A 55,920-nucleotide genomic window follows, 5' to 3' on the forward strand; every position below is an offset into this window, starting at 1 on the left:
GAAGAAGGAAGAAGGAAGAAGGAAGAAGGAAGAAGGAAGAAGGAAGAAGGAAGAAGGAAGAAGGAAGAAGGAAGAAGTAAGAAGGAAGAAGGAAGAAGGAAGAAGGAAGAAGGAAGAAGGAAGAAGGAAGAAGTCATAGGGAAGAGGGAAGAAAAATTGGTAGGTAATACTAAAGCATCTAAAATCCATCCAATTCTAAGGGGAAAATTACAGTGAAGGACGAGCCAACTCCTACTTCAGAAACTAATTCGATTTTACCTTGCAAGAGCTTGACTAATCGAGCGACAATTGCTAGCCCTAAGCCGGTACTGTCAGGAATGCCAGCACTCAGGGAGTTGTCGGCTCTAAAATAGGGTTGAAAAATCCGATCGCAGTCTTCATGAGCAATGCCAATTCCTGTATCTGAGACAGTTACTGTCCAATATTTATCTGCTGGCAAAATTTCGCTTTTTATTGTAACAGTACCGGCTGTGGTGTAGCGAATGGCGTTGCTGGTTAAGTTTGTGATAATTTGCTGCAAGCGCAAGCAATCTGTCACCACTTGATCGTCTGAGAGATGGCACTCAACAGCTATCTCTAAACCTTTGGCTTTCGCTAAAGGCTCGATTATTTCAACAACATTGTTGAGTACCTCTGGCAGGCTGATTGGCGCTAGCTGTAACTTTATTTGTCCGGCTTCGTACCGCGAAATTTCCAGAGTATCGTTAATCAATCTCAGCAACAGTCGGCCGCTGTTGAGGACTCTATCAATATGTCCTATATTGGGAACAGAACCTTTAATTTCGGAATAAATTTGTTGCTGGCGCAAAAATAAATCTGAGTAGCCGATAATAGAGGTGAGGGGAGTTTTTAATTCGTGAGCTAAGTGAGATAAGTTCTCTTGATTGGCGCGAACTAAGCGAGTCAGTTCTTGATTTGTAAGTTGCAATTGGTTTTGCAAATCCTTTAGTTCTTGGAATCTTTCCTGGGTAAAGGTTTGGAAACATTTAGCAATTACTTCGTCGAGCGCCGTGTCAATTAAGCGGTAAGCTCTGCTGACTTCTCTGGCAGAGGCTTTGAACAATTCTGGCTCTAAAGCCTCGAAAATTACCCAGCGCAGCAAGCGGTATTCCCGCGCAATTTCTTCGGCGTCGTAGCCTTGTTTTGCCCTGAGAGTTCCGTGTTCTAAACTTTTTTCTACGAGTGTGCGAATGTCGCTCTCTTGGGATTGGGAAAGCATCGTTACGATCGCTTGCAGTACCATTGGAACGCTGTCGCGCACGCCATTGTAGGTGAGTTCCTTAGCGGTTTCGAGTTGGTCGTCGGAGCGTACAGCTTCGATCCAGTTTTGTATAATTATGTCAATTCGATCTTGCAGCGCGAGGCTAAAGTCTCTCATGGCTCAAGTAGAGAAAGAAGTGGCCGATCGCATTTTATCTCTCTAGGTGAGTTTAATTAATTAACTTTTGGAATTTTCTCTCAACTTTGGAGATTTGCCGATCGCAAATAGCTACTCCTCAAGACATATTGACAAAATGAAATGCTCGTGCTACCTTTATTGAAATTGGCTTAAAAAGTCAAGCCTAATCGAGCACCGCGCGATCGAACCAAGCGTGTGGCTGGAGCGGAGGAACCAATTTTCGGGGCGAATCTCTAGAGAATTAAAAAGCAAAGTTAAAAATTGCCAAATTAGAGTGTAATTTTTGATTTTGAAATCTAAGGAGAAGGACATCTCTCAGTCCTAGCCCGTCAGCTAACTTCGCAGGCATTGAGAAGAGACTGAAAAGCCAAATGTTCTGAAAAAGATTGTTTGGCTTCGTCAGTGTCTCAGGTTGGTATTGTTCAAGATTCTTGTACCTGCCCTGACTCTGAAGGAGATTGAAATGTTCATACAGCTTAATTTATCTGCGATCGCACTTGCAGGAGTTGCAACGTGGAAGAGGGTCAAACCCGTTGTCATCCGAGATGCGGTTTTGTTACCTGCTGCGGGTTTTTTGGGAATTCTGGGTGTGTGGTGGATTGTTGCCAGCTTCAACAGCGATTTGATTCCCACTCCCTATCAGGCGTTAATAGCTAATTTAGATTACATATTGCATCCATTTTATCAGCGCGGGCCGGGAGATTTAGGCATTGGCTGGCTGCTGCTAGCGAGTTTGCGACGGGTGTTGGTGGGATTTTTGCTAGGTGCAGCAGTGGCGATTCCCGTGGGATTTCTCATCGGGATGTCGAAACCGGCAATGATGGCGCTCAATCCGCTGATTCAAATCTTCAAACCGGTGTCGCCGCTAGCTTGGCTGCCCATAGCTTTATCGATTTTTAATTTAGCAGAGCCGTCGGCAATTTTTGTCATATTCATCACGTCTTTGTGGCCGACAATTATCAACACAGCTTTGGGAGTTTCTAGCGTTTCCCAGGATTATCTGGATGTGGCGCAAGTGTTGGAAATGCCGCGCTGGAGGCGGATTACCAAAATAATTTGGCCGGCGAGTTTGCCATACATTTTTACAGGTTTGCGGATTAGTTTGGGGATTGCTTGGCTGGTGATTGTTGCGGTGGAAATGCTGACAGGCGGTGTGGGAATTGGCTTTTTTGTCTGGGATGAGTGGAGCCGTTTGAATCTGAGCTCGGTATTTTTAGCGGTGTTGGTAATTGGTTTAACTGGATTGTTGCTCGACGCTGCAGTTGACAAAGTTCAGGAATTGGTAACGCATCGATCGGTCATTAATCATTAGTCAGTTGTCAGTTGTCAGTTGTCAGTTGTCAGTTGTCAGTTGTCAGTTGTCAACAGTTAACAGTCAACAGTCAACAGTCAACAGTCAACAGTCAACAGTTAACAGTTAACAGTCAACAGTCAACAGTTAACAGTCAACAGTTAACAGTCAACAGTCATTAGTCAAATTAAATATGAGTGACAAGTTTTCCAATGAATGGAACCGCCGAGAGTTTTTGCAAGGGATGGGAATGGCGGCGGCGGGTATGGCTTTATCTGGTTGTGCAATTAGCGCGGATCGATCGGCAAAAGGACTCACAGAAGAAGCCTTAGCCGTAAAGCCGGTTGTCGATTCCCGAACCTTAGAAAAACCAAATTTAACCGTAGGATACGTGCCGGTTAACGATTGTGCACCATTTGCGATCGCCTGGAAAAAAGGCTTTTTCCGCAAATACGGTTTAAACGTCCAACTCAACCGCGAAGCAAGCTGGGCAACCTCCCGCGACGGCGTAATCTTCGGCCGCCTCGACGCCTCCCCAGTCGTATCCGGCGCCGTCACAAACGCCCGAGTTGGCGCTGAAGGAGCGCGCCACGCACCCCTGTGCGCGGCAATGACAATTCACCGCCACGGCAACGCCATGACGATGAACAAAGCTATGTGGGATTCCGGTTTACGCCCGTGGCACGAATACAACGGTAATTTGGAAGAATTTGGCAAACAATTTCGCGCTTTTTTTGACAGTCAGCCGCCGGAAAAAAGAGTTTGGGCAGTGGTTCTGAGTTCTGCGATTTACGAATACTTTGTCCGCTACATATCGGCGGCTGCCGGTGTCGATCCGTTCAAAGAATTTCGGGTAATTATTGTGCCGCCGCCGCAGATGGTAACGAACATCAGGATTGGTGCCATGCAGGCTTACATGGTGGCCGAACCTTGGAATACGCGGGCAATTCAAGGCAATTTGGGAGTGGGTTTTACCTTCGTGCAAGGCAAGGAAGTTTGGCTGGGACATCCCGATCGCCTTTTGGGAGTAATGGAATCATTCATTGAGGAAAATCCGAAGACTTATTACTCGCTGGTTAAGGCAATGGTGGAAGCTTGTCAGTATTGCAGCAAGCCGGAAAATCGCAGTGAAATATCGGCGCTGCTGACTGAGCGATCGTTTACGGGGGCGAAACCGAAAAAAGGGGCGATCGACAAATTTACGCGACCGGCAATAGTTGGCGACTACAACTATGGAGGGTTTGACGAAAAAGACCGCACCATACAATCGGAAGATGCAACTATTTTCTATGACATTCCTAAGAATTTGCCTCAAATACCGGGAAATCATTCAACATTTATGTGGCAGTCTCAGAGTATTTGGTTGATGACTCAAGCCGCTCGCTGGGGACAGATTAAGGAAGTGCCAAAAAATGCTGAGGAATTAGCTAAAAAAGCTTGGAGAACCGACCTTTACCGCAAGATTGTTGCCGAAATGGGGATCGATTGTCCGAAGGAGGATTACCAAGTGGAACCTGCAGAACTTTTCATTGATAAAAAGGCATTTGATCCAAGCGATCCGGTGGGTTATTTGAAGAGTTTTGAAATTCGAGCCAACCGCCCTCAGTCTTTTTTTCAGTCTTAATGTTTGAGATGTTGCGCTTTTCCTAATGTCCCGCCAGGGAATTTATTCCCTGGCTAATAGCTAAAGTCGGTTGAAACCGACTGCCCAATTTTAGGATTTAGGCAATAGCAAGAAAATTCCATTAACACTTTACTACTTTTTAGGAGAATACCATGACTCAATACTTTTCTACTTCTATCGAAGCCAGCAACCAAGTCAAGAAGCAGCCTGAATTTCTGGAAATTAACAATTTGTTCAAGTCGTATAAAAATGCGGACGGTAGCGAATTTAGCGTTTTGGACAATATCAATTTAAGTATTGGAGAAAACGAATTTATTTCGGTAATCGGTCACTCTGGGTGTGGCAAATCAACGCTGCTAAAAATAGTGGCTGGTTTGGAAAAACAGAGCAGGGGAATGGTGACACTGGAAGGAAAAGAAATTCGCAAACCGGGAGCCGATCGCATGATGGTATTTCAGCACTACGGATTGCTGCCTTGGCTGACGGTGCGGGAAAATATTCGGCTGGCCGTTGATGAAGTTTTGCGAAGTCTTAGCCGCCCGGAGAAGATTAGTCTTGTCAACGAACATCTAGCAATGGTAAACTTAACGGCAGCAGCCGATAAATATCCAGACGAAATTTCAGGAGGCATGAAACAGCGGGTTGGGATTGCGCGAGCTTTGGCGATTCGACCGAAAATGTTATTAATGGACGAACCGTTTGGAGCGCTGGATGCTCTGACTCGTGGCAAGTTGCAGAAACAGGTGCTGGATATCTGGGAAAATCACAGACAAGCTGCAATGATGATTACTCACGATGTGGATGAAGCTATATATATGTCCGATCGCATTGTACTGATGACAAACGGCCCGGCTGCGACGATAGGTGAAATTTTGTCAGTGCCGTTTGCGCGCCCGCGCGATCGCCAAGAGTTGCGGGAATCCCAGGAGTATTACGAACTCCGCAACTATGCTTTGAATTTTCTCGATCGCTACTTTACCCAAGACGAATAACGCCCGACGGACAGACCAAACAATTCACTTAAGAGAGGTCAAGCCTGTGAATCTCAAAACAATGTTAGCGCGTTTTGAAAGTGCATTGGGATACCAAAATTTAGCAGAAGAAATGGTATTGCTGCCGGAGCCAAAAGTGCCAATTTCTAAGAAATTAAAATCTCCACAACAGGCAAAAACAGTCAATTTTATTGTCGGTTACAACAGTTCTCCCAAAAGTCAAACAGCTCTGGACATTACCCTTTGGATGGCGCATCAAACTCGTTTAGTAACAACTAAAGAAGTCACGGTTCAAGTTGTCTACGTGATCGACGAAGCGCCCAAAAGTTACGGAGAAGATACTTGCAAAGTTGCTGTGGGAAATGCCTTGGCTGCCAAGCCGAAAGTGTCGGAGTTAGAGGAAGCATTTGCCCTTAACTGTGCAGCGCCTGCGATCGCTTTACCAACCGAAATCCCATCGATATCCCAGCCGAAAACTTGGCTAGATCCGCATTATTTCCAAGCAATTTTTGGTCCAAAGAATGAGTACGAAGTAGCAGATAAGTTGCTGTGGCAAGCGCGCTGTTTGGCTGAGGAATGGCGCGGTTTATTCAAAGCTCATTTACGCATCGGGCGGGTTGCTACAGAACTGAGAAATGTGGTTGAATTAGAATCAGCAAATTTACTCTTCTTGGGCTGCGATTCTGGCAACCATCGGCTGGTTAGGGAACTAGGGAATAATTTTCCGTGCTGCGTACTCGGGATTCCTTCGGCACTCACCTATCACATGGATTTTCAGCCTGAAGAAAGTTTGAGCAAGTTACAGTTGGCGACAACTATACCTGCACGTTAAACTTGTTCAGCAGTTACGCAAAACTTCTATATGTAAGGTGTGCACTGCACACCCTACCGCTATAATTCAATACGGTTCAGTTAAGCTCGATCCCCCCTAGCCCCCCTTAAAAAGGGGGGGGACAAGAAATTACTCAAAGTCAACCCCTACTCCCCTTCTTAAGGGGGATTTAGGGGGATCTCGCCCGGAATAAATAGTTTTAACTGAACCGTATGGCGCTATAATTCGCGCGCCAAACCTTTTTTGCCTTAGTCCTATCTCGATGAAAAATTAAAAAGATTTTCCTCGATGGAAGTCCCAATTACGAGACAATTGGGGCTTTTTTTTGAGTGTTGATATTTTTAAAATTACAGTCAAGTAAAATTATCGGCACTTACCTAATCATAGACAATTCGTTAACTAATTTTATCTTTCCTCGGCACACAGAGCGCAGCAGGCGATCGATCGAGCGTTTGTCTTCCTCAGTCAAAGTTTCATCCAAAATAGCAGCCATCAAACCGTACCTATCCGCTAGAGTAATGTAGCCATTTTGATTCACTTCGGCAAACAGCTCGCCCAAAGCAGATGGAATCAGGTGGACAGGAGTTTGCATAGTAATTGATTCTCTAACTCGACGATCGCGATCGGGCGTTTCTGCAACAACAAAAGGCGATCGCACTATAAAATTTTAAGCTGTACTCCCTTTAAAGATGTGATAGTAAACAGCAAAATTTGTGAAGTAAATCACCTTTAAAATTTGCGAATTATGATAAAGCTTGCAGGTGCGTTTTAGGGAAGACCCAGCACCTGCAAACTTAATGTTTTCTAAAGATTGAAAATCACCACTTCCTCCACAGGTTCAGCTAACTCAAACTTAAACACCCGCGAATAGAAATAGAATTCGCCGTCAAGAGTTCTTTTGATATTTTCAGCGCGGCGAAAACCGTGCTGTTCCCCTTCATAAGCAACATAAGCAACCGGCAAACCTTTAGCTTTCAATATCTCTACCATCATTTCCGCTTGATTGGGCGGAACCACTTTATCTTCTAATCCTTGAAAGAAGATAACGGGACAAGATAAACGTTCGGCGGAATGAATAGGCGAACGATGTACATACAAATCTTTTCTTTCAGGATAAGGCCCGATTAATCCATCCAGATAGCGGGCTTCAAACTTGTGAGTATCCGTTGCCAAAGCTTCCAAATCGCTAACTCCATAATAGCTCGCACCGGCCTTAAACACATCGCGGAAAGTAAGAGCGCACAGAGTGGTGTACCCCCCTGCACTGCCTCCGGCGATCGCCATTCTTTCCCCATCAACTAAACCTTTTTGAGCTAAATATTTAGCACCGTTAGCGCAGTCATCAACATCGACAATTCCCCAACTATCTTGCAGTCTTTTTCTGTATTCTCGGCCGTAACCAGTGCTGCCGCCGTAATTAACATCGAGCACGGCAAAACCGCGACTCGTCCAATATTGAATTTTCAAATTCATGCTGCTAGAAGTAGCAGCAGTTGGGCCGCCGTGACTTTTCACAACAAGCGGCGGTTTTTCACCCGCAGGCGCTGCGAAATCTTGATTTTTTGGGGGATAGAAGAAACCGAAAGCAGTCAAATTGTTTTCCGTGGGAAACTCGATAGGTTCCGGTACAGAAAGATAACCCGTATTGACGCTTAAATTGCTTGATTTACGCAAGATTTCTAGTTGGCTTGTTGCTAAATTTAGTTGGACAATAGCAGTAGATTCAGTCGGCGAACTTGCCAGAAAAACAACTGTTTCTCCCCGCGCTTTGACAGACGAAATATCAGTGTAAGGCGTGTCAATAGTTGTCAAATGCTTTGTCGTTAAATCAATACTCGCTAAATACCACAGGCCTTGCTGAGTGTAGGTGCAAATAATTTTGCTTTCCGAGACAACGGCATAAGTAGACATTCCAAAAACCCACTGGGGAAGTCCGAATTCAGCCGCCATTTCGCACAGAGGTTCGACCTCTTGCTGTTCCCTCGGCAAGCGGGGATTGACGGTTCTATAGAAATTCCACCAGTTAGACTTGTCAGAAACAAAATACAAAACTCCATCGGGCGACCATTCCGGTTGAAAAATTGACTCCTCAACCCCGCCAGCAACCAAGTATTTTTCACCTAAAGAACCGTCAGCATTAATTTCTGCTACCCACAATTCTGTGCCATCCCACGGCATATTTGGATGGTTCCAACAAATCCAGGAAAGTAGAGAACCGTCTGGACTTAAACGAGGGGAAGCATAAAAATCATTGCCCTGAGTTAAGATTTGAATATCTTCGCCGTTATCTAAATTAATGCTAACAATAGTATTGACAGGTTCGCCCTCACCTGCATAGTCTTCGCGCACGCAAATCAGGCGATTTCTCTGCTTGTCAATTATCGCATCTGCATAGCGAGAATTAGCAGCAGGTGTCAGAGGTTGGGGTTGAGAATCTAATGTTTGAGAATAAATACGTTGGTCGGCAAAATGAGAAAAATAGACAACACCGCCAGCCACTGCAAAGGAAGCGCCGCCGTATTCGTGAACGCGAGTGCGAACATTAAAAGGATGCGGTGCCACGTCGTTGATTGTACCGTCAGGATTGCGCCGCACGAGGACGCTTCTTCCCGCTTCCGAAGGCCTTCCCTCAACCCAGTAAATATCATCGCCGTCAATAGCAATTTGTCCGAGTCCGACAGTTCCAGAAACAATTAAATCGGAAGAAATAGGTGATTTCCAAGAACCGTAAGGTGATATTGTATTCATATAGTTGAGGCAGTTGTGTTTCTCGCACAAAAAAAATTATATTTGTACTTTACACTAATTCAGTCACCGGGGAAGCAAAATGTCCAAAAAACTCGTACTAATGGATCACGACGGTGCAGTTGACGACTATCTCTCAGTCGTGTTGCTGATGACAATGGAGGAAGTCGAAACTCTGGGAGTAATTGTAACTCCTGCGGACTGCTACATTCAACCTGCGGTGAGTGCAACGCGCAAAATCCTGGATTTGATGGGGCGTTCAGAAGTTCCGGTGGCGGCGAGTACCGTGCGGGGACTCAACCCATTTCCGGTGTTATTTCGGCGAGATTCCTTTGCAGTCGATCGACTTCCCATTCTAAATGAAAAAGGAACCATTGACACGCCGTTAATATCAGAACCCGGACAAAACTTTATGGTGCGAGTTTTGCGAGATGCAGCCGCACCAGTCACATTAATGGTAACGGGGCCGTTAACAACAGTAGCGCAAGCTTTAGATATCGCGCCAGAAATTGAAAGCAAAATTCAAGAAATTGTCTGGATGGGAGGCGCCCTCAATGTTATCGGCAATGTTAGCAAAGATATGGAACCCGGACAAGATATGTCGGCGGAATGGAATGCTTACTGGGACCCGATAGCAATCGATAGAATTTGGCAAACCCAAATTCCCGTTGTCATGTGTCCTTTAGATATCACTAATAATGTACCGCTAACTGTAGAATTTTCCAATCTCTTAGCAAAACAGCGCAAATATCCAATTTCCGACTTAGCAGGACAGTGTTATGCCCTAGCAATATCTCAAGATTACTATTTTTGGGACATTTTGGCAACCGCTTATTTAGCGCATCCCGAATTTTACCAACTGCGAGAATGGGAAACAGAAATTATTACCGAAGGCATCAGCCAAGGACGCACAAAAGTTAAAATAGGAGGACGAAAAATTCAAGCAATGGATAAAGTAGACACCGCCAAATTTTACAATTACATATTACAACAGTGGGCGAGGTAAAAATCCCAATATCTGCTATAACTGAGCAAAATATCCGTACAAAACCCGCCCTGACACAAATATTCACATCCTCTCCTCTTCCCTCTCTTCCTCTGCGCCCTCTGCGCCCTCTGCGGTAAAAAAAACTCCTCTCAAAAATGCTGCCAATTATATCAATCATCCCCTTAGCCCAAACCCCTCCCGCACCTCAAGAAATCCTCCAAATCCAAGAAGTGCGACCTCTCCCCGGACAGTTAGACAACATACCAGTATTTAACAGCAACAGTCCAGAAGTAGTGCTGCAAGAAGGAATTTTGCTTTCGACATTTCCCCCAGATGGTAAAAGATTTCCGGCGGCACATTTAAACTTTCCGTTTCAAGGACGTTTCGACATATTTGCCCACCACATAGCCCGCGCACCTTCCCCGGAAGATTTGCGAACGTTGTATCAAGGAGTAATTGTTTATAATCCTGGCAATAAACCTGTAACATTAGATATATTGCAAGCTGCGAGTTATCTCAGTCAACCCGATGCACCTTTTATTGAATTGCCGCCGCAAGTCGATAATTCAAACAGTAATATTTACGCGGGGCCGGGAAGTCGCGCTGTGAATGATATTCTCAGAGGAAGGAGACAGTCTGACTTTGAGCCTGGGTTAATTATTCCACCGGGAAAAAGCCAACTGTTGATGAATCATGCGATACCGGTGCGGGGATTGGTACCGCCGCATCAAGGTCGATCGACCTTGATGCGGTTACGCAGCGATGGTATAGTCTATGTTGCCAGTCTGGCGATGTTTGCCAGAGTTGACGCAGAGGGAAACGAGCGATCGCCCAACTTAGCAGAATGGCAAAACTTATTAGACAATAGTAATATAGCCGGGCCGCGCGATCGAACTCCCACACCGCCCGAAATCACCGAAGGTCAAATAATTTACGGCCGAGTTGCCGGTGTAGCATTAGGTTCAGAATGGCGAGCACTTATCTCAGACAACCCCGCCGCATCAAACCTAGCAATTCCCCAACCCGGAACAGCATTTTCCTACCCATTAAGCAGCCTCCCGCGCGGAATGCTGGGCACAAATCAAGTGCAAAGTGCGAAGATGCTAGTCCGTTACCCAGATACAGCATACCGCGCCCACGGCAATTACGGAATTCAATACAGTCTCAGCTTACCGCTGTACAATTCTACCAGCAAAAATCAAACTGTAACTGTCGCGATTCAAACTCCAATTAAGACAGACAAATTAACTTCAGGAGGACTTAGTTTTTTAGAACCTCCTGCACCTCAAACTTTTTTTAGGGGAACTGTCAGAGTGCGTTATACTGATGACAATAAAGTGCCTCAAACTCGGTACGTGCATTTAGTGCAGCGGCGGGGACAGCAGGGGGAACCTTTGGTGAAATTAGAGATGAAATCGGGAGAAAAGCGGCTTGTAGAAGTGGATTTTATTTATCCGCCCGATGCGTCGCCGCCGCAAGTTTTGACAGTGAAAACAAATTAAATTTGAGCGGCTGCTACTGCTAGGCAGAGGCCTACAAATACAATACGCACTTAACCAGATTTGATATTAGTTTCGCGTTGGGCTGCCTTGGTTTGTGTCTAGTCGGTATTGGCAAAAAACAAGATGAAGTTCTCAAAAAAATTCTGGATAGTTGCTTGTTTTGTGTACGTTTTAATTCTTCTCAGTATTATGCTTTTAGCAGGTACGGGGAAATTAGTCAACTTTCCTCTAGCTCATCCGCCTTATGACAAACTCGGCCACTTTATTTTGTACGGAATAGCATCTTTTTTGTGCCATAGAGCAAGTGGCAAAAAAAATATGAATTTGTTTAATTATTCAATTCCTTTCGGGCCCGCAATTTTTACTATTTTTACTGCTGCGGAAGAAATGCTGCAAGCGATTTTACCCAATCGTACTGCTAGTATTGAAGATTTTTTATTTAGTTTTGGCGGGATTGCAGTTTTTTATTGGATTGGAGAAGTTTGGGATAGAAAAAAAGGGCATTGATGATATAGAAGGAAGAAGGAAGAAGGAAGAAGGAAGTTCGGCAACGGATTCTGTAACGGATGTAACGGATGTAACGGATGTAACGGATGTAAAGGATAGAAGGAAGAAGGAAGTTCGGCAACGGATTTTGTAACGGATGTAACGGATGTAACGGATAGAAGGAAGAAGGAAGTTCGGCAACGGATTCTGTAACGGATGTAACGGATGTAACGGATGTAACGGATGTAAAGGATAGAAGGAAGAAGGAAGTTCGGCAACGGATTCTGTAACGGATGTAAAGGATAGAAGGAAGAAGGCAGAAGGCAGAAGGAAGTTTGTAGGGTGTGCAATGAGCATCGGTTGAGGAGTGTCAGCAACTTTTGTCAATGGTGACTCTGCCCCCACGGGTAAAGAGATATGAGTAGCATAAACGGGAGCAACTGTCAATAGGCTGGCTGCTGCTGTCGCAGTTAAAAATTGATTTTTATTGACCTTGTTTAAGATTAGCAATTAACCGGGATTTCCCATCTGGATAATGTGTTTGAGAGCGTTCAATCACTCTCTTCCAAAAAGGTTTGTACTCGACCGTTTGGTCTCAAAACAACTCTAATTTTTGGGTTTTTTCCATTAGAAACTGCAGAAACAAACGGCTCGCCGGCTAATGGCATATTAATTTGCTCGATATAATCTGCTGCTGCTTTTCCCATCGGCACAACACTTTGAACTGACCCATTTTCATCGATCAGCACGCTGTATTCCAAAGTTTGTTCCATTCCTTCAGGAGGCTTCCAGCGTTCCTCAAAGTAAGTTCTAGCTTCTGAAACTTGAGGAATTGTATCAAATAAAGTGCGGTTTTTTTTGCTTGCCGCCACCTGGTTGTTATCCTCAGACTCCGTAGGCGGTTGAGCGTCCTCAAGGGCTGGGAGTTCGGTACTGGCGGGGGGGACAATCGGCTCGATGGGGCTGGGGAAGGGTTGCGGCGGGGGAACGGGAAATCTGGAAGCAGACAGGGAGGGCGGCAGGGGGGGCGGTACGGCGGGAGCTAGTCTCGGCGGTAATGGGGGCAGCAGGTAGGGTACTGGTGCGGGTGCTTGGGGGCGGCCCTGGGGCGGTTCTTCGGGGGCGGGAATAGTGATTGTTGACCCTTGAGGGAATGCTGGGGCGCTCTGTGGGGCGCTGGGTGCGCTGCCGTTGGCGGGAAATAGTAGGGGTGGCTGCTGGATGGGGCTGGGTTTGTTGGTGGGGGGAGTTGGGGCGAGGGCGATGGGGGGCAAGCTGGGGCTGGGGGAGGCTGCGGTGTTGATGGGCGGGGGTGGCAGGGGCGGTAAACCGGGTGTGGCTGCGGGCGTTGGTGCTGGGGGTGTCGGTAGGGCGGGAACTGGACTGGGGGAAACGCCGGCAGCTAACTGGGGGTTTCCTGGAGTGGTGTTCAATTGTGGATTGGCGGGGGCTGTGGCGGGGGCTGTGGCGGTTTGCGGGGAGGTGGCGGTTCGATCGAGCATTTTGATAATTCCTGTCGTCAGGCCCGCGCTGGCCACCAGCATTGCTGCGACCTTGAGCCAGGGTGAGGACACCGGCCGTCGGGGCTCGCGGTTGAGGTTGGGAAGCGCCATCACTTCGGCGGCGCAGTCATCTAGTGCTGTGGCCAAGTCAAACAGTTGCAGGGTGCTCAAGGGAACTACTGGCCCGGATTCTACGGCGCTCAAAGAGCCTAAAAACAAGTTGTGGGCAAGTAAGCCGCGGGGCTCTAAGCGGGGGGGAACCGGAAGGTAGGCAGTGTTTGGGGCGGAGGTTGCTAGTTCGGAAGTGTTGACGGATCGATCGAATATAACGGCATTACGCGCGACTTCTGGCGAGTCTGAACCTGCAGGGATACGGCCTGTTTGAGAGTTGAGGTTGCTTTCCCAATCGCGGGATTGGCCCAGCAAGTTTTGGACGTAGTTGCTGACAGCTTCGTGGAGGGTTTCGAGTTGAATTCGATCGCCCCTGAGAGTAACGTGTTCGGTATCTGGCAGCCTGGGGTCGTCGAGTCGCAGCTCAAAACTTAAAGATTTAAACACTGGTTGGCCCGCCCACCGAGATAGAGGCGAACTTTTGGCTGTAATTTCCAGCGTGCAAGTGGGGGGCGTGTAGCGTTTGAGAACCATAGCAGAAAGTCTGTTGACTGTTGACTGTTGACTGTTGACTGTTGACTGTTGACTGTTGACTGTTGACTGTTGACTGTTGACTGTTGGCTGTTGGCTGCTGACTGTTGGCTGTTGGCTGCTGACTGTTGGCTGCTGACTGTTGGCTGTTGACTACTGACTACTGACTAATGACTACTGACTACTGACTACTGACTACTGACTAATGACTACTGACTACTGACTACTGACTAATGACTACTGACTACTGACTACTGACTACTGACTACTGACTACTGACTACTGACTACTGACTACTGACTACTGACTGTTGTTTAATTTTTAGCGCGGTCTAGAAGAGCCAGCCAGAGGCGGCGGTGGCCGCCGGGACTGCTGTAAAACAGCAAATCGATCAGGAGTTTGAGGGCCAAATCAGTCAATTCTCGGGCCGATAAATTTTCTGCATCTTCCATGCGCGAGCCATAAGTGTTGCTGAACCTGTCAATATAATCTCCCAGCAAAGCGATTGTGTGAGGTTCGCGGTTTTGCTCTGCCATTTGTTCGAGCAAAGCAACAGCGCGGCGGATTAAAGCTTGGTGCTGTTTTGCCAAATGACAGCTTATCAAAACGAGCGATCGAGCTTCCTCCACATCTAGTTTTTTGCGCCCTCCGTGGCCTTTCCGCAGCGGGTTAGATTGGCGCAGCCGCCACAAAGCTACCCGATCGGCTACCATTGGCTCTAAATTCAGTTCGGCTGCTACCTTGAGCATCGCCTCTGAGCCAATTTCTGCCAGTGCTTCTAGGGCTAACAGCACTAAATCCAGTTGGGCTTTAATGTTGTCCAACTGGGTAGGTTCTGGTGCTTTTTGGGTCAATTCTTCCCAGTTGGGAGATGGGCCCGTTTCGTTTGTGGGAGCGGAGGACTTTACGGTCGAGCGCATGGCTTCAGCACGGGAAATTAAGACTGGTTGAGGCTGGATATCAAACAGTATGCACTGATTAAAGCTTTTGGGCCTGTGGGCAACAGCACATCTGTTAAGTTGTCTCCATAGCTCGTTGCTTTGATTCCGGCAATCCTAACTGCTGGACGGAGTTGCGGGTTATAAAGTTGCGGTTTCAAGTTCGATCGATCGCGATCGGCAAAACCCAGAGATTTTCACCCCTAACCATCCTACGCCACACAGTGACCGAAATCAAATCAGTGCTTTGAAACTATCGGGGCTTATATCGATCCTTGCGAGAGCGAGTGCTACTTATAGTCTGTCGCTACTTATAGTCTGTCAGATTATAGTTGTCATTGCTTCATCTGGCGCCATCTATGGATATTACGGAGCAATTTGGTAAAAAAGTTAGACATTTCAGAAAGCTCAGAAATCTTTCCCAAGATCAGCTTGCAGAACTATCGGAATTACATCGCACCTATATTGGTTCAGTTGAACGAGGTGAAAGGAATATAACGCTACTTAATGCCAGCAAAATAGCCAAGGCATTATCCGTTAGTCTAGCTGAACTGGTAACTGCTGATGACTGAAAGAAGACTAGAGCAAATTTTAGCAAGATACCAAAACTCATTTACAGAGAAAATTTATGCAGAAGAGAATGAAGAACACGATATTTTAATGGATGTGTTTGGTATTTCTCCTCTAATAAAAAAAGAAAATAGGCAATATTGGAAGAGTTAGGTATGTGTTGGCAATTGTTAGTTACTGAAACGTGTAAAACATATTGCAGTAGCTTTCAGCCAGCATTTAAAGTTGGAAGCGATGAGCCGTGCGATCTGATTGTTGATGGGTACGCAATAGATACAAAATATCGTATTGGCTCAGGAGACTCTGGAACGCTGAAAAAGTTCAAATCTTATGGCCCACTACTTCGTACTTATAATTACGAACCCGTATTTTTAATTCTCAGACAAGATAATTTGCCCGCAGCTATTACAGCGTGCCAAGTAGGGACTTGGAAAGTTTACACAGGGGACGATTCGTTTGAGTTTATACAAACAATAAGCGGGTTTGATTTAAAGTCATTTCTTATTGAAAAAGTGGGAGAATTCCCTGTATACCGCTGAAACTATCAAGGCGCTTGTTGATAATCTCTATGTAGTCAGGTACTATTTCAATGCCAACATACCTAATGCCAAATTCTTGCGCCGCCAGCAAAGTAGTTCCCGATCCTGCGAAAGGATCGATTAGAATAGAATTTTCCAAACGCGGTACAAATATTTCGACCAGCTTTCTCATTAGAGCGATTGGTTTAACTGTGCAATGAACGTTAAACTCCTCGGTTTTCTCACGCTGTATACCTTCTAAAATATTGGACTGAAAACCACCGAACTGATCTTTAGTATAAAATAGACCAGTACCGTACTCCTGTAGAGTTTCCAAGTAATTATTGACCAGTGGTTTTTGAAGTACGCAGATTGCTTCCCATTCGTTCCTCAGACAACTGTGCCAACCATCCCATTGTTCAGAATTTTCATATCCTTTCTTCTCTAACTGTTGTTTGATATTGACACCTTTAGGAATACCACTCGATCTTTTATAAACAAGAATATCTCTCGCATAGAAACCAGCACTTTCAAGTGCTACTTGTACGTGAGCAACCGTTCGTGTGCTATTGAAAACTAAAACTGTCGCACCCGGTTTGCAGATCCGAAAAAGCTGCTCACCCCACTCAAAGCACCACTTTTCATAATCCAGAGTGTTGTTGCGATTCCTTTGATACCATTTTTGGTTTCTGACTCCGCCTGCTAAACCACTGCCATAGGGAATGTTTTTAACAAGGGTTTTATTTCCCTTGCCATTGACTCTTTCAATACGCCTTTGAATTTCTGAGTCATCCCATTTATGACCAATAAATTCATAATTATAAGGTGGGTCAGTGATACACGCAGAAATATAATTTTCTGGCAAGGTCTTCATCACTTCACGACAGTCGCCAACCAAAACTTCATTTGAGGGAGTTTTTTTCATTAGTCAGGCAGTTACTAAAGTGGGAAAGCAACTCTTAATTATTCCACATTTGCAGTATAGTATCCATTCCGGTTGCATCAGTAGGATATGTTCGTTGCGACTTGTTTTGCTGCATACAACTAGATATAGGAATCCTTGCAGGAGTCGTATTTTTTTTACCCCACCCCAACCCTCCCCTTACTAAGGGGAGGGAGTAAGAAATTCACCAATGATTTAGGATTGCTATAATTACGAGTCAACCGGAAATGCGTAAATCCTGACTATTTCAAATAAACCACCGTTACACCTGCACCTCCTTCTTTTTGACTGGCGAGCTCAAAGCGGGAAACCTGCGGGTGATTCGCGAGGAACTCGTGAACCCCGCGCCGCAACTGTCCCGTACCTTTGCCGTGAATTATCCACAGGACTCCGTATTCCACGGCTTTGGAAAGAGCTCTGTCTATTTCGATTTCTGCGTCTGAGACTCTCGCTCCCCGTAGGTCGATCGAATTATTAGCAGTGCGAATGGCAATTTCGGGATTGGGTTTTGCAGGTTCCGCCGCTGCTTGCTTAGCTTTAGCCGTAGCGAGTGCTTGTGCTTGGGCGGCCGCCTTGGCTAATTGAGCTTTAGTTTCCGGTTTTTGACCGTCGAGGGATTCAATTTCTCCGAGTTTGACAGTCATTTTCATAATCCCAAATCGAACGCTCAACTCTTCGTTAGCATCGGGGCCGCTGAGGACTTCGGCGGTTTGGCCCAAGCTGGGAATGCGGATGCGATCGCCCACTTTCGGCATAAAACTCGGTTTGGGTTTAGCCGGTTGTTGCCGAGAGGGCAGGTGTTTTTCAGAAATTTGATTTAAGGTTTCTGTCGCTTGTTGGGCATTTTGAGCCGTCTGGTTGCCCGACTGCAAGCGACGAATGATTTGAGCAATTTCTGATTTTGCCGACCCGATCGCCTCATTTACTGCCACTTCCTGAGCTATTTTTAGTTCTCGCTCCCGCTCTTGCAAAGCCGCTGCTTTTTGAGAAACTTCTCTGTGCAGTTTTTCGGTTTGGTGTAGCAGTTGAGTTGCTTCTCTGGCCTTGGTTTCCTGTTTCCGGCGCTGTGCTTCGAGTCCAGCAATCACTTGATTGACATCTTGAGACGCTCCCCCGACATAGGTTTGAGCTTCATCGACTATGGATGCTAGCAAACCGAGTCTTTTGGCAATGGTGAGGGCGTTGGAACGTCCGGGAATTCCCCACAGCAAGCGATAGGTTGGCTGCATGGAATTGTCGTCAAATTCTACTGAGGCATTTTCAAAGCGGGAGTCTTGATATTTGAGGGCTTTGAGTTCGCCAAAGTGGGTAGTTGCAACTGTTAATAGGGAATGTTGGGCGAGGTATTGCAACAGGGCGATCGCCAATGCACTGCCTTCTGAGGGATCTGTCCCCGCTCCTACTTCGTCTAACAAAACTAAAGATTTGGGAATTGGGCATGGGGCATGGGGCATGGGGCATGGGACATGGGGCACTTGTTCTGAGCTTGTACTGAGCTCCGTTGAAGTGCGTAGCCGAAGTATGGGGGCTGGGGAACTTGTACTGAGCGTAGCCGAAGTATTAGTAATTGGAAGGTTTAAGTTTTCTTCCCCTTCCTCTTCCCCAAGCGATTTATTGCCTAAAACTTCTAAAATGCGGCTAATGCGGCGGATATGGCCGGAGAAAGTAGACAAACTTTGCTGCAAAGATTGTTCGTCACCAATATCAGCCAAAATATTGTCGAACCAAGGCAATTCTACGGGTTCGCGGGCGGCAACAAACATTCCTGCTTTCGCCATTAAAGCTGCCAAGCCCAAGGTCTTGAGGGTAACAGTTTTGCCGCCGGTGTTGGGGCCGGTGATGGCGACGACGCGGATGTGCGGCCCGATCGTTAAATCGACCGGCACGACGGGAAAGCCTTGCTCGTGCTGTTGCTGCCAAACTAATAAAGGATGGCGCAACTGGCGCAGGGTAATTTGCGATCGCAGGTTGCGAATTAATAATTGACTGTTTTCTGAGTTTTCCTCTTCTTCTTTTTCCTCATCTTCTTTTTCGGGATTTTTTGGTGCTAATTCGGGTTCTCCCAATTCGATAAATTTCGGCGGATTTGCTTGCAACCAAAAACTATAACGCGCTTTAGCGGCCGCTAAATCTAAAGTTGTAACTACAACCACCAATCTGTCTAAATCGGGTTTTACTGCTGCGACTTGCTCCGTGAGGGCGCGGCGGACTGCTTCTTCTTCGGCTTGTTCTTGCCTGAGAAACTGCCGCATTTGGTTGTTAAGATTGACTGTGCTGTGGGGTTCTACGTACAGTGTCGCGCCGCTGGCCGAGGAGTCGTGAACTATGCCCGGTATGGCATCTTTTTGGGGAGCTTTGACGGGAATGACAAAGCGTCCGCTTCTTTGGGTAATTAGCTGTTCTTGTACGGCGTTGGATTGGCGCTGCAAAATCCCCTGCAATATTTGATAAATGCGATCGCGCAACTGTCGCATTTGAACTCTAATTCCTGCTAATTTAGGAGTTGCTCTGTCTGCTACTTGAGCGCGATCGTCTATACAGCGATGGATTTCTTGCTCTAGTTCAGGATAAGTCCGCAATTGGGCTGCCAGTTCTTTGAGCGTCGGCACATCTGCCTGAGAGTCAATTATCCGGCGCAATTGCCTTGCTCCGGCGAGGGTAGTAGCAATTGCCAGCAATTCTTCGCCGCTGAGCAAACCTTGGAGTTCGGCTCGCTGCAGGGAAGTGCCGATGTCTTGGATTCCTTCAAAACTCAAAGCACCGCCAGCGCGGCTCTCTAACTGATAAGTTTCCTGAGTTTGGGCGAGGAGTTCTGCTGTTTGAGCTTGAGTTGCTGGGATTGCGAGGTCAAGGGCGGCGGCGACGCCGAGTTTGGTGGCCGCGAAGGTAGCCAAGTGCTGACACAGGCGCGGCCATTCTAATAGTTCTAGTGTTTCGGCTTGAATCAAAGTTGAGGTGGTGTTGGTAATTGGCATTCCCAGGCGCTGACCGAGAAGGTGAATTTAACGATACTATTAATTAATTTTAAAGTTTTTTATTGTTTCCTGGCGCAATTTGAGAAAGTATCTGCGATCGCCCTCAGCAGTCTATCGGCCGAAAGCTCTGATGTAACATTAATTACGAAGGAGAAAATTGGCATTTTTGCATTACCCGTCTAAAATTATACCTTCTCGTGATACCAGTCCCCAAAAAATATGCAACTTTAGGCAAGCTCCCAACTATTATTATACAGTAAGTCATTCCCAATTTTTTACTCTAAAATATAAAATCTAAAATGGTATAAGCTATTTTTGGTTTTGAGGGAGCGGGTATGGGCTGTTTTTTGATGTAATTGAACTATTTTGGAATTTTAAATCTGTCAGCGCAATTCTGGCGGTTGTATCCTAAAAAGTAATTTGTGGAGGTGGTAAAAGTATGGCAAAGATTCTGGCGATCATCGCGGATACTGTGACTTTTCAAGTTGTCCAAGAGTTACTCAGCCAAGAGGGACATCAGGTGAGAGTCGTTCCCGACGACAAGGAGGGTTTAGAGTTGGCGAAGGAATTGTCCCCCGATGCGATAATTTGCGACGGGACTTCGCCTCAAATCAACTTTTTGGAGGTGTGCCGGCTGGTGAAAGCCGAGCGAGAATTGGCGGCCGCCTATTTTATTCTGCTGACAACACCGGAGCAATTTGATGAAGTTCAAGCATTGGATGCGCCCTTTGACGATTTTCTGTTTAAACCGATAGTTAAGCAGGAATTATTGGCGCGGGTGCGCGCGTCTAAGCGATCGCACGAGTTGAGGGGGCAGTTGGAGTTAACCCAGCAAGAATTGGATCTGTCGCGAGATCGAATGCTGCAAACTGAAAAAATGTCTAGTTTGGGCGAATTGGTGTCTGGGATAGCCCACGAAATTAACAACCCAATTACTTTTATTTACAGCAATCTAACTCACGTCCAAAGCTACGCGACCGATTTAATTGAACTGCTGCGATTGTATCAAAAAGAGCTAGTCAATCCCGGAGCGGAAATTCTGCAAAAACAACAAGATATGGATGTGGAATTCGTACTCGACGATTTATTAAAAATTGTGAGTTCCATGCGTACCGGGAGCGATCGCATCCGCCAAATAATTTTGTCGCTACAGGATTTTTCCCGCAGCGATCGATCGGGCTGGCAGTTATTTGATGTTTCCGACGGTTTAGAAAATACTCTGTTGTTGTTGCAGCACCGCTTGCCGGCTCGCGAGGGAAGGCGAGACATCAAGGTGATGAAACAATTCGGCAATTTGCCACAGATTGAGTGTTATGCAGGTCTGCTCAATCAAGCTTTTCTGAATATCATCAATCACGCGATCGATGCTTTGGAAGAGTCGGCTCAAGAGTTAGAGGAGTTGGAATCAATCAAATTTAAGCCCGTGATTTTGATTACCACTCAGGTAGTCGATGCTCAGCGAATTTCGATTGAGATTGCTGATAACGACATCGCACATAGCAAAGATATCACAGCCCAAATTTCCGATCCATTTTTGGGAGCAAAACCTGCGGAACCACCCATATCATCGGGACTTGCTCTCAGCTATCGGATAATTGTAGAGCAGCACAAAGGAGAGTTCAAGTGTTTTTCCGAACCGGGTAAAGGCACTAAAATTCAGCTAGAGCTTCCGCTGCGTCACAGTTAATTAAGAGTATTAACCGTTCGTTGGTGGGGGCGGGTTTTTGAAATTGTTGGTTTTAGCCTGAGATGATGCTGAATCCGCCCCTACCATGACTGCATTTTTTTTGAGGTAAATTTTTTGATGTAAAATTTTGTAGAAGGAATGGCAGAAGTTATCAAAAAGAGACTTTAGTTAATATTCAAGAGATTTGAATGGTCGCCGAAAACAATTTTTAATCCGGTAATAAAACAGGCGTTGGTGGACTGACGCAACAATCCTATGGATAGGGGCAACCACAGGGAATTGCCCCTACAAAAGGCGCTGATCTAGATGTTGTGTGTCCAGCAGTGGAATAACTAAAGGGAGACTTGCGCCCCTTGAGTATCGAGGCCGATCGCCCTTACATCAGCCTTCACCCCAAATTCCATCCAAGCAGCCGCCATCCCTCTCTCAACCGCAACAGCGTTAGCCACATCCGTTAAAGCCAAAAGCGTCGGCCCCGCACCGCTAATTACCATCCCACAAGCCCCTGCATTCAGGGCAGCTTGTTGCACCCCTTCATATCCCTTAATCAGAGATTGCCGGTAAGGCTGGTGAATTTTGTCTTGGAGGGCGCAGCGCAGCCAGTTTTCATTGCCAGTTTCCAAAGCCCGCACCAGCAAACCGAGGTGTGCAGCATTAAAAATCGCATCAGCCTTGCTGTAATCTGCAGGCAAAACTTTGCGGGCTTCGGCTGTAGAAAGTTCAAAATCGGGGATGGCTACCACCGGCACAACATTCGGATGCCAGGGAATATCGCAAATTTCCCAAGCAAAACCCTCTGCATCCTCCTCTCTGTGTTCTCTGCGCCTCTGCGGTTCAATTCTCAAAGTTGACGCAGCGAGGCGACATCCTCCCAGTAAAGCGGGGACAACGTTGTCGGGATGTCCTTCAAGTTCGATCGCCAATTGCATCACTTCCACCTGACTCAAAGGCTTTCCGGCTAATTCATTTGCACCGACTAACCCACCGATAATAGCTGTGGCGGAACTTCCTAAACCTCTAGCCAGCGGCACTTGCATATCTATATGTATGGCTACGGGTGGCGGCGATTGGTTCAGGCGATCGTATAACTTGACAAAGGCTAGATAAGCGAGATTGCTGTCATCTGTCTTGACTTTGGCGGCTTCTTTGCCTGTAACGGTAATTTTTAGTTTCTCTGTTGCTGAGGGTTCGAGTCGGGAGAATTGGAAGCGGTTGTAGAGGCTTAAAGCGGCGCCGATGCAGTCGAAGCCGGGGCCTAAATTGGCGGTTGTAGCGGGTACAGTAACGGTAACGGTGGAAGTTTCGGGCATTTTTTGAATAGTTAATTTGGAATGTTTAACCGCAGATGGACGCAGATGAATGCAGATCGAAGGATATTATACTATGTTTTCAAAAGCACTCTATTCTTGCAGCATTTGAAGATGTTTGATAGAATCTTGATAATCGTTGGTATTGCCGTCTTTTTGATAAAGTTCGGCTGCTTTTTGATAATCGGCGATCGCCCCGTCTTTGTCTTCTAAGAACTCGCGGACTCTGGCGCGGTTGTAGTAGGCGTCGCCGTAGTTGGGGTTAATTTCAATTGCGCGATCGAAATCTGCTTTTGCTGCTGGATAATCTTTGAGATTGCGGCCGTGGATGATGCCGCGTTTGTTGTGGGCTTTGGCGTAGTTGGGGTTGAGGCGAATAGCTTCGGTGTAATCGGCGATCGCCCCTTGAATGTCGCCTGCCTCTGATTTGGCTAAAGCACTATTAAATAAGTCTTCAGCAGGATTTTGAACGATGAGTATTGGCGCTGACTCTGCTGGAATGGCAGGGGATATGCCACCCAAAACGGTAACAAATCCTAAAATGCCGATCGCCCGGTAAAAGTGTTTCATAAATCTAAGCAAAAATTTGAGCAACAGAACAACTAAAACCAGGTAACAAAGGCGAAGTTAGTTCATCATGGCTCAACAGCGTAGCAATGAGCCTTAAACTTGCTTGTTCCCTGCGATAAACTTCTATTTGCTGCAACCGCCAATTCACAATCCAGTATTCCTGTACTCCTCGTACCGAATAGAGTCTGAGTTTCAAATCTCGATCGCGTCTTTCATTGTCTGCACCGAGGGACAATACTTCAACAACTAACTCAGGTGCGGCGGTTAAATGGCCGGCTTCGTCTAACAAGATAGCCAAGCGTTCATTGCTCGCCCAAACTACATCTGGAATGACGTTATCAGCGTCCGTAAAAATAAGACCCGGATTGATGGCTGCTCGTCCCAAACCAGTAGACATCGACCAAGTATCAAGGCACGAAAAAAATCTGCCACAAGTCTGTTGATGACCCCAATGCGGTGCTCTAGTCACAAATAACTCTCCATCAATAATTTCGTAACGATCGCCGTTATCGGGCAATAGTTCTAAATCTGCGGTAGTCCAGCGTACTTTATCAGATATTGTCTGGTTCATACAAGCACTCTTGATAGGTGATACAAACATTCTAAACGATCGAGCTTCTTGTCGCTCCACGGCTTGAAACAATCGGGCTACACTAACTCTCGCTTTTTGCAGGCTAGACTCATAATATTGAAACCCGCCTGGGTGCGGGTTTCGTTTTTGTAGAGGCGATTTAGCATCGCCAAATTGTCCGATCGCCCAATTTAAAATTATTTAAAATTTCAAATCGTGCGATTACTTCAAAATAGTTTTAGAAGCAATCCGAGTTTTCTTGCGATCGGCTTCACTCAATTGTTCGCCAGACTGCAAACGAGTAGCAGAAGTTTGCAGCACGGTTGCGGCACTTTTATCGCCCATTTGCAGAGCAGTTTTCGCCGCCGTTTGCAGCATTGTCGCCGCGCCGGCTCGATCGCCCTGTTGCAATCTAGTTTCTGCGAGTTGAGTTTGGCGGTATTTAGCCAAAGCTAAAATGTGCTGCTGCACCGTCGGGTTAAGTGCCGGCTGATAAACTTTTAGGACATTAGCGGAAAGTGCAACAGGATCGGAAAGCAAACCTTGACCGACACTCGGATCGTCGTAGCGAATTTGCAATTGCCCGATCGCCTGTGTACCTTCGGGCAACTGTCCAATATAAATATTAGCCAAAACTACTCGCTCTATATCCTTCATTAAATCTCCCAGGCGCACCATAAAACGATCGCCCTCTTGCTGTACCGGTAATTCGATCGTATCCGGGGCAACTTGGGCGATCGGTTTGAGTTCGGCTAACCGTACTTTTGGCATCAGTGAAAATAGCAAATAAGCATTAGTCAAACCTACACCTTGGATGCGAGTAAATAGTTTGCCAAACTCGTCAACCGCATCTTCGGGACGCTGAATGTGTGCCAGAGCACCGCCGCCTGCATCAGCAATCTTTTCCAAAATATCCTGATTCCAGTTATCGCCAAATCCCAGAGAATTTAAAGTCATGTTGTAGTCAGCAGCCAATTTAGCCAACTTCAAACAGCGGCTGTCGTCGCCGTGTTCATTTTCGCCGTCAGTCAGCAGAAATGCCTGAGATATAGCTTCTTTTTTGCCTTTGCCCAACTCTTCAATACCTAACTTAATGCCCTCATCAATTGCTGTGCCACCTGCCGATCGCAATTGCTCAATTTGCCGTTTAATGCTAGCGGGATCTCCCACAATTTGATTGGGGACGAGGACTTTGGCTTTGTGGTCGAAAGCCACCGCACAAAAGCGATCCCCGGGCTTCAACCTGTCGAGCAACCGTCCGGCGGCTTGTTTGACGGTTTCCAAGGGGCGTCCGCCCATCGAACCGCTGTGGTCGAGAATCAGGCACAGGTTTAAGGGTACGCTGGAGTCGATCGAGCTTGCCGTCGCAGACACCGAAATCGCTAGCTGGCGCTGCGTTGAGGGCGCGGCAGCGTCAAGGTTAGGGTCGTTTAAAACCGGGAGCAAACTAACTTTCATGCGGGATACCTAAAGATTGCGTTACTATTTCTTTAAGAATAGCTCCATCAGTTCAGGCAACATTTCGGTTATATGAACACACCAATTAAAGCTGTGCAATCGCCATACTACGGGGAAGGGAACTCTCGGACGCCACCTCCCGATTTGCCATCCCTGTTGCTGAAGGAGCGGATCGTTTATCTGGGGATGCCTCTGGTGCCTGCGGTAACAGAACTGATTATCGCTGAACTGTTGTTCTTGCAGTACGAAGACCCGGATAAGCCGATCAAAATCTACATCAACTCAACCGGCACTTCTGGTTACAGTGGCGAACCCGTCGGCTTTGAAACAGAAGCCTTCGCTATCTGCGATACGATCAGGTACATTAAGCCGCCTGTGCACACTATTTGCCTCGGTTCGGCAATGGGGATGTCTGCGATGCTGTTAGCGGCTGGTACAAAAGGCTTTCGGGCGAGTTTGCCCCACGCTTCGATTGTGTTGCACCAACCCAAGGCTTACACGCGGGGTCAAGCAAGCGACATTCAAATTCGGGCTAAGGAAGTGCTGGCAAATAAAGCGACGATGCTTGATATTTTTGCAAGCTGTACTGGCCAACCGATCGAAAAGATTACTAAAGATATGGATCGGTTGCTGTACATGACGCCTTATGAAGCTAAAGAATACGGTTTGATCGATCGCGTTCTTGAAAGTTCGGAAGAATTGCCGAAACCGCTGCCTGCTGGAGTCATCTAACTGGGAATCGGGAATGGGGAATCGGGAATCGGGAATGGGGAAGGGGGAATCGGCAATCGGGAATGGGGAATGAGTAAGAATTAAGGGTTAATGCCTAGTAGTTTCTACCCTGATTAGTTACTCAATAGTCTTTTTATTACTAACAATTCCCAATTACCAATGCCCGATGCCCAATGCCCAATGCCCGATGCCCGATGCCCAATGCCCGATGCCCAATTGCCCGATCACCAATTACCAACTAAACGGAGTTCCGAATTATGCCTATAGGTGTGCCAAAAGTTCCCTACAAAATGCCGGGTGGTTATGATACTCAGTGGATTAATATCTACGATCGCCTCTACCGGGAACGAATTATTTTCTTGGGCAGGGACATTGACGATGAAATTGCCAATCAAATCATCGCTGTGATGCTCTATCTTGATTCGGAAGATTCAGGTAAGGATATTATTTTGTACATCAATTCCCCAGGCGGAATGGTGTCGGCAGGCATGGCTATTTTTGATACCATGCAGCACATTAAATCGGACGTGGTGACGATTTGTGTGGGCTTGGCTGCTTCGATGGGTTCTTTCCTGTTAGCTGCCGGTGCGAAAGGAAAACGGTTAGCTTTGCCTCACTCGCGAATCATGATTCACCAGCCTTCTGGGGGCACGCGGGGACAAGCAACGGATATTCAGATTGAGGCGAAAGAGATTCTGCGGCTGCGCCACGAACTCAATAATATCTATGCTAAGAATACTGGCAAGCCGATCGAGAAAATCGAGAAGGACATGGATCGCGACTATTTCATGTCCGCTGAGGAAGCCAGAGAATACGGCTTGATTGACAGAGTGATCGAAGATCGTCCGTAAGTTATTTTTGCGCCACCGTAGTGCGGGCAACCCTCGCACTACAACCTAGTTCGCAGTAAATTTTGGCAGAATCTTTACATTTAAGGATTCTGCCATATTTAATGGAATTATCAACGCTCATTCATGCTAAATGGATATTGCAGATTATTACCGACAGTTAGGACTGAGGTCTGGCGCGAGTTTATCGCAAGTTAAGGCCTCTTATCGGAAGTTAGCGAGACAGTATCACCCCGATGTGAATCCGGGAAACGAACAGGCTAAAAATAAGTTTATTGCTATTACTGAGGCTTATAAGTTCCTGGTGAAAATTGCCCCCCCCGATGTTGCGGAGTCGAAAGTTGCCAATTCAACTGTGCCGCCTACTTGGACACCGCCGGATCGGGGGGTGAAAGCTCAACCGCAAGCAGTTAAGGTGACTCGAAAAGAGGCCGCGGTTCAATCTCATGCGGATCTGTCGGCGGTGGAACAAAAGTTAAAGCAAGATGCTTATTTTGAGTTGCAGCAGTTGCTGAAATATCAGAGGTTCCCGCGGGCGATCGCCTTGATTGAGGGTTTGGCCCAGCGGGTTCCCGAAGATTTGGAGGTGCGTCAGTGGCAGGCGATCGCCTATCAGCGCTGGGGACGACATTTGATCGGAGAAAAGCAGGTTGATAAGGCGAGAATTTATTTGAAAAAGGCTGTGAAAACTGACCCTCACAATCGGGCTTTGTGGGCGGAAGTTGAGCGGGATTTTCGCAGGTTGGAACAGATTTATTGATTGGGGAATGGGGAATGGGGCATTGGCCCGCGCAGGGCATTGAGGATTGGGAATTATTAGTTGGGTTCTAGGGAGGCCATCAAAAGCTCTATATTTTTGAGTTTTTCTAAAATAACTTGGGTATTTTCAGGCCGGTTTTCTGGTAGCGGTTCTATCAATTCGTCGATCGACTCTAGGAGTAACGGGTCAATATCTACAGCCTGGTTCCTCCAATTAATTTTACCAGTTTTTCCATTAACGGGAAAGTCGATCGGCTGTATGCCTGTTAATAAATGTACAAAAGTACGTCCCAGGGCAAAAAAGTCCGATCGCACGCCTGCTTTACCTAGAATTTGTTCCGGTGCGGCGTATCCCGCAGAACCTATGGGTGCGGTCTCTATCTCTGCTTCTGTGGCGGCGCCGAAGTCAATTAATCTCAATTTCCCATTGGCTTCAACCATCAGGTTGGATGGCTTAATATCCCGATGCACTACATGATATTTGTGGATTTCCTGCAAAATATTGCTCATTTGTTGCAGCCAATCAAGAGCGAGATTTTGAGAAACGTACTGTTTTTTATTTAATAATTCTGCCAAGTTTTCTCCGGTAATTTTTTCCATCACCAAACAAGACAATTTCTGGAAATTATTGGGGAGTTTAATTTGGAAATAACCGTCAGGTTCGACTTGGGGAACTGAGCCCTTTCCGGCCAGCCAAATCAAAACTCGCGCTTCTTGCTTGAACACGCGAACTAAATCGGGATTGTGTGTGTGTTTCAAGACTTTTAAAATTTTGACAGTGCCCCATTCGTTTTCCCCGGTTCCCAAGTCTTCAACTTCAAAGATGTCTGTGGGGCGTGCGGGATTGGGCGATCGCACTGGTTTAAGGATACGATAGCGATCGCCAATTAACAAATCCGTGCCACAAGCCTGACAATTTTGAGCAGCAGCAGGATTTTCACGTTGTTCGCATTGAGGATTGATGCAGTAAATCATCGGCCTTGATACGTCCACGACTGACGGATTTAACAAATTGATTTAATTATTAGCATAAAACCCAGCAGTTCTGACCTTACTACTGGGTTTATATTTACCGCCCATTTACGCACGCTATCACATTTAAGTCAAGGATTTAAGATTAATAGCATCGCGCTCTACCGATTGAGCTACCCCCCTGCGTTTGGTAGAGGGGGCTGGATATGAGCCAGCAACCTCGATGATGTTATTTTTTCCTGACATTCGTTTTTGCGATCGGCGGTGAATGCTGAGTTTAGAGTATTGACACTCCCCAACCTAAAGGTGTGGGGATTCTTAATTCAGCGACTGACCTTTAAGTGCTACGTCCTTGCGGCAATACTCAGACCTTTTAACCGTAGAAATCCTACCCATTAACGAGCCTGATTCGCAGTCACCCGCCTAGGGTCTATCTCCAAAAGCGTACTAGGATATTGACAAGCGAGTTCGGGTATGCCCTACCCTACCTAACAAAAAGTGAATTGTTTGTTTTTCTGGTTATGAGGCTGTATTAAGACCCTAGCTGTATGGCGAGTTTTCGCCGCTCTTTGTCCCCCGGTTTACGCCTAAAAGTGTGTCTGAGTCCCTGTTTCACGAGGGCGTTGCGAGTTTAACCTTGACTTTTATAGTCAACCACAAAAACCAGCAATTCCCTAAATTTTTGGAATGGGTTTAAGAAATTCAAGCCGTCCTAGAAGGACGGGGTTTTAAACCCAATTTCCCGATAACTTGCTGTTGAATTTGTACGCAATGCTGCCTCTGCCAATTGGGCTACCCCCCTATTTTGGGTAGAAGGGACAGGACTCGAACCTGCACTATTACATTTGTACGGTTTAAGTTGAAGTTTTAGATTAAACTTGTACTCTGTTTATATCTTAAACCATAACTATCAAAAAAGCAAGCAATCAGCGGAAAATAAACTGGAAAATTCGCTCTCCCACTCTCTGTTCCTCAACTTCAGAATTGTTAGCTTCTTCGCGGGCGAACATAACAGCTTGCTGCAAGATTTCCACCCTTTGCAGCAACTCATTGATCCGCCGCGCCAGCATTGCTCCAGAAAACTTGACAGTCCGCCAATAGCCGATCGTAATATCTTCGTAATAAACATCGACTTGCGCCGGGTGGTGTTCGGTAGCTTCAGCTTTAACGTGATTGCGCGGAGTTTTAAAAGTCTTGAGAGTTTGCACCGGTTCTGTTGCCCAACAGTCTGCCGAAGCATCAAAGTTCCACGTCTCGGAAGCATCTAAGACTGGAAGTTTTTTGATGAATGCTTGCAAATCTGCTAACTGCTTTTCAATGAATAGCAAATAGCTGACGGGAACTTGACTCAAAATCACGTTTCCGTCTACAGTTACGTCAGCACGAGCCCTACAATTTGTCCAATCTTTGGTTGCGGTTACGTCAAAGAGTTTGGTCAAAACTTCAGTCGTTTTGCGGATAATCTCTTCTGCTTTGACTTCAACTTTTTTGGACTCTGGCGGCAGTTGTTCGCCTTCTTCGTCTTTGGGGCGGTAAGTACGGGAGATTCCAGAAAGCACAGCGGGCTTCGGGAGTGCTTTTTGAGCTTCTGCGAGTTCTTGGAGGGATCGGCTTTTGATGCCTTTTTCGATCGCAATAATCTGATTTAAGCGTGCCATTGTTCGATTTTATTGACGCTGAACTCATATCAAGCCGGGTTAATACTGATAATCGAATTGTTTGTCCTGTGGCTTTTAGGGCTTTGAGGACTCTCCCTCCTCAGTACCAACCTCGCGATCTTGAACCAAACTTGCTCATTATGTAGTATGGCACACTTCAAAATAAATTACAAGCTTTCTTTTCTAGGCGCGGTGGCAAGAGATCCCGTCGCTACCGTGCTCAGCAATTTATCCCTCAAAAACTCGGCAAAATCTCTAGCGTCGCTGCGGATCAAGTGGATGCCATCATTGGTACGCCATTCTCGCTCTTTCGGGGGCGGCAGCCACTCAAAACGATCGGACGGAAACAGCTTTTTAGCCAAGTCTTGGACTTGTTTTATCCTGATTGCAGCGTTAACTCGTGACTCTTGCGGTATGTCAAATAAAACTACTTTAGCCCCGGTATTTTTTTTGATTTCGGCGATTTGACTTTTAATAAACTCAGCTTCTTTTTTTATAGCTTCTGCATCTTTTTCAGACAAAGGTTGACTTTGAATATGAACTACCGTTTGGATAGCTTTTTGGGATAAGTCGGGAGTAAGATATCGACCTTCTAATCTGTCTAGAGCCTCTCGCGTCACGGTTTGATTCGGCTTCGAGCGACTTTTAAAAAAATCCACAAAAATGCTAATCGGACGGTATTCCTCTCTCATCATCGGTAGATACTGGCGTAACCAATAAAAAAGAGGATGATACAAAGAATCCATTAATTCTGGATCTATTTTCCGAACAATAGTATCGTTAATTTCCACCAAAACAATAGGAGGCTTGCTTTTACTTCTTTTAACTATTTCTAAACCTGTTTGGCTCGCTCCTCCCCCCAAAGCTATGCTTTTTACGCCCTCTCCAATGTCTTTAATATTAAGGTTGGCAGCTAGAGAACTACCTACCATTACCATTTTCAGATCGGAATCATCCTGATATATATACCTTTGAGCTCTGACAATATTATTTTGAAGCAGGCTAACTCCGTCAGAAGCTGGCAAAACTCCGCCGCTGACAAGCGCTTGATAAAAACTCATTATAAACAGAAAAATTAGTACCGGGCGCAAAATCGGTCGCAACGGGAATTTGACAAACATAGAACACCTTCTAGAATTGGAAATAAATAAATTGTTTCGAGCTGCCACTGTTGAGGAATATCATTGCTAGCATAATTCCTAAAGCTAAATCTTGATAAAGGCTCCAGACTTTTTGGCCGTTTTTATTTGAATCCTGTTTCATCCGATTTTGCCAAGTGGGGAAATGGGGAAGGTGATAAATCACTACTGGTAGGGAAAAAATTAGCGTCGGAATAATGTTAGTCCAACCGGGCTTGACTTTATAGTTGCGAACTAAAGTAACTGCGAAGTCAACCGCTTCTTCAAATCGTGGCAGTTTGAAAAGCAGCCATCCCACGGAAACAAAAGAGAAAATTCCTACAACGCTAAGGCTGTCCAATAATAATTGCTGCCAGATTGGTTTGGTTTTTACTTGATTTGGTTCTGGCAATTTGTTTTTGGATTTGTCGAACCCAAAAAAGCGTTCTACTGCTAAACCTAATCCGTGATAAATTCCCCACACTGCATAACTCCAAGCAGCCCCATGCCATAATCCTCCTAAAGTCATTACTATCATTAAGTTAACATAAGTTCGGATTTTTCCCTTGCGGTTTCCGCCGAGGGGAAAGTATAGATAATCTCGGAGCCAAGTTGAGAGGGAAATGTGCCACCTTCTCCAGAATTCGGAGAGGGAACGCGAGATGTAGGGAAAGTCGAAGTTGTCTGGAATTTTGTAGCCCAAAGCGGCTGCAAAACCGATCGCAATTAAGGAATAACCGGCAAAATCGGCGAAAATTTGTATTGAGTAGCCAAACAGCAGTGTCAGGTTGGTAAGAGTTCCAAGTCCTTGGTAGTAGGGAAAGCTGATCCAGAAGGTATAGTCTTTTAAGTTGTCGGCGATGACCATTTTTAGGAAGTACCCAACAACGAGCGAGCGAAAAATGAAATTCCAAGGAATATCTTTAAAGTATTTAGGAACAATCTGCGGATAAAAAGTCTTGGATTTTAAAATCGGGCCTGACAGTAAATTGGGGAAAAAGCTAATAAAAAATGAAGTATTTAGCAGGTGTTGGCTAAAGTTGGGCGAGACGTAAGCGTTTGATTCTGTTTCGCTTTTGTTTTTTTGAGTCAGTACGTCTACGATTAAACTTATGCCTTCAAAGGTGTAGAAAGAAATGCCGATAGGCAGAGGCAATTTTAAGAATAAATAGGCAATGCTGCCTTCGGAGCGAGCAATATTAAAAACATCGGTAACAAAGTTAGTTAGCAAACCGGCGTATTTAAACAAGCTCAAGATTAATACATTGAGAACGACTCCCGATAAAGCCCAAAAAAATCGCTGTTTCTTGTCAGAAATTCGGGCAACTTGAAAGCTGACTGTAGCGTTGATAATAATGGACAGTAGCAGGATCAGCAACAGTGCGGGGGCGCTCCAACTGTAAAAAATAAAGCTGGCAATTATCAGGATGGGAACCTGCAATTTTTGCAACGGAGGGAAATAATATATGGCGAAAACAATCGCAAAAAATACTAAAAATTCAATACTGTTAAATAACATAATTTGTGATTTCGCTCTTTTACGTAGCCTGTGACCCACTATATCAAGCGCCTGGGACTAATGGCAAGAGTGGCCCAGAACCCGATCGCGATCGCGCATCCTACCAAAGTGTAGCAAATATCACTCTTTATTAGCGCTGCGACTACCTCGGGAGATAGATGCGGAAATCCCTCTCAGGGCGCGTTGTCATATCGGGAAACATTTCTTAACATATAGATAACAAAGGGAATCCGAGGAGACACCAAAAATCCTTAAGCCCTTGGGGTGCCCCCGTTAATCATACTTTTCGCAAACAAGGGCTAAATCAATGAACAAGCAGCAAAACTCCGAAGTTTCAGCATTTTTGCCCATGCTCCAAAAAGGCATTTGGCTGTTTGGGATTCTCTCTTGGATATTCGGGCTGACAGATAGAACTATTGCACTATTATCTGACGGATATTTGTCGGCGATCGATATTGTCCAGCTATTTACAGCATCCTTTTTCTTCATTAGCTGGCTGTTGTTAAGCCCGTTTTGGGGTATTAACTCCCAGAGTCAGCCGAAGGAAGAAGCATCTCCCTAGTTTTTAAGTTGTAATGTTAGTTTCTCGATCGATACTTCTCTCTTCTGGGGCAAAGCGGGTCGGCCAAATGCGATCGCAAAAAAACAAAGTTCCCGCCGTCACGCACAGCGGAATCGCCAACAGATTCAACAGCGGAATGCTCACCAAACCCAAACAAACCAAACCAAAACTCCCGCTGGCCGGCAAACTCGCCCAAATTATCTCCAACTTCTCCTGAAAAGGTCGCCTCCGTCTCTCCAAAGGTGCATCTAAAAAGTCCAAACAGACAATAGTCGCGCCCAAAGCTACGCCACCCAGAGTGCTAAGAATAGAGCCGACACCAGGGATAAAATTTAGCAGCAGCAGGGGTATACCGACGCTCAACAAAATTTGTAGTTTTCGCAGTTCAAAGGCGATCGCCCTTTGAATATCCCCAAAACTATTCGCCAAATTCATTGGTGCTTCTGCGGGCAATTGACCGTTCCGCAGCAGTTCCAATTGTTCGGAAAGTTTGCCGTACCAGGGCGAACCTAAAATCACGCCAAACTGCACTAACAAAAATCCAATTATCAGCAAAAGTCCTGACACTAGGAGTACACGCAGCAGCCAGCCGAAAGCGACTGTTAACCCGCCGAGAAAGCTCAGCCAAGCGGGAAAACTCGCAATTAGAGCGTTAAATCGGACGGATAAATCGGCAACTAAAACGTCTATCCCTGCCAAACTGGGAAATAGCAAGCTTAAATAAAGACCAATACCAATTATAAAATTTAGCACCACGGGAACTAATACATAAGTCCACAGCTTGGGAGTTTGCAAAATCAGCGTGAAAGCTCGCAAAGGATAGGTGAAGCCTGCCAGGAGTCGAATTGGTGCGGTAATGGCGGCGTGGGCGGGGTTTGAATTTAGCTGTTTTGACATATTAGGGGTGAAAGCGTCACTTTCTATTATTATCAGAAAACTGGGTTTAAAACCTTGTCCTTTTAGGACGGCTTTAATTTCTTAAATCTATTCCAAAAAATCAGGGAATTACTGGTTTGTTGTGCTACACTGTAAAAGTCGAGGTTAAATTCCTTCGCCATCGTGAAACAGGACTCAGACACACTTTTAGGCGTAAACCGGGGGACAAAGAGCGGCGAACACTCTCTAAACAGCTAGGGGATTAATACATCCTCGTTACCAGAAAACAAAGAACTTTTTCATTTGTTAGGTAGGGTAGGGCATACCCGAACTCTAGGTTCAGTATCCTAGTACGCTTTTGGAGACAGACCCAAAGAGGGTGTTGTGAATTAGGCTTGTCAATTGGTAGTATTTTCTACGGTTGAAAGGTTTAAGAATTGCCGCAAGGACATGGCGCTTAAAGGTTAGTCGATGAATTAAGAATCCCCACGCCTTTAGGCCCAGGAGTGTCAATGCTGATGAGGATTTATTGCAGGTAGCCCAACAGTGAAGCTTTTTATTTACCATACCCCGGAACTTACGCCAGCCGACAAAATGCCGGCTTGCGCGATCGCAGTTGATGTGCTGCGGGCGACTACGACAATGGCAACAGCCCTGAATAATGGGGCGGAAGCTGTCCAAGTTTTCAGCGACTTAGATAAGCTGATGGCCGAGAGCGAAAAATGGCCTGCAGATAAGCGGATTCGTGCCGGAGAGCGCGGCGGCGGCAAAGTTGACGGATTTGACATGGGGAATTCTCCCTTCGACTGCACGCCAGAAAAGGTGACTGGGAAGCGAATTTTTATCAGCACAACTAACGGTACTCGGGCTCTGCAGCGAGTGCAAGCTGCTGCAACGGTGTTAACGGCGGCTTTGATTAACCGCAAATCTGTGGTGCAGTTTTTGTTGAATAAACAGCCGGAAACTATTTGGATTGTGGGTTCTGGTTGGGAAGGGAGTTATTCGTTGGAAGATACGGTTTGTGCTGGTGCGATCGCCCAAAGTCTCCTGGCAGAAAGCGGTATTCCTGCGAGCGATTTTGCTGGTAACGATGAAGTATTTGCGGCTATTGCTCTTTATTTGCACTGGCAAGATAGGTTGCACGAATTGTTGGAAAGGGCCAGCCACGGCCAGCGCCTCCTCGGTTTAGGTGTTATTGAAGATTTAAAATATTGCGCGCAAACGGATACTTTAGATGTGCTGCCGATGCAGCGAGAACCGGGAGTTTTGGTTAAGTCGGATTTTAAAATTCCTCAAGCTAATTTCTGGGCTCAATCTTCGGAAAAAACGGCGAATTAAATTTTCCTGCCAGAGGTGTATTAGTAAGGTGCGCGGCCGAGCACACCCTACTCGAACAACCACAATAAAATTGGTTGGCAGCATCGGAATGCAAGTCTTCATAAAAATCAGAGGACTTGCATTCCTCACTACAGAAAACGGAAGTTAGTAGTTATATCATGTCCGGTCGATTACCCGGATTCCTGTAGGGGCCCGTGAGCCAATAATATTTCCCAAAAACGGACAATCTCACAAACCCGCCCCGGCTTATGTATTATGGGCGCTCCATCGGACATGATATTAGCGAACAAGATTTTTTTTAAAGAAAGTAGAATTAAACATACTTGGTAGGGGCATAACTAATGTTGTCTCCCTAGTGTATGGTCGGCAATTGAGAATTGCTGCATTCACCGCCGAACCGCTGAATTAAACACTCGGCAATTCTTGCTGCTGCACCGGGTTCTCCCATGCGCCGCCAGCCATTTTCAGCGATTAGCTGCAATCTGTCGGGGTTGCGGAGCAAAGACTGCACGGCGCCGGCAACTTCGGCGGGATGTTTGACTAAAATTAATGACGGGCCTAACAGGCGACTTTGAGCTTCTGCAAAAGCTGGAGTAAATTGCGGGCCGTTTCCGGGAATGGCGATCGCGGGTTTTCCTAAACCTACAAACTGTTCTGTAGCTGTTCCGGCCATTGCTATTGCTAAATCGGCTTCGTACAAACAATCGTTAAAACTTTGCTGAGTCAAAATCATCGTGGCGTTTCTCTGTACAAATGTCAATGGCAATAGCAAATTAGGAGAGTCTTTCCGAATTTCTTGAGCGCTAGAAACAGGAGGTCGCAAAATACTTCCTTCAGGCCGCTGCGTTCTAGTTTCCCCGTCTTGTCGCCAGCCGAAAAATTCTAAACTAGGTCGCAAAGCTTCTAAGTTTAACTCTGGAGAAATGGCTCCGAAAAATAACAATTTCCGATCGGCAAACAGGGATAAAATTCCGGCTACAGCCTCTACTATTAGCAGCCAATTAGCATAGGCTTCCGGCGCTCTAGAACCGGGGAGTAAGGTGATGATGAGCGATCGCTCCATTTCCCGAAACTCTGCGTCAGGGCCGTAAAAACCGGCGGGGTTTTCCGGTTCGAGTCCGTCCATCATCGGATTTCCGAGATCGTAAGCGGGAATTCCCAGCTTTTGTAAAGTCTCGGCGGTCAGCGCGTCCCTGGCAAAAACGGCTCGACAGCGCGATCGAGTCATCAACCAGCGCTCCCAAGGCAAATAAACCGATCGCGACCAATTCCACCCACCAAAGACCCTGGATTTGCGAGCCAGAGGCCCGTCCTCGTCCCGCAAATAATACTCGGACTTGGCAGTACCGACAAAGGCATAGGGCGCGCCGCTGAGCCAAGCAAACAGCAGCGGTACAATATCCCCGCAGGCTAAAATAACGCCGTCTTGATTCCCAGACTGTTGTTGGGTCCGCACCCAAGCGCGGATGGCTTTAAACTGAGCGATTGTCAACTGAAGCAGGCCGCCTTTGACATCGCGCAAAAATTCCCTTCTGTCCATGTAAATAAAGCCGCCCGAAGGCATCCGCTGCACCGGGCCGATGATGCGGGCGTTTTCTAGTTGAGCGAAAGCTTGCCCTTCGCCCACTAGCGGAAACACGGCTAATTCTGGGGGATGCGGGTGCTGTTGCAGTTCCTGCAAGATGCGAAGGGCGATCGCGTCTTCTCCGTGGCCGTTACTGAGGCAAAGTAATTTCAATCCCAACTCTCTCAAAAACTGTCTCTCATATTATCGGGCATTGGGCATCGGGCATGGGGTATGGGGTATGGGGCATGGGGCATGGGGCATTGGGCATGGGGCATGGGGCATTGGGCATACCTCACCACGCTTGAGAACTACTATATAGCGGAAAAAATGAAGTAAGTAGACCCGCACGAGTCCGGGACTTTTGGGTAAAATAGCAGATGAAACTCTATTTTATAGGTAAAATCCGATGGTACAAACCCTGCCAAAATCTTTGACTCTCCAAGAGTTTCTGAAGTTGCCAGAAACCAAACCAGCCAGCGAGTACATTGACGGTGAAGTTATTCAAAAACCGATGCCTCAAGGAGAACATAGTGTCATTCAAGGCGAGTTGACAAGTGCTGCTAATGCTACTCTCAAACCTCAAAAGGTGGCGCGAGCATTTCCAGAACTACGGTGCATTTGTGGCGGTCGAGCGATCGTTCCAGACGTGACTGTATTCACTTGGGAGCGCATTCCCCGTAAAGAAAATGGTGGTGTGGCCAATGTGTTTGCGATCGCCCCGGATTGGACAATTGAAATCCTCTCTCCCGACCAAAGCCAAACTAAAGTTACTAAAAATATTTTACATTGTCTCAAACACGGAACTCAAATGGGTTGGTTAATCGATCCAGAGGAGCGATCGGTTTTTGTATATCGGCCGACTCAATCAACGGAGGTGTTTGACGAACCGGAACAGTTATTGCCCATGCCATCTTTTGCCAGGGAATTGCAACTGACAGTAGGAGAATTATTTGGTTGGCTATTAGAGTGAAACAACAGAATATTAGAGTAGAAGAGTATAGCCTTTGTCAGAAAGATGAGGTACCAGACTTGTATAGGGCATTGGGCATTGGGCATTGGGCATTGGAACCAATAACTAATGACTACTGACCACTGACCACTGACTACTGACTACTGACCATCGATATATTGGTTTAAAGTAGTCCGAATTTGTTTGAGCTGAAATCCCTTAGCAAGTTGGCGCAGCTTCGAGACCAACGGCACTAAATCAGGTTCTAAAATCTCTAGCTTAGCACTCTCATCAAAAATTTCTTCAATGTCGCCCATAGCTGTGAGTTTCAAAAGTTTTGCTACTGACTCAGAAGCTGCAGGTAACAGAGAAGAATAAGCAGGCAAATCAGAGGCTGGTGACAAACTGGGAGTTTTGCGCTTTTTGTTTTCCGAAGATTCCCCATAAATCCATTCTAGTCCCAAATGCACGCGCAACTGTTCCAAAAAGTGATTTGCTTCGATCGGTTTGGGAAGAAAAGCATCGTACCCTGCGAGGATGCTATCTTGCTGCGTAGCCTCGAAAACGCTAGCTGACATAGCGATTAACACAACATCTTTTACTTCCGGCAACTGCCGCAGTTTTCTGGCACTTTCTAAGCCATCCATTACAGGCATCCGCAAGTCCATTAAAATCACATCCGGTTGAAATTCAACTGTTTTGCAGAGGCATTCTTGACCGTTTTTCGCCTCTGCAACCTCAAATCCCAAACGCCGCAGCAGCCTGCACAACAAATCGCGATCCAGTTGATTGTCATCCACGATTAGCACTTTCCGCTTGTTGCCGATAAAACCGACAAGCCAGCGTTTTTCCTGCAAAGGAGACACCTCCAAGTACCGTTTAGCTGCTGGTAATTCTAAATCTACCCAAAAAGTGCTGCCTTTTCCCAAAGTGCTGTGGACGCGAATTTCGGCACCCATTAGTTTCGCTAATTTCTGGCTAATCGAGAGTCCGAGACCTGTACCTTCAACAAACGTATTGCCTCCTACTTGGTGGAAAGGCAAAAATATTTCTTCTAACTTGCTTTGATCTATGCCCGTGCCGGTATCCTCGACTTGAAAGCGGATTTTTAAAGCGTGTTTGGCTGCGATCGCATTGTGGGCGAAGCGCATATAATTTTCTTTCAGTTCCGAACTCAAAGTCGAGAACTCATAATTTTCTCCTTGCCCTCGACTCCAGGCCCCTGTGCCGACATAGCCGACTTTGAAAGTCACACCGCCACTGTTAGTAAATTTAACGGCATTGCTGAGTAAATTTATGAGAATTTGGCGCAATCTTTTTGGATCGACACGAACGCAGCTAGGCAGGGGAGAGACTTGTTCGTAATTGAATAAAATTTCTTTTTGAGAGGCCCGCATCTGAAAGAGATCGGCAATGTTTTTGAGAAAATTTATAAAATTTAACTCTTCCGGGTAGAGTTCCATTTTTCTAGCTTCAATTTTGGAAAGATCTAAAACATCGTCGATTAACATCAGCAGGTGTTGACCGCACTGTTGAATATTGCTGAGACTTTCTTGGTGATCTGAGCTTAAGTCTTTGTCGGTTTTGAGGATTTGAGTGTAACCTAAAACGCCGTTTAAAGGGGTGCGTAGTTCGTGGCTCATATTGGCAAGAAATTCGCTTTTGGCGCGGTTGGCGCTTTCTGCGGCTAATGCAGCTTGTTGGAGGGCAGATTCTGCAAGTTTGCGATCGACAATTTCCGTTTGTGCTTGTTGAAATAGCGTGGATTGCTGGATCGCGATCGCCAATTGCACGCACAATTGCCGGAGGGATTCTATTTCTGAGGCATCCCAGGGACGGGGGCCCCTGCAATCCTGGGCGATCAGCAGTCCCCAGAGCTGATTTTCTGCGGTCTGTTGGGTCTGGGAAATACTTTCTCCTGCTTGTAAAATCGGCACTATTAAGTTAGCTTTTACTTCAATTCCTTCGAGAAATTTCATGTGGCATTCCGTCAAATTTTCCTGGTAAATATCTGCCATTGATCTAATACAGCCTTGCTGATAAACATCAACAAATTTATCTCTAAAACAGCCATCAATATTATTAATATTTAACAGCGAAATTCTATCTTTGGCTACGGATTCGACAACTACCCGACCGCTCCAGTCGGGATTAAAGCGGTAAATAACTGTGCGGTCTGTTTGCAAAAATTGCCGCACTTCTTCGACAGCAGTTGTCAGGACTTCTTCTAAGTTTAGGGAAGAGCGAATGCGATCGAGCATGGCAACTACCAGCCGTTCTCGCCTTAATTGCTGCTGCAGTGCCATCTCCGCTTTTTTGCGGTCGGTGATGTCGGTAATTACTCCCACTAACCCGATTAAATGACCAGTTTCATCTTTAATGGCGTCGGCACGAAATAAAGTTGTTACCAGTTCGTTGTTTTTAGTTTGGATTTTGAGCTCGCCTTGCCAAGATTTGCCTTTACGGATCGTTTTAAACATTTCTAACAGCACTTTAGTTTGGGGGTAAATTGCTGTTAATCCGCCTGCTGTGTTTAGTTCTTCTGCGGTGTAGCCGTACTGTTGAACAAAGGCTTGATTGTGGTAGAGCGATCGCCCTGTCAAGTCAGCAATGCCGATCGCATCGCTGGTGCTTTCCACCGCTTGAGTAACTCGCAGCAAATCTAATTCTGCTTTTTTGCGATCGCTAATATCAGTAATAGTGCCGATATAGCCTTTAATTTCCTGCTTGTCTCCGATTTCTGCAATTGCCTGGCCTATCACCCAAATTACACGACCGTCTGGACGCTGAAAGCGGTATTCTGATTTAAAAGGAATTTTCTCAATAATTGCTTGATGCCATTCATTTTTCACCCGCCCCACATCATCGGGATGTATGGCATTCATCCAGCCAATTTCTGCTGCTAATTCGGCGTTTAATCCCGTAATTTCGCTCCACCGTTTATTGACATAAAGACAATTTCCCAAGGTGTCGGTGTGAAATATGCAAACTGGCGATGCTTCTGCTAAAGTTTGGTACCGGCGCTGGCTCGATCGCAGGGCTGATTCTACCTGTTTTCTATTAGTTATATCGCGGACTATAGAAATGATTTCGCCACCGACCAGCATTGTCAGCGACAATTCTTGAGGGAACTTAGTACCGTCCCGGCGCTGACCGGTAGCTTCTATATTGCAGTACCCTTTTTGCAGGAGCCTCGGCATTATTTGTAGTTCAAAAAATAGATTTTCTGCTTTGCTGTAGAGCATTTCCCATTTCTTACCATACAGTTCGCTAGGGCTAGCCAAGCCGTACATTTTGAGATAAGCGTCGTTGGAATAAATACATTGTTTATTATTATTAAAAATGGCGATTCCGTCATAAGCAGCGGCCATTGCTACTGCTTGTCGCTGGAGTTGGGATTCTGCTTGTTTACGAGAGGTAATGTCGTGACCGACTGAGTAGATTAAACCTTCTTCGCTAAATGGCGATGCCGTCCACAGGAAGTATTTGTAAGAACCGTCTTTGCAGATGTAGCGGTTTTCAAAGGAGATACTGGACGTACCCGCTATTAGTTTTGCTCCTTCGGCTGCGGTGGCTTTTCGATCGTCTGGATGAACAAATTCGATCATTGGCTTGGCAAACAATTCACTAATACTGTAGCCTAAAGCTGTTGACCAAGCTGGGTTTAAACGTTTAAAATGCCCGTCAAAACCTACAATGCAAAGCAAGTCTAAGGAGATGGTAAAAAAACGATCGCGCTCTGTTTGTGCCTGCTTTAATTCAGTGATATCCATCACTAAACCGTCCCAGATAATATCGCCTTCGCTGCCAGATTTGCTTTCATTAGTGAGCCTTTCTGGTCTCGCAGCTCCTTGCAGCCACTTAACTTTTCCAGATGGCAAAGTCTGTCGCCACTGCTGCTGCCAAGGTTCCAGCGTAGTAGCTGAAATTGCCATCGATGCTTTTAAATCTAAGAGGTCGTCTGGGTGAATTCCATTGGAAATTAGTTCCGCATTTTCCTCTATGGCTTCGGCCTCTAATTCGTAGAGTTGCCGGCTGCCTGAAGAGATGTAGGGGAAAGACATTTTTCCAGTGGCTGACCTTCGTAATTGATAAATTGTTCCCGGCAGGTTAGCTACCAATTTTTGAAAGCGAGCTTCGCTTTGTTCCAGGGCTTTTTGTTGCTGTCTGTATTCGGTAAAATCTCTAATTGTACCCACTATTACTTTACTGCCGTCTGCTATTTTGAAGACGCTTTTTTTGGTAGAAATTATGTGTTCTTTCCCGGCCGAGTCTGTGAATTGTTCTTCGGTTTCCCAGCAGATACCCGTTGTCAATACTTCTTCATCTTTTGTCCAAAAAACAGCAGCTTCTGATTGGGGAAAAAAGTCATAATCTGATTTGCCGATCAGTTCTTGCCGCGATTTGCCGACCAACTGACAAAAAGCATCATTTAATATCATCCAGCGGTGTTGCTCGTCTTTGACAAAAATTGGGTCGGGCGTAGCATTTATGGTGTGGTTTAAAAATTCTTCTGACGCTTTCAGTTTGGCTTCGTAGCGGTAGCGATCGCTCACGTCCAACACTACTTCGATTATCCGGTCGATAGACCCGTCCATGCGGCGGATGCAGCGCCGGGAAACTCGCGTGTGAACTATTTCGCCGTTTTTTCTGAGCCACCTTTTGTCTAAGATGTAACCGTCGAGCCTACCTGCTAACATCTGAGAAAATTTTTCACAATGAGCCTCCAAATCCTCTGGATGAGTCAACTCTAGCCAATTCTTTTGCACGAGTTCGTAGCGCTCATAGCCCAGCAAATTGCACAGGGCATCGTTAACTTCTATCCAGTGGCAATTTAGAGGAATTTCGCTGTCAATAATTGGAGCGATGATGGCAATGCCGATCAGGGAATTTTCCACCACCGATCGATATTTTTCTTCACTTTTTCGCAAAGCATCTTGACTGTTCTGGCGTTCTATGGCGTAACGGAGCGATCGAATTAACAGTTCGCTGTCGATTTTTCTTTTTACCAAATAATCCTGTACGCCGACCGAAATCAACCGCAGGGCAAGTTCTTCGTCGTTTTGGGCGGTCAGAACTACGATCGGCACATTTACCCCGTACTCTTGTATTCGAGCCACCGTCTCGATTCCCAGACTATCTGGCAGTGAAAGGTCTAATAAAATTATGTCAAAAGTTTCTTGATTCAATCGCTGCAGCGCTTCGCTAAGGCGCTCTACTTTCGTCAGCACTATACGCTGCGCGCCGCCAATTTCTGACAGCAAATCTTCAATCAGCTCAGCTTCATGAGGGTTGTCTTCTACTAACAGAACTTTAAAGCAGATAGGAGGCAAAGCTAAGTTAAAAACTGCTTTCATAATATTTATTAATCACAAAAATGTTAAACCACCTTGAATTTTACCTGGTATTTTCATGGCAGTCATTCAATTGCACCTACACATACATCGGCGGTCAGATTGCGGTGTGAGCGAGCGCTACAAAAATTGTCTTTAAGACTTATAATTATATCACGCACTAACTAGAGTGTCAACGCAAAACCTTGTTGATTCTCAATGGCAATTTCTACCATTTAAAAAAAGAATGCAACTGTAGTCCCTCTCCCCACCCCGATAGTCACAGTCCTTCCCAATTATTCAAGGCTTTCATCTACACTATTAAATAGTATTAACTTCTAGATTTTACCTTCGAGGTTAGGAGTTAAAGTTTATAAAATAATAAAATTTACCTACTTTAGAGCTTATAGCTTTTGCCGAAAGTAGGTCTCGATTAAGCGAGAGTAAAGTAAAAAGTTGAACCTTGCTCCGGTTCCGATTCCACCCAGATAGATCCGCCGTGAAGTTCCACAATTTTTTGACAAATTGCTAAACCAATACCTGTCCCAGAATATTCTCTTTGAGTGTGCAAGCGCTGGAAAATTTGAAAGATACGTGTTTGATGCTGGGGAGCAATCCCAATTCCATTATCAGAGACAGAAATTAACCAGTTTTCCTCCTGTTTGCAAGCGGTTATATGAACGACAGGCGGTGCATCGTGGCGATATTTAATCGCATTGCTGACTAAATTTTGAAATAGCTGTACGAGTTGAGAAATATCCCCCATTACCGTTGGTAATTCGCTGTAGGTGACAACGGCTTTATTCTCGCGGATTGCCCCTTGCAGGTTCGCGAGTGCTTGCTCGACTGCATGATTGCAATCTGCCAGTTCAAAAGGTTTCCGACTCCTGCCAACGCGCGAATATTCGAGTAAATCGTCAATTAAAGTTTGCATTCGGGTGCAGCCCTGAACGATATTGCCGATAAACTTACTACCTTGGCTGTCGAGTTGGTCTTTGTAGCGTTTTTCTAAAAGTTGAGCGTAACTAGCAATGGTTGCTAAAGGCGCTTGCAAGTCATGAGAAGCCACATAAGCAAATTGTTCTAGTTCCGCATTTGAACGCGCCAATTCTTGGTTAGATTTTAATAGAGCCGATTCGGCGCGCTGGCGGTGGGATATCTCTTGTTGGAGTACCAAATTTTGCTCTTGCAGAGCTTTTTCAACGGCGCAACGGGTGCTGATTTCTTGTTGCAAAATTTGGTTTTTTTCCTGAAGAGTTTTTTCGACTGCTAAGCGGCTCGTGATTTCTTCTTGCAGCAGCATATTTTGTTCTTTTAGCTGCTTTTGTAAATTCCGCAGGCTGAGGTGACTTTCGATGCGGGCAAGCACTTCTTCAAACTGAAATGGCTTGCTGATGTAGTCAACACCTCCCACAGCAAATGCGTTTACTTTGTCGAAAACTTCATCTTTAGCGCTGATAAAAATTACCGGGATTTCGCGAGTTTTAGATTCTAATTTCAAATGCTGACAAACTTCGTAACCGTTCATTTCCGGCATCATTATGTCGAGCAAAATCAAATCGGGTGGATTAGAATTGCAGGCTCTCAAAGCCATTTTTCCGTTAATCACGCAGCGGGGGGTGTACCCCCTCTGACTCAACATCGTAGACAACAAACGCAGGTTTTCTGCGGTATCGTCTACTACTAAAATGTTTCCTAACGGCGTCCCTGGTTGCTGATTGTTCATTGATTATTTCCCTGTTCCTGTTTTCTTCACAAAAAAGGTTGGCAGCTATTTTATTTAAGACTTACGGAAAACACCCGGTTTCTAGTAGGAATATCGGGGCAAGAAAACGAGGAATCCGCTCATAAACCGGGTGTTTAGCCGTTTGTGCACAAGCAAGTCCTGTTATTGTTCGTTTACCAATCCTCAAACCCCCAGCAGCAGAGTCAGAGAATTATTGTTCCAAGTCAATCCTTTGTCTAAAACTTTAAATCCCGCGACTTCGCACATAGCTTCTAAAGCAGTAGCTGTAGGCAGCCACCAGCACGGCGCAAAGTTGTCCATGTCAAAAACTGCTTTCTCAGTTATCCCTATAAGTTGGTTGTTGTTGATGTATGGCCGCCAGTAAGCTGTTAAAAGAGCTCGTTCAGCGTCGTCCAAAGCTGGAATAAACATTACTCCAGAAGCGGGAATTTCATAGCGTCCCCACTCATTTTCTATTACTTCTTGGGTAATAACTGAAGTGAAAATTAAATGCTCGCGAGTTATCTGACGCAAAGCAACTAAAATCTGCAACGGATGGGGGTGATGGTACAAAACTCCTGCACAGTGAGTTACATCGTAAGGCTCGCCAATGTCTGCAAGCTGAATCTGAGTGATATCTCGATTGATACAGTGATAATTAGCAATATTTAAACTTGTCATGCGATCGTGAAAATCTGGCCACCACTGGAGGGATGCCGGCATGGCATCAATCATTGTCAGAGAAACTGCACCGTATTTGCTAGCTACAGATACTTTTTCGTTGACAGTTCCCCACAAGCCGCCGACTTCTGCAAAAGTCTTGCCTTTGACTACTCGGGCGATATAGCGATCGCGAAGATCCTTAGCCTCTAACTCTAATAATAGAGTAGATTCCCCTGTTTGACGCTGTTTTTCTAAAATATCCTCTAATTTTTGGGATATTTCTGGATCTTTTGGTCTAATTTCTAATGCCATCAAGTACAACATAATGGCTTCGTTAAGCCGATCGCTCTCAGCAAACTTTTGGGCTATTTCGCAGTAAAATTCAGGGGCGTGCCGCGGCTGCCTTTGGTGGTGATAGTAGCTAGTTGCTACATCTGAATCTACCGGAGTTCTTTTAATTAGAGCCTCACCTAACTTTATGTAAATTTTAGGGAGGGACGGCTCGATTTGAAGCGCACAAAGGTAGGCGGAAACAGCATCGTTCCATGCGTGATTTCCACTCAAAGCATCGCCTAAATTGTAATAAGACCAAGAAATAGTGGGATTAAGTTCAATAGCACGTTGGTAAGCCGTAGCTGCGGCTTTCCACTGTTGGGTTTTTAACAGCGCTGCTCCTAAATTGTGGTAAGTCCAAGAGAATTCTGGATTGAGTGCGATCGCCCGCCGATAAGCGAGTGTTGCGGCTTCAAACTTTTGAAGTTTAACTAAAGTCAAAGCTAAGTTATAATGAGACCAAAATAAATCCGCATTTAGTGCGATCGCCCGTTCGTATGCAGCCTCAGCTTCTGACCACTTTTCTAGTTTAACAAGAGCATCCCCTAACTGGTGAAAAGCTGAGAAAAAATTCGGGTCTACTTCAGTAGCGCGCTGGTAAGCTGCGGCGGATTCAGACCATTCTTCTAATCGATCGCAAGCTGCACCGATGCTGTAGTAAGACCAAGAATAATCCGGGTTAATTTCAACAGCCGTGCGGTAGGCGATCGCAGCTTCTTGCCATTTTTCTAACTTGAGCAGCACGCTGCCTAAGTTGTAGTAGGACAAAAAAGAATTGGGATTTAAATCAATACTTTTTCGGTAGGCAGCCTCCGCTTCGCGCCAGAGTTCCTTAGCTTGCAAAACATTGCCTAATTTGTAATGAAAATCCGAAATCTCCGGCTGGAGTTGAATAGCTTTGCGGTAGTTAACAATAGCTTCGTCCCACTGCTTTAGCTCGCTAGCAGCTTCTGCTAATTGGCAGTAAGCTTCGCAAAAACTCGGGTTTAAATAAATCGTGCGGTGGTAACAAGTCAGCGCTTTTTCTGGCTTGTTTTGCGCCAACAAAGTATTACCTAAATCTAGATATTCTTCCGCTATCTCTATCGGTTCCACCATGAGTGCTTGATACCAACAGTCTGCTGCTTCCTCAGCTTGACCGACTTGGGTAAATATCCGGCTCAAGTTACGGTAAAATCCTGCAAAGTTTGGTTGCAGGGAGATGGCTTTTTGGTAACAGGCGATCGCCTCTTGCCACTGTTCCAAAGTAGCGCAGACAGTGCCGAGGTTAGCAAAAGCTTCGGCAAAATCGGGTTGCTGGGCGATCGCAACTTTATACCAATACCTTGCGTCTTCTAGTTTACCCTGAGCTTGCAGCGCCTTTCCCAAGGTCTTGCAAGTCTCTGCTGAATTGGGTTCAGATGCCAAAACTTGTTGGCAAAGTGCGATCGCCCGATCGAAGTTCCCTGTAGCCAAATAAATTTCTGCCTGCTGCTGGAAATTCACTTGCACTGTTTCTGAATTCATTTTTTATTTTCCTTTTGAGTAATCATTCCATGTAAAATTATATGTTACACTTTGCCAAAGTTCAAGGTTTTGTAAGTATATCTACCGGACACAGAATAATGCTGAATGTCCGCCACATTAATCTAAACTAGATAATCATAGGTTAACAGCGAGCTAAATAATGTCAACACATACTCGAACACCGCTAGTAAGCGTAATTATACCTGTATATAATGGATCTCGCTACATCGTACAAGCGGTGGAGAGCGCCCTCGGTCAAACTTTTACTAATTTGGAGATTATAGTTGTAGATGACGGTTCTAGCGATCGCACGCAGCAAGTATTGCAGCCTTATTTTGACAGAATTCGCTACATATATCAGGAAAATCAAGGAGTAGCATCCGCCAGAAATATTGCTTGCCAACTAGCGCAAGGCGAGTTTTTGGCATTTCTAGATGCCGATGACTATTTCCTACCATCCAAGCTAGAGAAACAACTAGCTTGCTTTGACGCTGACCCCACCTTAGATATGGTGCAAACAGGTTGGCTGATGGTCGATGAAACAGGGAAAAATATTTTTGAAATGAAGCCTTGGCAGCAAGCGCCTAAATTAGATTTAGAAAGCTTTATTATATTTAAATGCGTGCGGCCAAGTGCGATGATGCTGCGCCGAAAGTGGTGGGAAAAATTGGGCGGTTTCAATGATAATTTTCCCTTGGCTGAAGATTTAGACTTTGCCTTGCGTTTAGCTTTAAAGGGGTGCAAAGCAGTTTGGTTAGAAGAGATTCTTACCTGTTATCGCCAGCACAATTCTAATATCATGTCAAGCGGTTTACCGCTCATGAAGAATACAGAAATTTTGATGAAAGAATTCTTCAATCGACCTGATTTGCCTGAGTCAATCCGCCAGTTAAAAAACCAGGAGCACTATTTATCCTTCAAGTGGCTGGCATGGCGGATGTACCGCGACGGTCATCTAGCAGAGATGGCCCAGTGTTTGGAAAAATCCTTGCAATATACGCCTTTTTCGCCCACAAAAACAGTCTTGAATTGGGTGGAAACTTTTAGGATAGCTTCTGAAGAATACGGTGAAAATTTTGATGCTTATTCGCTGAGTAAGTTAGTGGAATGGCAAGAGATAATTTTGATGGTGATGACTAATCCACCCCAATCTCAACAGAGCTCTATTCTCACACCTTCAAAACCGCGATCGCACATTCTACTCTACAACACCGACGATCCGGGCGTGGGAGGCTTAGCGCAGTACAATCATGCCATTCTCTGTCAGTTAGCCCTATTAGGCTATCGAGTCACTTGCGTGCAAACCAAACATTCTAGCCCCTTGGTTGAGCGAGAACGAGAGTTAGGTATAGAGCACTTGTGGCTGGATTTTAGCACTCATAAAGATTTACAGCGGCTGTTAAGAAATACTCAGGATGCACAAGAGATTTTTGCTAGTAATAAACCGGATATGATTATTTTTAGCGATGGTTGGCCATTTGCCAATTTTGCAGCTAAACAGGTAGTTATTCAAATGGGAATACCATACATGATGGTGATCGGGTTAGTTATGCCAGAACACGCAATTTTTGCCTGCGGGGATGTAGTGCCTTATGTAGAAGGAGTGCTTTACCACTGCCTGCAAGCTAGAGCGGTGATTGTTGGCGCTTACGAACATTTGAATTTATTGTGCCAACATTTCAAGTTGCCAAAAGAGCGAGGACAAGTGATTTACTTGGGGCGTTCTCCCAAATATTTTGCACCTCCTAATGCTGCGGCTCGTCAACGCCTGCGACAAGAAATAGACATTCCTGAAGATGCGATTGTCTGTTTCACCTCTGCTCGATTGGCATCGATTAAAGGGCATCGATATCAGATCGAAGCAATCAAGCAGTTGCAGCAGTCTCCTGTGTGGTCTAAACTGTATTTTGTCTGGGCAGGAACTGGTGAGGGAAGCGCTGACAATGTAGAAATAGAATTGAGGGAAACTATTAAAGAGTTAGGGGTGAGCGATCGCGTGAAGGCGATCGGACAGCGCTGGGATATCCTAGATTGGCTGGATGCTAGCGACATATTCATTTTGACTTCTGTGGCAGATGCAGCGCCTTCTCTTGCAGTCATGGAAGCGATGGCTAAGGGATTGCCCGTAGTTGCAACGGCTGTGGGCGGCATTCCTGAAGGGCTTGGCGATACTGGGAAATTGTTGCCCGATCCGAATACCGATCCAGAGGGAACCGCGAGGGAATTGGCGAAAACTGTAGAAGCTTGGGCGATGAATCCAGAATTACGGCATCAAATCGGTCAAGCTTGCAAGCAGCGCGCCGAAAAACTATTCAAAGAGGAACGGATGTTAGCAGAGTCGATTGAGGCGATCGAAAAAGCTTTACTTTGCGATCGCAAAAGAGAGCCCTTTGTTACTCAAAAAGAGGTGCAGAGGTCAATAACGAAGATAGAAAGCCGGGTGCATTACAGCTCTTTAGTCTGGAATGCTTGGCAGGCTTACTGTCAAGAAGATATAACCGGAATGCAGAAGTGGCTTCAAGAATCTTTGAAGTACACACCTTTTTTGACTACAGAAACCCTGTTAAATTGGGTAGAATATTTTGGCAACTTTTCCTCAGCAAAAGGGCATCATTTAGATACATACTCTCTAATTACTTTAGCCGAATGGCAACAATTGGTTGATGAATTGCAGGGGGTTGAATCGGTATTTTATGCACGCTAAAATAACCGATTAAAAATTAAAATTGGCAGGGCTATCAGCAGTAAAACAGCATTTTTATTCTGCCTTCTGCCTTCTGCCTTCTGCGTGACCTCCGTTACATCCGTCGAGCGAATCCGTTGCCGAACTTCCTTCTTCCTTCCTTATCACCGATAAAATTCATGTCAACAGCAAATCCGACACCGCGAGTAAGTGTAATTATTCCCGCATATAATGGCGATCGCTACATCGCGCAAGCGGTAGAAAGCGTCATCAGCCAAACCTATAAAAACTGGGAAATTATCGTCGTAGACGACGGCTCAACCGACGGCACCCGCCAAGCATTGCAGCCTTATGTTGAAAAAATTCGCTATGTTTATCAGGAAAACCAAGGAGTAGCAGCAGCCCGCAACCGAGGAATTCAGGAATCCCGAGGTGAATTAATTGCTTTTTTAGATCAAGATGACTTTTTCTTGTCCGATAAGTTAGCTGGACAAGTTGCGTTATTTGACGCTCAGCCATCACTAGGAATTGTTAATAGTGGCTGGCGAATAGTTAAAGAGCAAGGCGAAAGTATTTCTGATGTAACACTCTGGGAATATTCGCCTCAGCTAGACTTAAAAACCTGGATTGTTTATATGCCCCTACTTCCCAGCGCCATGATGTTTTCGCGGCAGTGGCTGGAACGAATCGGTGGCTTTGATTCTCAGTATGATTCAGTAGATGATGCCGACTTAATCTTGCGTTTAGCACTATCTGGTTGCGAAGCTGCTTGGTTGCCTCAAGTGACAGTATGCTACCGCCAGCACGGGCAAAATGTGTCCATCCAGAGAGCGCTGAAACAGGCAAGCCTTTCTATTTTATTAAAGCAAAATTTATTCAGCAGATCCGACTTGCCAGAAGACATCCGCCAATTGGAAAGGCCTGCTTTTTATGAGATTCTAACATGGATGGCGTGGCAACTTTACTACAGTGGCTATCCGGTGCAAGCAGTGGAGTATTACCAAAAATCTTTCCTTTATACTTCTTACTCGCCAGAAAAAACAGTAATAGATTGGCTGGCTCGTCTAACAGCAATTTCTAAATCTTACGGAATTGACCCCGACACTCAATCTTTAAGAAACTTACCAGAATGGAAAAAGTTAATGGTTAGCATACTTCCCAAAAGAACAGCGCGAGTCAGCGTAATTATCCCGGCTTACAACTGCGATCACTACCTTGTCAGATCCGTAGAGAGTGTTCTAAACCAGACTTATCAAAACTGGGAAATTATCGTCGTAGACGACGGCTCAACTGACAATACTCGTCAAGTTTTATCACCTTACCTCGATTTAATTCAATACATCTATCAAGATAACCAAGGAGCAGCAATTGCTCGGAATCGTGCTTGCAAATTAGCAAAAGGGGAATTTTTAGCTTTTCTAGATGCTGACGACTTCTTCTTACCAGAAAAACTCGAAAAACAAGTAGCTTGCTTTGAGGCTGACCCCACATTAGATATGGTGCAAACAGGTTGGGTTATTGTTGGCAAAAACGACGAAGGCATCTATGGAGTCAAGCCTTGGGAAGAAGAACCAAAATTAGATTTAGAAGCCTTTGTTTTCTACAAATCAGTCCGTCCCAGCGCCATGATGCTGCGGCGAGAGTGGTGGGAACGCTTGGGCGGTTTCGATCATCGCTTGCCGCCAACCGAAGATTTAGATTTTGTGCTACGTTTAGGTTTAAAAGGCTGCAAGTCAGTTTGGTTAAAAGAGATATTAACCGGCTATCGTCAGCACGATACCAATCTTATGTCCAACGGCTCCAAATTAATGAAAAATACGGAAATTTTGATGGAGCAATTTTTCGCGCGGTCAGATTTGCCTCAGCACATCCGCGACTTGAAACGCGCGGAACGTTACAAGTGTTTCGTATGGATAGCATGGCGGATGTACCGCGACGGATATTTGCCAGCAATGGTCGAATGTCTGGAAAAATCTCTGTATTACACTCGTTTGACAGGCACTGAAACTGTTTTTAATTGGCTGGAAACTTTTAAGGGGGTTTCAGAACAGTACGGCTACAACTTTGATGCCTATGCCTTAACCAATTTACAGGAATGGCAAGACATAGTGGCGATCGCAGCTAACAATCCTTATCAGTTTAAACCCGAGCCCAGTTCGAGTTATAGGCCGCCAACAAAGCACGTACTCCTGTACACAGAAGACTCAGGAGTCGGCGGATTGGCTCAGTTTAACCACTCGCTGATGTGTAAATTAGCTGCCGATGGCTACCGAGTAACCAGCGTTCAAAGTCAAGCTTCTAACCCTTTAATTACCGAACAAAAACAGCTAGGTATCGAACATATTTGGCTAGAGTTCGACACGATGAAAGAGTTTTTGCGAATAGCTTACAATTTGGATGATGCTCAAAAGATTTATGCCCAGGCTCGACCGGATTTAATTATATTTAGTGACGGCTGGCCGATGGCTAACTTTGCAGCTAAACAAGTTGCGATCGAGCAAAATATACCGTACATAATCAGTCTGGGTTATATCAATCGCAATTATGAAACCTTCGATCGCGGCGATCAAATCCCCTATTTCGATGCAGTTGGCTACCAGTACATTGTAGCCAAAGCAGCAGTAGCAGTTTCCCACGAAAATTTAAACTTGTTCCAAAGTCTATTTAAAGCGCGTCTAGAACGAGGAAAAGTAATCTATTATGGCAGACCAAATAGTTATTTTGAGCCGCCAAATCTTTCTACTCGCCAACGCCTGCGTCAAGAACAAGGAATCCCCGAAAGTGCTGTCGTTTGTTTTACGGCGGCGAGATTGACTCCAATTAAAGGATATCAGTATCAATTGCAGGCGATCGCCCAATTGAAAAATCGTCCAATTTGGCCCCAAATTTACTTTGTTTGGGCCGGGCCGGGGTCTACGACTCACGACAATCTGGAACCTGAATTAAGAGCAACTGTGAGCAAATTGGGAGTAGAAGAACAGGTTAAATTCTTAGGACAGCGCTGGGATATTGCCGATTGGCTCGACGCCAGCGACATCTTTATTTTATCTTCCCAAGCAGAAGGAATGCCGCTAGCAATTATGGAAGCAATGGCGAAAGGATTGCCCGTAATTGCCACAGCAGTCAGCGGGATTCCTGAAGAATTGGGAGATACGGGAAAGTTGCTCCCCGATCCTACAATCGACCCAGAAGGAACAGTAAAAGAGTTAGTAGAAACGGTGGAAATATGGGCAGAAAATCCCGAATTGCGCCGAGTTGCAGGACAAGCGTGCAAAGCGCGAGCCCAAGAACTATTCAAAGAAGAACGGATGCTTCGGGAATATGGAGAAATAATTGAACAGGCATTTGTAAGTGACGATGAGAGCGACAGTTTCTCTATTAGTCCGAAACTCAAAAAGCAGGTACAGCAAGTGGATAGCCTGCTGAAATACTATTATTTAGTGTGGAAAGCTTGGGAGGCTTACGATCGGGGAGATATGTCCGAGATGGTGAATAATTTGCAATCGGCTTGGGCCTGCACGCCTTATTTTACCACAGAAACTATCTTTGATTGGGTGAAAAATTTTGGCATTTTTGCTGTGGAAAAAGGGGTTAATTTCGATACCAGCGAGCTGATCAACTCCCGCTCGTGGCAACAAGTGCTAGAATCTATACAGGGTTTTGAAGTGTTTTCATCGGTTCGTTAAAACTGAGTTCTTGCAGCATTATTAGGAACGGGAAAAATGCCCATTCCACAAAACATCAACCAAACAAAAGATATGCAATTTACATTCAAGTTCCCACGTATTAATAAACTGCTGCCAATTTGTTTAGCTATTGTCACTGTTCTGTTAATAGCCTATTTGGGACAGCCAAGAGCGATCGCCCAACTGCGATCGAACGTTACAGTAGATTTTGGACAGCCAGCCACCGGTACAATTTCCATGAGCGGCATCCTGCACGGAATCGACACCACAAAACCGCCGGATAGTTCTATCAAACCCTTGCAGCCCAAACTTTGGCGGGCCGGGAGACTCGATATTTACGATCGCATAATCGCCAGCGGAGCCGAGTTTCAGTTAGTAGTCAGCGACTTGTGGGGCTACGGTACCAATCCCAATGGCTGGCCCTATCAAAACTACCCCGCGTGGGAAGCATTCATCCGACAGTTAGCCCAGCAAAATAAAGGCAAAAAAATTATTTGGGATGTATGGAATGAACCAGATTGGAAAGATCCATTTTGGAAGGGAAGCAGAGAACAATTCTTTGAAACTTACAAAAGAGCTTACAAAATCTTGCGGGAAGAATTGGGGCCGTCAGCAATGATTGGCGGGCCGAGCCTCGGCCACTACAGCAAAGAATATCTCGCCGCTTTTTTGGATTACTGCAAGGCTAACAAACTTGAAGTTAATTTCCTCTCATGGCACGAACTTAACGACGCGATGATTTTATTTGTTGACGATCACGTAATTGAGGCTAAACGCAATTTTCAGCAAAGTCCTTCTTACAAGGAACTGAAATTGCAAAAAATTTACGTCAACGAAATTGTCGGGAACTTAGCGCAGTACCAGCCGGGGGAAATATTAGGTTATTTGTATAACTTAGAGTATGCAAAAGCTGACGGTGCTTGCAGAGCTTGTTGGGATACTCAAGGGCCAAATAAAGTTAGCAATTGCTTCAACAATACGCTGAGTGGGATGGTCACGCCTAATACTTTTGAGCCGAGAGCAGCTTGGTGGGCTTACAAAGCTTATGCTGACGGAGTTAATTCGCGGGTGCGGAGTTGGTCAAATAACAATCGCCTTGTCGCTTTAGCAAGCAAGTCCAATCCTGAAGGTAAAGCACAGATACTTTTAGGTTATTTCGACCCCAATTTTTCCTCAGCAACAACGGTAACATTAACCCTCGGCAATTTGGAGCAGCTAGGTATTCAAAGGGGTCAGAAAATAACTCTAAAGTTAGAAAAGATTCCCAACAATCAAGAAGGAGCCGTGCCAAAGCTTGTCACCGTTAAAGAAGAAAGTTTTTCGGTGGGTAGCGGCAGCTTGGCTTATGTTATCCCTAATTTCAACGTCCACGAAGGCTACTTATTGACGGTTAGCAAGTGAGCTTGATTTGAAGAGAAATCGCGGGGTGGGGGCGGGTTTATTTAACCTATCTGTACTTTTTGAGGCTAGTGGTGAACCCGCCCCTTGTATCTTAAAAGAGTGAGTCAGGCGATCGCCACGTCATTGATTCGATCATACCGACAATCAGGCG

Annotated in this window: 41 protein-coding genes and 1 riboswitch; of the genes, 21 read left to right on the plus strand and 20 right to left on the minus strand. The window is 45.6% G+C overall.

Annotated elements, in window-relative coordinates; genetic code table 11:
* Positions 1 to 178: 178 nt before the first annotated feature.
* Positions 179 to 1,378: a HAMP domain-containing sensor histidine kinase gene (locus QUB04_RS25540; protein ID WP_333288707.1), complete on the minus strand. Its 1,200-nt coding sequence runs from the start codon at positions 1,376 to 1,378 to the stop codon at positions 179 to 181.
* Between the two features lie 171 nt (positions 1,379 to 1,549).
* Positions 1,550 to 1,762, plus strand: a riboswitch (cyclic di-AMP (ydaO/yuaA leader).
* A gap of 100 nt (positions 1,763 to 1,862) precedes the next feature.
* Here QUB04_RS25540 and ntrB point away from each other — a divergent pair.
* The 5 genes from ntrB (at position 1,863) to QUB04_RS25565 (ending at position 6,138) form a co-directional block, all read left to right on the plus strand.
* The gene (gene ntrB, locus QUB04_RS25545; RefSeq protein ID WP_333288709.1) at positions 1,863 to 2,711 is read left to right on the plus strand and encodes a nitrate ABC transporter permease; all 849 of its coding nucleotides are present in this window, start codon (positions 1,863 to 1,865) and stop codon (positions 2,709 to 2,711) included.
* 11 nt (positions 2,712 to 2,722) lie between these two features.
* Entirely contained in the window at positions 2,723 to 2,872 is a 150-nt protein-coding gene (locus QUB04_RS25550; RefSeq protein WP_333288711.1) for a hypothetical protein, read from the plus strand.
* 11 nt (positions 2,873 to 2,883) lie between these two features.
* Positions 2,884 to 4,314, plus strand: a complete 1,431-nt coding sequence (locus QUB04_RS25555; RefSeq protein WP_333288713.1) for an ABC transporter substrate-binding protein — start codon at positions 2,884 to 2,886, stop codon at positions 4,312 to 4,314.
* A gap of 152 nt (positions 4,315 to 4,466) precedes the next feature.
* Entirely contained in the window at positions 4,467 to 5,306 is an 840-nt protein-coding gene (locus QUB04_RS25560; RefSeq protein ID WP_333288716.1) for a nitrate ABC transporter ATP-binding protein, read from the plus strand.
* 46 nt (positions 5,307 to 5,352) lie between these two features.
* On the plus strand, positions 5,353 to 6,138 hold the full coding sequence (locus tag QUB04_RS25565) for a universal stress protein (RefSeq protein ID WP_333288718.1): 786 nt from the start codon (positions 5,353 to 5,355) through the stop codon (positions 6,136 to 6,138).
* Between the two features lie 373 nt (positions 6,139 to 6,511).
* Here QUB04_RS25565 and QUB04_RS25570 read toward each other — a convergent pair whose 3' ends face one another.
* Positions 6,512 to 6,730, minus strand: coding sequence for a hypothetical protein (locus QUB04_RS25570; RefSeq protein ID WP_333288776.1), 219 nt, complete (start codon positions 6,728 to 6,730; stop codon positions 6,512 to 6,514).
* Positions 6,731 to 6,942: 212 nt separating this feature from the next.
* The gene (locus QUB04_RS25575; RefSeq protein WP_333288719.1) at positions 6,943 to 8,886 is read right to left on the minus strand and encodes a S9 family peptidase; all 1,944 of its coding nucleotides are present in this window, start codon (positions 8,884 to 8,886) and stop codon (positions 6,943 to 6,945) included.
* A gap of 79 nt (positions 8,887 to 8,965) precedes the next feature.
* Here QUB04_RS25575 and QUB04_RS25580 point away from each other — a divergent pair, with 79 nt between their 5' ends.
* The 4 genes from QUB04_RS25580 to QUB04_RS25595 all read left to right on the plus strand — a co-directional run bounded on the left by QUB04_RS25580 (position 8,966) and on the right by QUB04_RS25595 (position 12,013).
* Positions 8,966 to 9,889: a nucleoside hydrolase gene (locus QUB04_RS25580; RefSeq protein WP_333288721.1), complete on the plus strand. Its 924-nt coding sequence runs from the start codon at positions 8,966 to 8,968 to the stop codon at positions 9,887 to 9,889.
* Between the two features lie 137 nt (positions 9,890 to 10,026).
* Positions 10,027 to 11,373, plus strand: a complete 1,347-nt coding sequence (locus QUB04_RS25585; protein ID WP_333288723.1) for a DUF3370 domain-containing protein — start codon at positions 10,027 to 10,029, stop codon at positions 11,371 to 11,373.
* 123 nt (positions 11,374 to 11,496) lie between these two features.
* A complete protein-coding gene (locus tag QUB04_RS25590; RefSeq protein ID WP_333288725.1) occupies positions 11,497 to 11,880 on the plus strand; it encodes a VanZ family protein in 384 nt (127 codons plus the stop codon).
* A complete protein-coding gene (locus QUB04_RS25595) occupies positions 11,846 to 12,013 on the plus strand; it encodes a hypothetical protein (protein ID WP_333288727.1) in 168 nt (55 codons plus the stop codon). The genes QUB04_RS25590 and QUB04_RS25595 overlap by 35 nt, the downstream gene beginning before the upstream one ends.
* Before the next feature lie 397 nt (positions 12,014 to 12,410).
* Here the strand turns inward: QUB04_RS25595 and QUB04_RS25600 are convergent, their stop codons facing one another.
* Both QUB04_RS25600 and QUB04_RS25605 read right to left on the minus strand, forming a co-directional pair.
* Positions 12,411 to 14,006, minus strand: coding sequence for a DUF4335 domain-containing protein (locus QUB04_RS25600; protein ID WP_333288729.1), 1,596 nt, complete (start codon positions 14,004 to 14,006; stop codon positions 12,411 to 12,413).
* Positions 14,007 to 14,317: 311 nt separating this feature from the next.
* Positions 14,318 to 14,923, minus strand: coding sequence for a DUF3038 domain-containing protein (locus QUB04_RS25605; RefSeq protein WP_333044296.1), 606 nt, complete (start codon positions 14,921 to 14,923; stop codon positions 14,318 to 14,320).
* A 377-nt stretch (positions 14,924 to 15,300) separates the two neighbouring features.
* On the opposite strand from QUB04_RS25605, the gene QUB04_RS25610 reads away from it, so the two are divergent.
* Together QUB04_RS25610 and QUB04_RS25615 are read left to right on the plus strand one after the other, a co-directional pair.
* On the plus strand, positions 15,301 to 15,513 hold the full coding sequence (locus QUB04_RS25610) for a helix-turn-helix transcriptional regulator (RefSeq protein WP_333044298.1): 213 nt from the start codon (positions 15,301 to 15,303) through the stop codon (positions 15,511 to 15,513).
* Positions 15,506 to 15,664 (plus strand): hypothetical protein, encoded by a 159-nt coding sequence (locus tag QUB04_RS25615; RefSeq protein ID WP_333288731.1) that lies wholly within the window; start codon positions 15,506 to 15,508, stop codon positions 15,662 to 15,664. Before QUB04_RS25610 ends, QUB04_RS25615 begins: the two co-directional genes overlap by 8 nt.
* A 348-nt stretch (positions 15,665 to 16,012) precedes the next feature.
* Here the strand turns inward: QUB04_RS25615 and QUB04_RS25620 are convergent, their stop codons facing one another.
* Positions 16,013 to 16,954, minus strand: a complete 942-nt coding sequence (locus QUB04_RS25620; RefSeq protein WP_333164994.1) for a site-specific DNA-methyltransferase — start codon at positions 16,952 to 16,954, stop codon at positions 16,013 to 16,015.
* 260 nt (positions 16,955 to 17,214) lie between these two features.
* A complete protein-coding gene (locus QUB04_RS25625; RefSeq protein ID WP_333288778.1) occupies positions 17,215 to 19,920 on the minus strand; it encodes an endonuclease MutS2 in 2,706 nt (901 codons plus the stop codon).
* A gap of 466 nt (positions 19,921 to 20,386) precedes the next feature.
* Between QUB04_RS25625 and QUB04_RS25630 the strand changes: the two genes are divergently transcribed.
* A complete protein-coding gene (locus QUB04_RS25630) occupies positions 20,387 to 21,634 on the plus strand; it encodes a response regulator (RefSeq protein WP_333288734.1) in 1,248 nt (415 codons plus the stop codon).
* A 332-nt stretch (positions 21,635 to 21,966) separates the two neighbouring features.
* Here the strand turns inward: QUB04_RS25630 and thrB are convergent, their stop codons facing one another.
* The 4 genes from thrB to QUB04_RS25650 form a co-directional block, all read right to left on the minus strand.
* Positions 21,967 to 22,944, minus strand: coding sequence for a homoserine kinase (thrB, locus tag QUB04_RS25635; protein WP_333288736.1), 978 nt, complete (start codon positions 22,942 to 22,944; stop codon positions 21,967 to 21,969).
* 90 nt (positions 22,945 to 23,034) lie between these two features.
* Positions 23,035 to 23,511, minus strand: a complete 477-nt coding sequence (locus tag QUB04_RS25640) for a tetratricopeptide repeat protein (protein WP_333288738.1) — start codon at positions 23,509 to 23,511, stop codon at positions 23,035 to 23,037.
* A gap of 4 nt (positions 23,512 to 23,515) precedes the next feature.
* Complete coding sequence (locus QUB04_RS25645) at positions 23,516 to 24,082, minus strand: Uma2 family endonuclease (RefSeq protein WP_333288740.1); 567 nt, start codon at positions 24,080 to 24,082, stop codon at positions 23,516 to 23,518.
* Between the two features lie 222 nt (positions 24,083 to 24,304).
* Positions 24,305 to 25,540 (minus strand): VWA domain-containing protein, encoded by a 1,236-nt coding sequence (locus QUB04_RS25650; protein WP_333288742.1) that lies wholly within the window; start codon positions 25,538 to 25,540, stop codon positions 24,305 to 24,307.
* Positions 25,541 to 25,612: 72 nt separating this feature from the next.
* Between QUB04_RS25650 and QUB04_RS25655 the strand changes: the two genes are divergently transcribed.
* The 3 genes from QUB04_RS25655 to QUB04_RS25665 all read left to right on the plus strand — a co-directional run bounded on the left by QUB04_RS25655 (position 25,613) and on the right by QUB04_RS25665 (position 27,880).
* Positions 25,613 to 26,272 (plus strand): ATP-dependent Clp protease proteolytic subunit, encoded by a 660-nt coding sequence (locus tag QUB04_RS25655; protein WP_333209298.1) that lies wholly within the window; start codon positions 25,613 to 25,615, stop codon positions 26,270 to 26,272.
* Between the two features lie 257 nt (positions 26,273 to 26,529).
* Complete coding sequence (locus tag QUB04_RS25660) at positions 26,530 to 27,123, plus strand: ATP-dependent Clp protease proteolytic subunit (protein ID WP_332983122.1); 594 nt, start codon at positions 26,530 to 26,532, stop codon at positions 27,121 to 27,123.
* Positions 27,124 to 27,253: 130 nt separating this feature from the next.
* Positions 27,254 to 27,880 carry a J domain-containing protein gene (locus QUB04_RS25665; RefSeq protein ID WP_333288745.1) on the plus strand — a complete coding sequence of 209 codons (627 nt, stop codon included), beginning with the start codon at positions 27,254 to 27,256 and terminating at the stop codon, positions 27,878 to 27,880.
* Positions 27,881 to 27,936: 56 nt separating this feature from the next.
* Here the strand turns inward: QUB04_RS25665 and QUB04_RS25670 are convergent, their stop codons facing one another.
* The 4 genes from QUB04_RS25670 to QUB04_RS25685 form a co-directional block, all read right to left on the minus strand.
* Complete coding sequence (locus QUB04_RS25670) at positions 27,937 to 28,872, minus strand: serine/threonine-protein kinase (protein ID WP_333288747.1); 936 nt, start codon at positions 28,870 to 28,872, stop codon at positions 27,937 to 27,939.
* A 905-nt stretch (positions 28,873 to 29,777) separates the two neighbouring features.
* Positions 29,778 to 30,509, minus strand: coding sequence for a DUF7873 family protein (locus tag QUB04_RS25675; protein ID WP_333288749.1), 732 nt, complete (start codon positions 30,507 to 30,509; stop codon positions 29,778 to 29,780).
* A 167-nt stretch (positions 30,510 to 30,676) separates the two neighbouring features.
* Positions 30,677 to 31,630: a hypothetical protein gene (locus QUB04_RS25680; protein WP_333288751.1), complete on the minus strand. Its 954-nt coding sequence runs from the start codon at positions 31,628 to 31,630 to the stop codon at positions 30,677 to 30,679.
* 10 nt (positions 31,631 to 31,640) lie between these two features.
* Positions 31,641 to 33,146 (minus strand): MBOAT family O-acyltransferase, encoded by a 1,506-nt coding sequence (locus tag QUB04_RS25685; RefSeq protein WP_333288753.1) that lies wholly within the window; start codon positions 33,144 to 33,146, stop codon positions 31,641 to 31,643.
* 307 nt (positions 33,147 to 33,453) lie between these two features.
* On the opposite strand from QUB04_RS25685, the gene QUB04_RS25690 reads away from it, so the two are divergent.
* On the plus strand, positions 33,454 to 33,708 hold the full coding sequence (locus QUB04_RS25690; RefSeq protein ID WP_333288755.1) for a hypothetical protein: 255 nt from the start codon (positions 33,454 to 33,456) through the stop codon (positions 33,706 to 33,708).
* 3 nt (positions 33,709 to 33,711) lie between these two features.
* Here the strand turns inward: QUB04_RS25690 and QUB04_RS25695 are convergent, their stop codons facing one another.
* On the minus strand, positions 33,712 to 34,605 hold the full coding sequence (locus tag QUB04_RS25695) for an EI24 domain-containing protein (RefSeq protein WP_333288757.1): 894 nt from the start codon (positions 34,603 to 34,605) through the stop codon (positions 33,712 to 33,714).
* Between the two features lie 525 nt (positions 34,606 to 35,130).
* Here QUB04_RS25695 and QUB04_RS25700 point away from each other — a divergent pair.
* Positions 35,131 to 35,922, plus strand: a complete 792-nt coding sequence (locus QUB04_RS25700) for a 2-phosphosulfolactate phosphatase family protein (RefSeq protein ID WP_333288759.1) — start codon at positions 35,131 to 35,133, stop codon at positions 35,920 to 35,922.
* A gap of 352 nt (positions 35,923 to 36,274) precedes the next feature.
* Here QUB04_RS25700 and QUB04_RS25705 read toward each other — a convergent pair whose 3' ends face one another.
* The gene (locus QUB04_RS25705; RefSeq protein ID WP_333288761.1) at positions 36,275 to 37,660 is read right to left on the minus strand and encodes a lipid-A-disaccharide synthase-related protein; all 1,386 of its coding nucleotides are present in this window, start codon (positions 37,658 to 37,660) and stop codon (positions 36,275 to 36,277) included.
* 235 nt (positions 37,661 to 37,895) lie between these two features.
* Between QUB04_RS25705 and QUB04_RS25710 the strand changes: the two genes are divergently transcribed.
* Positions 37,896 to 38,459, plus strand: coding sequence for a Uma2 family endonuclease (locus tag QUB04_RS25710; RefSeq protein WP_333288763.1), 564 nt, complete (start codon positions 37,896 to 37,898; stop codon positions 38,457 to 38,459).
* Between the two features lie 140 nt (positions 38,460 to 38,599).
* Here the strand turns inward: QUB04_RS25710 and QUB04_RS25715 are convergent, their stop codons facing one another.
* The 3 genes from QUB04_RS25715 to QUB04_RS25725 form a co-directional block, all read right to left on the minus strand.
* Positions 38,600 to 43,795, minus strand: a complete 5,196-nt coding sequence (locus tag QUB04_RS25715; RefSeq protein ID WP_333288765.1) for a PAS domain S-box protein — start codon at positions 43,793 to 43,795, stop codon at positions 38,600 to 38,602.
* A gap of 409 nt (positions 43,796 to 44,204) precedes the next feature.
* Positions 44,205 to 45,497 (minus strand): ATP-binding protein, encoded by a 1,293-nt coding sequence (locus QUB04_RS25720; RefSeq protein WP_333288767.1) that lies wholly within the window; start codon positions 45,495 to 45,497, stop codon positions 44,205 to 44,207.
* 183 nt (positions 45,498 to 45,680) lie between these two features.
* Positions 45,681 to 47,999, minus strand: a complete 2,319-nt coding sequence (locus tag QUB04_RS25725; protein ID WP_333288768.1) for a tetratricopeptide repeat protein — start codon at positions 47,997 to 47,999, stop codon at positions 45,681 to 45,683.
* Positions 48,000 to 48,159: 160 nt separating this feature from the next.
* Between QUB04_RS25725 and QUB04_RS25730 the strand changes: the two genes are divergently transcribed.
* The 3 genes from QUB04_RS25730 to QUB04_RS25740 all read left to right on the plus strand — a co-directional run bounded on the left by QUB04_RS25730 (position 48,160) and on the right by QUB04_RS25740 (position 55,769).
* Positions 48,160 to 50,703, plus strand: a complete 2,544-nt coding sequence (locus tag QUB04_RS25730; RefSeq protein ID WP_333288770.1) for a glycosyltransferase — start codon at positions 48,160 to 48,162, stop codon at positions 50,701 to 50,703.
* Between the two features lie 158 nt (positions 50,704 to 50,861).
* The gene (locus QUB04_RS25735) at positions 50,862 to 54,368 is read left to right on the plus strand and encodes a glycosyltransferase (protein WP_333288772.1); all 3,507 of its coding nucleotides are present in this window, start codon (positions 50,862 to 50,864) and stop codon (positions 54,366 to 54,368) included.
* Between the two features lie 36 nt (positions 54,369 to 54,404).
* Positions 54,405 to 55,769, plus strand: a complete 1,365-nt coding sequence (locus tag QUB04_RS25740; protein WP_333288774.1) for a GH39 family glycosyl hydrolase — start codon at positions 54,405 to 54,407, stop codon at positions 55,767 to 55,769.
* Positions 55,770 to 55,920: the final 151 nt, after the last annotated feature.

Origin of the sequence: Microcoleus sp. D2_18a_B4 (genome assembly GCF_036702475.1) — a bacterium.
Taxonomy (GTDB): domain Bacteria; phylum Cyanobacteriota; class Cyanobacteriia; order Cyanobacteriales; family Microcoleaceae; genus Microcoleus.

Bases quoted from the DNA above. Each gene is read 5' to 3' on its own strand.
- QUB04_RS25540 (WP_333288707.1), bottom strand. From the start codon at position 1,378: ATGAGAGACTTTAGCCTCGCGCTGCAAGATCGAATTGACATAATTATA.
- ntrB (WP_333288709.1), top strand. From the start codon at position 1,863: ATGTTCATACAGCTTAATTTATCTGCGATCGCACTTGCAGGAGTTGCA.
- QUB04_RS25555 (WP_333288713.1), top strand. From the start codon at position 2,884: ATGAGTGACAAGTTTTCCAATGAATGGAACCGCCGAGAGTTTTTGCAA.
- QUB04_RS25560 (WP_333288716.1), top strand. From the start codon at position 4,467: ATGACTCAATACTTTTCTACTTCTATCGAAGCCAGCAACCAAGTCAAG.
- QUB04_RS25570 (WP_333288776.1), bottom strand. From the start codon at position 6,730: ATGCAAACTCCTGTCCACCTGATTCCATCTGCTTTGGGCGAGCTGTTT.
- QUB04_RS25575 (WP_333288719.1), bottom strand. From the start codon at position 8,886: ATGAATACAATATCACCTTACGGTTCTTGGAAATCACCTATTTCTTCC.
- QUB04_RS25580 (WP_333288721.1), top strand. From the start codon at position 8,966: ATGTCCAAAAAACTCGTACTAATGGATCACGACGGTGCAGTTGACGAC.
- QUB04_RS25585 (WP_333288723.1), top strand. From the start codon at position 10,027: ATGCTGCCAATTATATCAATCATCCCCTTAGCCCAAACCCCTCCCGCA.
- QUB04_RS25590 (WP_333288725.1), top strand. From the start codon at position 11,497: ATGAAGTTCTCAAAAAAATTCTGGATAGTTGCTTGTTTTGTGTACGTT.
- QUB04_RS25600 (WP_333288729.1), bottom strand. From the start codon at position 14,006: ATGGTTCTCAAACGCTACACGCCCCCCACTTGCACGCTGGAAATTACA.
- QUB04_RS25605 (WP_333044296.1), bottom strand. From the start codon at position 14,923: ATGCGCTCGACCGTAAAGTCCTCCGCTCCCACAAACGAAACGGGCCCA.
- QUB04_RS25610 (WP_333044298.1), top strand. From the start codon at position 15,301: ATGGATATTACGGAGCAATTTGGTAAAAAAGTTAGACATTTCAGAAAG.
- QUB04_RS25615 (WP_333288731.1), top strand. From the start codon at position 15,506: ATGACTGAAAGAAGACTAGAGCAAATTTTAGCAAGATACCAAAACTCA.
- QUB04_RS25620 (WP_333164994.1), bottom strand. From the start codon at position 16,954: ATGAAAAAAACTCCCTCAAATGAAGTTTTGGTTGGCGACTGTCGTGAA.
- QUB04_RS25630 (WP_333288734.1), top strand. From the start codon at position 20,387: ATGGCAAAGATTCTGGCGATCATCGCGGATACTGTGACTTTTCAAGTT.
- thrB (WP_333288736.1), bottom strand. From the start codon at position 22,944: ATGCCCGAAACTTCCACCGTTACCGTTACTGTACCCGCTACAACCGCC.
- QUB04_RS25640 (WP_333288738.1), bottom strand. From the start codon at position 23,511: ATGAAACACTTTTACCGGGCGATCGGCATTTTAGGATTTGTTACCGTT.
- QUB04_RS25645 (WP_333288740.1), bottom strand. From the start codon at position 24,082: ATGAACCAGACAATATCTGATAAAGTACGCTGGACTACCGCAGATTTA.
- QUB04_RS25650 (WP_333288742.1), bottom strand. From the start codon at position 25,540: ATGAAAGTTAGTTTGCTCCCGGTTTTAAACGACCCTAACCTTGACGCT.
- QUB04_RS25655 (WP_333209298.1), top strand. From the start codon at position 25,613: ATGAACACACCAATTAAAGCTGTGCAATCGCCATACTACGGGGAAGGG.
- QUB04_RS25660 (WP_332983122.1), top strand. From the start codon at position 26,530: ATGCCTATAGGTGTGCCAAAAGTTCCCTACAAAATGCCGGGTGGTTAT.
- QUB04_RS25665 (WP_333288745.1), top strand. From the start codon at position 27,254: ATGGATATTGCAGATTATTACCGACAGTTAGGACTGAGGTCTGGCGCG.
- QUB04_RS25675 (WP_333288749.1), bottom strand. From the start codon at position 30,509: ATGGCACGCTTAAATCAGATTATTGCGATCGAAAAAGGCATCAAAAGC.
- QUB04_RS25680 (WP_333288751.1), bottom strand. From the start codon at position 31,630: ATGTTTGTCAAATTCCCGTTGCGACCGATTTTGCGCCCGGTACTAATT.
- QUB04_RS25685 (WP_333288753.1), bottom strand. From the start codon at position 33,146: ATGTTATTTAACAGTATTGAATTTTTAGTATTTTTTGCGATTGTTTTC.
- QUB04_RS25690 (WP_333288755.1), top strand. From the start codon at position 33,454: ATGAACAAGCAGCAAAACTCCGAAGTTTCAGCATTTTTGCCCATGCTC.
- QUB04_RS25695 (WP_333288757.1), bottom strand. From the start codon at position 34,605: ATGTCAAAACAGCTAAATTCAAACCCCGCCCACGCCGCCATTACCGCA.
- QUB04_RS25710 (WP_333288763.1), top strand. From the start codon at position 37,896: ATGGTACAAACCCTGCCAAAATCTTTGACTCTCCAAGAGTTTCTGAAG.
- QUB04_RS25715 (WP_333288765.1), bottom strand. From the start codon at position 43,795: ATGAAAGCAGTTTTTAACTTAGCTTTGCCTCCTATCTGCTTTAAAGTT.
- QUB04_RS25720 (WP_333288767.1), bottom strand. From the start codon at position 45,497: ATGAACAATCAGCAACCAGGGACGCCGTTAGGAAACATTTTAGTAGTA.
- QUB04_RS25725 (WP_333288768.1), bottom strand. From the start codon at position 47,999: ATGAATTCAGAAACAGTGCAAGTGAATTTCCAGCAGCAGGCAGAAATT.
- QUB04_RS25730 (WP_333288770.1), top strand. From the start codon at position 48,160: ATGTCAACACATACTCGAACACCGCTAGTAAGCGTAATTATACCTGTA.
- QUB04_RS25735 (WP_333288772.1), top strand. From the start codon at position 50,862: ATGTCAACAGCAAATCCGACACCGCGAGTAAGTGTAATTATTCCCGCA.
- QUB04_RS25740 (WP_333288774.1), top strand. From the start codon at position 54,405: ATGCCCATTCCACAAAACATCAACCAAACAAAAGATATGCAATTTACA.